Source organism: Mycobacterium sp. AT1, from assembly GCF_002043095.1.
GTDB lineage: Bacteria > Actinomycetota > Actinomycetes > Mycobacteriales > Mycobacteriaceae > Mycobacterium.
Genome location: NZ_MVOC01000023.1, coordinates 56,508 through 102,166 on the forward strand (window position 1 = coordinate 56,508; position 45,659 = coordinate 102,166).

Consider the following 45,659-nt stretch of genomic DNA (forward strand, 5'->3'; position numbering starts at 1 on the left):
GTGCTCGGTCATGAGCTGTCGCACGTCTACAACCGCGACATCCTGATCTCCTGCGTGGCGGGCGCAATGGCGTCGGTCATCACGGCGCTGGCGAACCTGGCCTTCTTCGCGAGCATGTTCGGCGGGAACCGCGAAGGCGGCACCAATCCCTTTGCGATCCTGCTGGTTTCACTGCTCGGTCCCATCGCGGCGACCGTCATCAAGATGGCGGTGTCGCGGTCGCGGGAGTTCCAGGCCGACCAGTCCGGAGCCGAGCTGACCGGTGACCCGCTGGCGTTGGCCAGTGCGCTGCGCAAGATCAGTAGGGGTGTCGAGTTGGCGCCGTTGCCCCCCGAGACGCAGCTGGCCGACCAGGCGCACCTGATGATCGCCAACCCGTTCCGGGCCGGCGAGAAGATCGGCAAGCTGTTCTCCACGCACCCGCCGATGGAGGAGCGCATCGCGCGCCTCGAGCAGATGGCCGGCCGGGGCCCCGGGCAGTACTGACGCCACGGTTAACGTTTCGTCGGCGTCGACCGATGACCCCGGTGTGACGACTACTCCGTTTGGTAAGCCCGCACCCGAGGGACGCCTGCTCTACGCTGATCGCGTGCTAAGCAGACTTCTGATCGGCCTGGTCGCTGCGGGGGCAGCCGTGATCGGCGTGCCGGGAGTGGCCGCCGCCGATCCGGAACCAGGGCCGCCGCCTTCGCCCCCCGCGCCCAACGTCATGGGCTTCGCGTCGGTCAAGCCGTCGGAGTTCCTGCTGCAGGACGGGTCGATGTACGGCTTCGCCGTGCCGGGCGACATCGCCTGCATCATCAACCGCAACTCCGGCAACTACGGCTGCAGCGGCCCCATCCCGGCCGCGCCGAACGGCGCCAACGTGGTCACCGGTCAGCAGGTCGGCCCGGCGGGGTTCTCGAACGCCGATCGTCCGCTGTACGTGTTCGAAACCTTGCCCAAGCGCCTAGAGCCCGGGACGAAGATCAGCTTCCGCAACGTCACGTGCGGCACCGACGGGACGACCACGACGTGCACCAACAACTACGACGGTGGCGGCTTCGTCATCAGCCCGGCGGGCAGCTTTGCCGTCGACCCGAACAACCCGCTGATCGACCGGCCGCAGCCGTCGAACCCGTACGCCAACTGACGGGCCGCTAGAAGCCCGAGCCGTGCACCTCGTGGCCGGGCTTCTCGGCCGCGAGGCCGCGGTAGGCGTCCTCGACCGTCGACCCGTGGTTGATGACGCGGTCGACCTCGCGGGCGATCGGCATGTTCAGGCCGTGCTTGTCGGCGAATTCCATGATGACGCTGGCGGCCTTCACGCCTTCGGCGACCTGATTCATGGACGCGATGATCTCGTCGATCGACTTGCCGGAACCCAATTGTTCGCCGACGTGGCGATTGCGGCTGCGCTGGCTGGTGCAGGTGACGATCAGGTCGCCCATGCCTGCCAGCCCGGCGAACGTGTCGCGGTGACCGCCCATGGCCTCGCCGAGCTTGGACATCTCCCGCACGGCGCGCGCCATCACCATCGCGCGGGTGTTCTCGCCGATGCCCAGTGAGTAGCCCATGCCGACGGCGATCGCGTAGACGTTCTTGAGCGCTCCGGCCATCTCGACGCCCACCACGTCATCGGTGGTGTAGGTGCGGAAACGCTGGGTGCGGAACAGGTTTCCGAGGTTGGCGGCCAGCAGCTGGTCTGGCATGGCGAGCACCGCCGCTGCGGCGTAGCCCTCGGCCACTTCGCGGGCGATGTTGGGACCCGCGAGGATTCCGGCCGGGTGACCGGGCAGCACCTCGTTGACGATCTCGCTCATCCGCATGTTGGTGCCCTGCTCGAGGCCCTTGACCAAGGACACGACGGGCACCCACGGCCGCAATTCCTTGGCGAGCTCCTCCAGCACGCCGCGGAAGCCGTGCGACGGCACGCCCATCACCAGGACATCGGCGCAGTTGGCGGCCTCGGCGAAGTCGGTGGTGGCGCGAAGGCTCTCGGCGAGCTCGACCTCATCGCCCAGATAGCGGGAGTTGCGGTGGTTGTCGTTGATGTCGTCAGCGGTTTGCTGCGAGCGAACCCACTGCAGAGTCGGCCCACGGCGGGCGCAGATCGAGGCCACCGTGGTGCCCCAGGAGCCTCCACCGAGGACGACGACGTTCGGTTTGCGCTGCGCAGGTGCCATGGCGATCAGGGTATGGCCGACGGCCTCGGCGAGTGAATGCTTTGGCGACGCAACGTTTTTCTTTCACGGTCAAGATCGTTGATTGGCAGGTCAATCGAGGTTGCCAGGGGGCCTGATGACGGACTTGCATTTTGGCGCGCTACAGAAGGTCCCTGGGGGTTATGCTATGGCGCATCGCACACGCGCCCGTTGCTCATACATAGGAGAACCCGTGAAATCCACCCTCATCGTCGCCGGCCTCATCGGTTTCGCAAGCGCCGGCGGCTTTGCCTTGGCAGCGCCCGCGTCGGCGTCTTGTGCGCAGGGGTTCACCTCCATCCCGTGCACCATCGCGCAGAACGTGGCATCCGCTCCTGCCACCACGGTGGGCAGCCTCGCGGCGGCGCCCGGTCAGTTCGTCGGTGGTGTCGCCTCGACGGCTCAGATCGCCGGTGTCGGTTGCCCCGCAGATGACGAGGGCAACGTCGAGGCCTGTGGTCTGCCTGCTGTCCCGGGTCAGTTCGTCGCCGGGGTCGCGGGACTCCCCAGCCAGTTCGCCGCCGGTGGCAACCAGATCGCGACGGCGCCGCAGACCATCGCGGGTGCTCTCGCCGCAGCCCCGGGCCAGTTCGTCCGCGCCATCCAGAACGGTGGAACGGATCCCGAGTCCGAATAGGCTTCACCCTCGCCCAACGGGCGCTGAACCAACAGCGAGCCCGGAGACGTCCAACGTCTCCGGGCTCGCTGCATTCACGGGTGCGGTGAGGGCCGGTGGCCGTCGCCCAACGTGACGCCACTGCGCTGAAACCGCGCCATTCTCACCGTGGCGTCACGTTCGGCGCTACCGGTAGTTGACGAACTGCAGCGCCACCTCGAGGTCGGCACCCCGCAGCAGCGACTGCACGGCCTGCAGGTCGTCGCGCTTCTTGGAGCTGACGCGGATCTCCTCGCCCTGGATCTGCGCCTTGACGCCCTTGGGGCCCTCGTCGCGGATGAGCTTGGTGATCTTCTTGGCGTTCTCGCTGTCGATCCCCTGCTTGATGCTGCCGATGACCTTGTAGGTCTTGCCGGAGGCCTGCGGGTCGCCGGCGTCGAAGGCCTTCATCGAGATGTCGCGCCGGATCAGCTTTTCCTTGAAGACGTCGACTGCGGCCTTCACGCGTTCCTCGGTGGAGGAGACGAGGATGATGCCCTCCTCGCCCTGCCATTCGATGGTGGTGTCGGTGCCGCGGAAGTCGAATCGAGTGGACAACTCCTTGGCAGCCTGGTTGAGCGCGTTGTCGACCTCTTGGCGATCGGCCTTGCTGACGACGTCGAAGCTGGAATCCGCCATGGACTTGCTCCCTCCTATGTTGATGCGTTTTCGTGTTGGGACCATCCTCGTTGTACCCTGCTAGTCGCACCAAACCGGGGTTCCGGATTGGTGCGAATCCCGGCAGGTTGCCCGAGCGGCCAATGGGAGCGGACTGTAAATCCGTCGGCTAACGCCTACACAGGTTCGAATCCTGTACCTGCCACACCCAGCCAGGCCCCCTTTCGAGGGGGCCTGGCTGCGTTGTGGGGCGGAATGGCAACGTGTGCGACTGGCTGGGTCTACGCGTGCGCGGCAGATCCCCGTGGGTCCCCGCAACCGAGTGTCTCCGGATACCGGCGGTGCAGGCCGTCCATGAGTCGGTGCGCCTCGCGGAGCTCCCGACGCAGTTCGGACTGCTGACGGTGGATGTGGGCGATTCCCCGAGCGGACCTTCGCTGATTTCGTCGCTCGACGATCTCCAGCTGGCGAGACACCTTTTCGACCTGTTCGCGAAGTTCCTTCAGGAGCGTTCGAGCCTGGAGGGCCTCCGCGTCGTCCGACATGTGGCCATCGTCTCATCAAAATCTAATGATTGCTCGTCGACCTGGGACTCGGCGGCCCATGCGTGAACCACCGGTTGACGCCGCGTAACCGCGGGCCCACAATTTCGCATTGTGGCCAACTTGAGCGAACAGGTGGCGCTGACGCAACTGGAAGATCGGTTGAACAGCGTTTACGTCGACATTCCGACTGACCGCATTCAGTCCGCCATGCGAAGCGCGCAGGCGCGATTCGAGGACAGCAAGATACGGGACTTCGTGCCGCTGCTGGTGGAGCGCAGGGTGCGAGCCGAGCTGGCAAGCACGTAGCTGAGAGCGTGGTCAGCGCTCGCGCAGGCCGTCAGCCGACAGCGCCGTACTCGGTCTGGAACGAGTCGTAGGCGTCGTTGATCAACTCGGTCGCGGCCTCGGGATGATTGCGCGCGATTGCCTCGATCGCAGCCCAGGTGGTCGCGCCCAACGCGCAACTTCGGCCAGGAAGGCGCCCCTCGGTGATGGCGCACATCAGCGCGTGCTCGAAGGCCGAGCGGACGCCACCGGTCGGTGCCGGCCGCGTCATTCGGCGACCGCTGCCGACACGGTTGACGCGACCCGAGCGGCCAGCAGGTGACCCCAAATCAGAGCTGCCTCGGTCTGATGGGGAACGCCGTCGCCCTTGCCGCCGACCAGATGCGCCAGCGCCGTTGCCAAGGCGGCGGGGCCGATGCCGGTCTGGTGTACGGCCTTGACGAGGTCGTCGAAGGCGTCGCGCGCGGAGCATCCACGGAGTCCCATCAGGATGCCGGTCGCCAGGTCGATCATGCGTCGTGACGACGGGTCCTCGCGTCGGCCCGGTGTGGTCATGGCAGCGCTCCTTCGGTCTTCTTCGTCACGGACCCGGTCTACCTCGCGCAGATGAACGTGAGTCGACGTCGCAGTGTCGCGCGTCCCCGCGCCACGGGGAATGGTCATCGAATCGGCGTCCATCGTTTGGCGCCAGGTCACCCAGGCAGCCGGCACTCACGGCTACTCCTTCGTCCGATGCGCCAGAACCCCTCGAACGGCACTCGCGACGTCGTCTGCCGTGAAGCCGAAGTGGCGGTGCAGATCCGCGGCGGGGCCGGACGCGCCGAAACCATTGACCGCGATGATTCGACCCAGCGGCCCGACGTGGCGTTCCCAGCCGAACCCCGAGGCCGCCTCGACGGACACTCGCGCGGTGAGACTCGGCGGCAGGACCTCGTCGCGGTAGTCCCGGTCCTGGGCGTCGAACAGCGCCCACGACGGCATGCTGACCACGCGAACGGCGATGCCAGACGCGGCGAGTAGCTCCCTGGCCTGCATCGCCAGTGCCACTTCACTTCCGGTGGCGATGATCAGCGCGGCGGGCCGTGCACCGTCGGCCGGGTCGGCCAACACGTATGCGCCGCGGGCCACGCCTGCTGCCGACCCGAGGGTCGTCCTGTCGAAGACGGGACCGTCCTGTTTGGACAGCACCAGTGCGACGGGCCTGTCGTCGACGGACATGATGACCCGCCACGCTTCGCGAATCTCGTTGGCGTCGGCGGGGCGCAGGTCGACCATGTTGGGCATCGCGCGCAGTGAGGCCAGCTGTTCGACGGGCTGGTGCGTGGGACCGTCCTCGCCCATGCCGATGGAGTCGTGGGTGTAGACGTGGATCACCGGCTGGCCCATCAGGGCGCCGAGGCGCAGAGGTCCACGCTGGAAGTCGGAGAAGACGAGGAAGCCCGCTTGGAAGGGTCGTAAACCGCTGAGCGCCAGCCCGTTTGCGGCCGCGGCCGCGGCGGCCTCGCGCACCCCGAAGTGCAGATTCCTTCCGGCGTAGTCGGCGGGGCCGAAGTGTCCGCTGGCGCCGTCGAGCGCCGTCTTGGTCGACGGGGCCAGGTCGGACGCGCCGCCAAGCAGCCACGGCACCGCCGTGGCGACCGCGTTGAGGACTCGGTGATTGGCGATTCGGCCGGCGATGGGGCCGTCGGCGGGGGTGAACTCGGGCAGGTCGTCGTCCCAGCCATCGGGCAGCGTCCGGGTGATCATCGACGCGAGCCCGTCGGCAAGGTCGGGATGGGCGGTCTGGTATCGGGCCAGCATGGCGTTCCAGTCGGCGCGCGCCCTCGTACCTCTGGCGGCGACGCCGAGCGCGAACTGCTCATAGGCGGCGTCGGGGACGAGGAAGTGGGCGTCCGCCGGCCACTGGTAGAAGCGTTTGGCGGCGCGCGCCTCGTCGGCGCCCAGCGGTTCACTGTGTGCCGACGCGGTGCCCTGCTTGGTGGGTGCGCCGTAGCCGATGATGCTGCGGACGATGATGAGCATCGGAGATCCGGTGTGCGACGTGAATTGGCTGAAAGCCCTTTGTAGCGCGCCGATGTCGTTGGCGTCCGCGACGTAGGTGACGGTCCACCCGTAGGAGCGGAACCTGGTTGCCACGTCTTCGGTGAACGCCAGCGACGTCTCGCCCTCGATCGTGATCGCGTTGCTGTCGTAGATCCAGCAGAGGTTGTCCAGTTTGAGGTGCCCGGCCAGCGACGCCGCCTCCTGGCTGATGCCCTCCATCATGTCGCCGTCACCCGCGAGGGCGTACACGCGGTAGTCGAACACGTCGAAGCCCGGCCGGTTGAACTGCGCCGCTTGCCATTTGCCTGCCATCGCCATGCCGACACTGGTGGCGACACCCGTTCCCAACGGCCCTGTCGTGCACTCGATTCCGTCGGCCAGTTCGTATTCTGGGTGTCCCGCGCACGGGCTCCCGAGTTGACGGAAGCGGCGGATGTCGTCGAGTTCGATCGTCAGTCGGTCGCGTTCGGCGCAGCGGACGCGGGCCAGGTGTAGCAGCGCGTAGAGCAGCATCGAGGCGTGTCCCGCCGACAGCACGAACCGGTCGCGGTTGATCCAGCGGGGATCGTCGACGTCGTAGGTCAGTGCCCGGTTCCACAGCGTGTATCCGACCGGAGCCAGCGCCATCGCGGCGCCGGGATGGCCCGACTTCGCCTCCGCCACGGCGTCGATGACCAGTGTTCTGATCGTGTTGACGGCGACCGTGTCGGCGTCGACGGTGACGGTGGTGGCCAGATCGGTCATGGTAATTCCTTTGAGAGTCATGGATTTTCGAGCCCGATGGGATTGGCGGGAGCCGCCTGCGGTGCGTGCCGGAAGGTCGCCCCGAGCACTGCCATCGCGGCGAATCCCGTTCCGCCGGCGGCGCCAGCGCCAGGAGTCAGCGTCATGTCCGTGCCGGTGGCGGTGTTGACCAGTTCGCTCCATTGGTGAAGCCGGCGCTCGAGGATGACGACTTGCGCGTGGGTGGCACCCTTCTGCGGGCCGAACGCCGTCGCGGCGCCGTTGGGGCCGAGGAGCGGATTGGTGACGTCGGCCGCCAAGGTGAACGTGGTGTCGGCCACCCGCGGATCCATCGCGGTCAGGTCTAGGTATGCGGCGTTGCCGATTGCGTTGATCCCCAACGTCAGTGGGCGGCCGCGGTGCGAGTGCAGCACCGCGCCGAGCGCCAGTAGCATGCCTGCGCCGCCGTCGGTGCTGACGCTGCCGCCGAGCACGAGGACGATCTCGGTGCAGCCCACGTCGATGGCGTGCTTCACCAGCTGGCCGAGTCCGAGTGTGGTGGCGTTCAGCGGGTTGTCGCCGCGCTTGGTGCTCCCCACCGCGGTGGCGAGCTCGACGACGGCGGTCTGGTCCCTGACTGCAATCCTGGCCGGGCGGCGTCGGGTGTCCCAGGGGCCCGCTGCGGTCGCCGGGACCGCCGTGAACCCCGCGGCGAGGCTGCCCTCGAACGTGTCGGGGACGGGGACGACGGTCGTCACGGTGTCGGGTGGCCGGAGAGTCGCTCGACGAGCCGGAACAGGGCGGAGTGGTCGAGGTCGCCGTCGCCCTGAGCGTGGGCCGTCGACACGAGTTGGGCGACGACCGCGCCGAGCGGGGTGGCGGTCCGTGACGTCCTGGCGGCTGCGGTGAAGATGCCGAGGTCCTTGTCGTGCAGGGCAATTCGGAACCCGGGATTGAACTGGCGGGCCACCATCGTCCGCGCCTTGCGGGCCATGACGGTACTGCCGGCCAGGCCTGCCTCGAGTACCGAGATCGCCTTCTCGGTGTCGACCTGTTGCGCTTCGAGGAACACCAGGGCCTCCGCCAGGAGTTCGATGTTGCCCGCCACGATCAGCTGGTTGGCGGCCTTGACGGTTTGACCGGCGCCCACCGGACCGACGTGAACGATGGTCGTGCCGACGTGCACGAGGACCTCGGTGGCTTCGGCGACCGACTCTGCCGGTCCGCCGACCATGATCGACAACGTGCCGTCGACTGCGGCTTGCTCTCCACCGCTGACAGGGGCGTCGAGGAACCTGAGTCCACGCTTCTCGGCTGCCTCGCCGACGGCGCGCGCGGTATCGGGTCGGATGGTGCTCATGTCGATGAACAGCGCGCCAGGAGCGGCCGATGCGAGGATGCCCGCCGAACCGAGCGCCACCGACTCGACGTCGGGGGAGTCGGGGAGCATCGTGATGACGACGTCCGCGTCGCGGACGGCGCTCGCGACGTCGTCGGCGGCCCGCATGCCCGTGCTCACCAGCGCGTCGACCTTGGCTCTGGTGCGGCTGAAGCCGACGACGTCCAGTCCGGCGGCGCACAGGTTCGCGGCCATCGGCGAGCCCATGATGCCGAGTCCGATGAAGGCGACGGTGGGCGTGTCACTCCGCGGGGCGGTCATCGGGTCACCTGGGCGACGGTCGAGGTGACGTCTGCGTTCGAACTCGAGGTCAACCGGTGCAGCCAGGCAAGTCCGGCAACCGTGTCACCGGTCGGGACGTACTCCAGCCCAAGCCTTCCCGTGTAACCGGCCTGATCGAGGAGCTCGACCAACTCGACGATGGGGGCGTCCCCTGAGCCGGGCTCGTGGCGGCCGGGGGCATCCGCGATCTGGACGTGTCCGATGTGGTCGACGTGTTCGGTCACCACGCGGCGGACGTCGTCGCCGTTGACGGTCAGGTGGTACAGATCGGCCAACAACGCGATCCTGCCGCGCTGGGTCCGCTCGCGCACCCCTCGGATCACCCCGAGCACGTCACCGGCCAGCTTGAGTGGGTAGGCGTCCATGCCGCTGACCGGCTCGACGAGTACGGTCGCCCCGATCGAATCGGCGTGCTCCGTGGCGGCGGCGAGGGCGGCGAGGGCGGCCTCGTCCTGCTCGGCGATGCTCAGTTCCGGTGAGCGGTTGCCGTAGAGCGCGTTGAACGCGGTGACGCCCAGCCGGGCGCCGACGTCGACGGCGATGGCGACGCTGTCGTCGAATTCGTTCCTGCGGTGCGGGTTCGACGCGATGCCGCGATCTCCGCCCGCCATGTTGCCTGCGAAGAAGTTCAGGCCGCGGAGGGTCACGCCGGCGTCGGCGACCGTCGCCACGAATGCGTCGACCTCGGCGGCAGACGGGGCGGCGACGGCGAAGGGCCACCAGCACTCGATCGACTCGAAACCGGCCGCTGCCGCGGCTGCCGGCCGTCGTTCGAAGGGTACGTCACCGAACAGCAGGGAGATGTTCGCCTGCGACGTCGCCCACAATGCGGAAGCCATCACGTCCTCTTTTCAAAACCGTTGGGCTGCATGGTTGTCGCAGCGTCAACGACACTAGGTACTGGCGTGGCAATGAACAATGACGAACACCGGCGACGATTATTCGCAGACGGCGAACAGTTGGCCGGACGGCCGAGTAGTCTTTCGCCGCATGACGCAGCCCAACATCAGTCTCCGCCAGTTGCGCGCGTTCCTGACCGTTGCCGAGCACCGCAGCTTCTCGCGCGCGGCCGAGCAGTTGTTGGTGTCCAACCCGTGGTTGAGCGAGACGATCAAGGACCTGGAACGCCAGCTCAAGGTGCAGCTGTTCGTCCGCACCACCCGGTCGGTGGAACTGACCGACGCCGGTGCGGTCTTCTCGCACCTCGTCGCCCGGGTCCTCGACGACCTCGACTCCGCCGTCAAGTCCGCGCAGCGGACGGCCGACCGGGACGGCTCGGCGTTGACGTTGGGGTACACGATCGGCGCCGGGCTGGAGGTCATCCCGTGGCTGCTGCGAACGTTCGCCGCCGAGTATCCGCAGCGTCTGCTGCGATCGGTGGAGTACGACTTCGCCGACCCCACCGCCGGTTTGCGTGACTCCTCGGTCCACGCCGCGATCATCCGGCCGCCGACCGGCCTTGCCGGTCTGACCACCTTGGAATTGGTCAGCGAGGACCGGGTGGTGTGCCTTCCGGACGGGCATCCGCTGGCGAGCCAGGACAGTGTGTGCGTCGCCGATCTGCTCAAGGAACCCATCATCGCCGCGCCAAAGGCGCCCGGTCCGTGGCGGGACTACTGGTTGCTCAGCGAGTACCGCACGACGCCTGCCCTGGTCGTCGACGAGGCCAGCACCCGCGACGCCGAGCTGCACCTCGTCGCCCGCGGCGTCGGCATCAGCGTGACTTCCGCTGGAGCGCAACGCTTTTACTCCCGGCCCGGGGTGGCCTTTCGGCGCATTCGAGACATCCCGCCGTGCGTGGTGGCGTTGGCGTGGTGGCCGGAGCACACCGCCAAGGTCGCCGATCTCGTGGCCATCGCCACCGGGTTCAGCGCCGTCGCCGAACAACTCAAGGCGGCCAACCGGCTCGCCATCCCGTGAGCATAGTTCGGGGCTACCGAACAATGGTCCGTCAGGTTCGTCATTGTGTCAGGCGGATCGCGGTCATACGGTCGACCCACTCCGATCGGTGGTGTCGTCGCAACGTTGCGTTGGCGTGATGGTCACCGAGTAGGTGTCAGCACATCCCCAGCCGCTACTAGATGCAGTGGCACTCCGGCCCGAGGGCCGCCGCACGAGAAATGGGAAGCATGACTTCACCGGCAGAACCAACGAGCCCACAGCCCAAGTTGCGGCGCTCCCTGGCGACCTGGGCGGCAATCTCGCTGTCCGTGGCCGCGATGGGCGCCAGCCTCGCCATCAACATCAACCCGCAGGGCGCAGGTGCGACCGTGGGCAGGGCCGTCCCGCTGACGTTCATCCTGGCCACCGTCGGAGTGCTGCTGGTGGCCTACGGATTCGCCAGAATCTGCAGCCGACTCAGCCACGCGGGCTCGGTGTTCGGCTTGACCGGCGTGACCCTCGGCCCGCGAGCCGGTGTGGTGGCCGGGTGGTCGCTGCTAGGCGCCTACCTGAGCTTCATGCTGACCACGTCGATGACGGCGGGCATCTTCGGCGCTGAATTCCTCCGTGGGCTAGGGCTTTACGAGACCACGCCCGCCATCGTGCCCTGGATCATCGCCCTGGTTTCGGTGGGCATCGCCACCCTGCTAGCCATCTCGCCGGTGAAGAAGTCGATGGCGACGCTGCTGTGGGTGGAGATCTGTACGACCGCTGTCATCGTGGTGATCGCCGTCGTGGTCGTCGTCCGCGTGGTCGGGGGTAGCGCTCCCGGTGGGCAGCGATTCAACCTCGACATGTTCAGCGTGCCGCCCGGCATTTCGACCAGCACGCTGTTCCTTGGCATCGTGTTCGGCTTCCTGTCGTTCGCCGGTTTCGAAGCGGCCGCCGCCCTCGGTGAGGAGACGACCAACCCGAGGCGGGCCATTCCGATCGCCATCTTCGGCGTGGCCCTGTTCGGCGGGCTCTTCTACATCGTGGGCACCACGGTCGAGATGCTCGGCTTCGGCACCGATGCCGCTGGGGTGGAGGCATTTTCGAAGTCGGCGTCGCTATTCGGCACGCTGGGTGAACAGTACGTCAGCCCGGTCGTCGGCGACCTGGTCACCTTGGGTACCGCGATCTCCGCGATGGGGTGCGCGTTGGCGACCGCTGTCGCCGCGTCACGACTGCTGTTCGCGCTCAACCGAGGGGCCTTCGAAAATCGCGGTTTCACGAAGGTCTCGGCCAAGTCCGGCACCCCGATCAGCGCGACGTTGTTCGTCTGCGGGCTGGCCGCGGCGATCATCGTGCTGATGCGGCTGTTGGTCACCGACACCGCCTTCGACCTGTTCGCGTGGTCGGGAACGGTTGGGACGCTGGTGCTCCTGGTTGCGTACGCACTGTTCTCCGTCGGTGCCTGGTACTACCTCTGCGTCCGCGCACCACGGCTGGGACACGAGGCCGCCGCCCTCGACTACGTGGTGCCGCTGCTCGCCATCGCGGTGATCGGCTACACCATGTTCCGCAACGTCTCGCCATGGCCGTCCACGGGTGCGGGACGCGCCAACATCGTCATTGCGACGGTATGGGTGATCACGATCGTCGTCGTCATCTTCGCCGCACCCAAGACGACGCGACGGATTGCGGAGTCGTTGAGCCGCGACGAGGGACTCACCGCGGACGCGGGCTACCTGGCCGTCGCAGTCGAGGCGGTCGAAGAGCAGCTGCATCGCGACCCGACCTCCGCTGGCACGCCGCGGGTGACCGGCGGCTTCCATGGCGAGACTCCGGAAGTTGCCAAGTCGTGACCCGCGGGACGACACATCTCGGCATCGACGACGACTGGACCTATCACGGCCTGCGGGTCGTCCGGATGCAGAACGAACACCTGGCCGTCGACGTGTTGCCCGAACGCGGCGCCAACATCTTTCGGGTCGTCGACAAGAAGCGTGACGTCGACCTGTTGTGGAAGTCGCCGCGGGTCGCCCCCCACGTCGCGGCGGTGCACGCGGACTTCGACGATCATTGGGCAGGCGGCTGGGACGACGCCTTCCCAGGGGGCCGGGCGTGCCGCAACCGGTACGGCGACCTACTGCCCTACATGGGTGAGGTGTGGACGGCACGGTCGGACTACCAAATCCGTTCCACTGCAGATGAAGTGGTGCTCACCACCACGGTTCGCACCCCGATCACGCCCGCCGAGCTGACCCGCACCATCACGCTGCGCGCCGATGAGCAACGCTTCACCCTCGGCTACACGTTGCGCAACATCGGCACGATGCCGTTCGACTACAACTGGGGAGTGCATCCGAGCCTGGCTCTGAGATCCGGTATGCGCTTTGACATCCCGGCCACCAGGGGCCTGGTCGACGAGGCCGGTGGTGAGCTACTCGGGCTCCCCGGCGACGAGTACGACTGGCCGATGCTGCGCGGACACGACCTGCGCCGCGCCGACGACGTCGACGTCGGAGCCTTTGCGTTGCACTATCTGACCGGGTTGACCGCGGGCTGGGTCGCCGCCACCGACGTCGCGGACCGCCGCGGTTTCGGGTTGTGCTTCGACCACGAGCTGTTTCCCGTGGTGTGGTTCTGTCTGGTCTACGGCGGATGGCGCGGCTATCACCAGGTGCTCATCGAGCCCTGGACCGGCTATCCCAGCCCGCTCGACGAAGCCGTCGCCGCGGGTCGGGCCCGTCTGCTCGGCCCCGAGGAAACCGAGTCGACCGAGGTCGTCGCCGTCGTCTACGACGGCGTTGCCGAGGTCGTCGACCTGCAGCCCGACGGAACGGTGCGATAGATGACGGTGAGTGATCCGGCGCGGGTCGTCCACGACACGATGGTGCAAGTCGGCAGAACCCCGCTGATGGTGACCGCCCTCGGCTTTGGGGCGACCGCCATCGGCGGCATGTACACCGAGGTCGGCGACGACGCCGCAGTCGACACCGTTGCGGCCGCGTGGGAGGCCGGAGTGCGCTACTTCGACGCCGCCCCGCAGTACGGGCGTGGCAACGGCGAGGTCCGGCTTGGCCGCGGACTGGCCGGGTACCGGCGCGAGGACTACGTGCTCTCGAGCAAGGTCGGCCGCCTGCTGCGCGCCGATGCCGATCCGCACCCCGACGACTTCGACTCCACCGGTCGCCCCTATGACGCCGGCGCACCGGATGTCGCGACCGTGTACGACTATTCGCGCGACGGCGTGCTGCGGTCGATCGAGGAAAGCCTCGACCGGCTCGGCACCGACCGCCTCGACATCGCCCTGGTGCACGACCCCGACGACTACGTCGACGACGCGTTGGCGACGGCGTTCCCCACTCTGATCGAGTTGCGGGACCAAAAGGTGGTGTCCGCGATCGGCGCCGGGATGAATCAGACGGCGGCGCTGGAACGCTTCGCTCGCGAAAGCGATCCGGACATGTTCCTGCTGGCAGGCCGCTACACCCTGCTGGAACAGACTGCGCTGCAGTCGTTTCTGCCGCTGTGCGCCGAACGCGGGATCGCCGTGGTGGCCGGCGGCGTGTTCAACAGCGGTCTCCTGGCCGACCCCGGGCCGGGGGCGCGGTACGAATACGACCCCGCCCCGCGCGAGATGGTGGCACGGGCGCACCGGCTCTTCGAGGTGTGCCAACGGCACGACGTGCCCCTCAAGGCCGCGGCGTTGCAGTTCCCACGGGCCCATCCCGCGGTCGTCGCGATCCTGACCGGCGCCCGCAGTCGGGCCGAGATCGTCGAGAACGTAAAGCTGTTCGACCGTCCGATCCCCGACGAGCTGTGGCGCGATCTGGTGTCGGAGGGGTTGCTCGACGAGAGCGCCCCCGTGGGGAACGACGTCGAGAGTGATTGACGCACACCATCATCTGTGGGACCCCGAGGTCGGCGACTACCCGTGGATGACGGGTGACTTCGCGGCCCTCCGGCGGCCCTACGACTTCGAAGACCTCCGGCCACACCTGGTGGCCAACGGCGTTGCGGGGACGATCGTGGTGCAGGTTCGCGCGGATCTGGCCGAGACCGTCGACTTACTCGAACTCGCCTCTCGCACGGCGGAAGTCGTGGGGGTGGTCGGATGGGTCGACCTGACGTCGTCGGACGTCGCGGGACAGCTGGACCTGCTGCGCAGTGGTGTCGGCGGTGAGCACCTCGTCGGGGTGCGCCACGGCGCGGCCGACGAACCCGATCCCGACTGGCTCCTCCGCGACGACGTCGACGCGGGAATGCGACTGGTGGCGGCGAGCGGGCTGTCCTTCGACCTGGAGATCACCCCTCGCGAGTTGCCCGCCGCCGTCGTGTTGGTGCGCAGGCACGCCGACGTTCGCTTCGTCGTCGACCATGGTGCCAAACCTCCCATCGCCACGGGATGGTCCCAGGGATGGGCCGACGGAATCGTTGCTCTGGCAGCGAATCCGAACGTGTGGTGCAAGCTCTCGGGTTTGGTCACCGAGGCGTCGTGGGACTCGTGGACGGTGGCCGACCTGCGGCCGTACGTCGACCACTTGCTCGCCGCGTTCGGCGCCGAGCGGCTGATCTTCGGCTCCGACTGGCCGGTGTGCGAACTGGCCGCGAGCTACGGCCAGGTGACGGCCGCCGCTACGGAGACACTCGCGACTCTCGATCCGGCTGATCGAGAAAAAATCATGTACGGCAACGCATTACACGTCTACCGACCACCCGGCATCGGCCCGAAGGAAGATCGCTCATGAACGGCGCCACCACCATTCAGCAGGACCTCCAAGAACGCGCCATGCGTGCGCTGGCGGGCGGTGTCAGCAGCAACACCCGACTGCTGAACCCGCACCTCATCGTCGAACGGGCCAGCGGCTGCCGGTTGTGGGACACCGACGGCACCGAGTATCTCGACTATCTGCTTGGTCAGGGTCCCAACTTCTTGGGCTACGGTCCGCCGCGGGTGGTGGAGAAGATCGTTGCGGCACAACACGACGGCATCATCTACGCGGCGACGCATCGTCGTGAGATCGAAGCCGCTGAACGGGTTTTGAGTGTCCTGCCGTGGGCGGATCAGCTGCGGTTCGGAAGTTCGAGCAGCGAGATGATTCAGGCGGCCATGCGGATGGCGCGCAACGCGACCGGACGGCGCAACGTCCTTCGCTTCCACGGGCACTACCACGGGTGGTTCGACAACGTTCAGATCCGCTCGGACGGTGATCGGGTCATGCCGGGCAGCCTCGGTCAGGTCCCGGACGCGCTCGATCCGATGCTGACCGTCGAGTGGAACGACGCCGAGGCGTTCACCGCCGCGCTGCGCGATCATGGCGACACGATCGCCGCGGTGGTGATGGAACCGATGATGCTCAACGCGGGAGCAATCGTGCCTGCCGAGGGATACCTGGAGCACGTCCGCGAGCTGTGCACTCGGCACGGCATCGTGCTGATCTTCGACGAGACCATCTCCGGCTTCCGGGTGGCACTTGGCGGGGCCGCCGAACGGTTCGGTGTGACGCCGGATCTGGCGGTCTACGGCAAGGCCATGGCCGCGGGGTGGCCGTGTGCGGCGTTGGTCGGACGGGGCGAGCTCTTCGCGGACGTGGCCACTGGTGCGCTGACGCACGCAGGCACCTTCAACGGAAACACCATCGCGACCGCCGCGGTGCTCGCGTCGCTCGACGAACTGGAAGATCGCAGCGTCTACCGTCACGTCGAGTCGGTGGGCAGCGCTCTGATCGACGGTCTCACCGAGCTGTTGACGCACCACGACGTGCCGATCAAGCTGCAGGGCTTGCCGATGGCCTTCCATGCCCGCTTCGACGTCGGTACCGAAGCCGTCACCCGGTACGCGCAGGTGCAGGCACTCGACGGGGAGCGCTACGGCCGGTTCGCGACCAAGCTGATCGCGGCAGGCGTGTGGGTGGCCTACCGCGGCATCTGGTACGTCTCGGCGGCCCACACGCTCGACGACGTCGACGAGACCATCAAGCGATTCGACACGGCGCTGGCCGACGTCGAGCACGACTGAGCCTTCACATCTGGCCACTGTCGTCTGACAAGGCGCCGTGTCGGCATACTGTCTCAGTGCGCCTGCCTGGATCGTCGACGACTGGGTGGCGCCGTTCGGCGATCGCGCCCGGGCTCCCTGCCAATGTCCCGGAGCCATCGCTGCCCGTGGCGGAGGCCCTCGCCCACGGCACCAAGGACGCTGCGCACGGCAGCCGCTTCGACCAGTTGGCGGGTCAGCCCGTGACGTTCGGGGCCTGACAGATGACCGATTCCCTGGTGATGCGCACCGCGCGGGAGCAGCTGCGTGGGCTCGAGGATCGCGAGTTCTCGGCCCGTGAACTGCTCGACGCCCACGTCGAGCAGATGGATCGGTTCAACGCGACGCTGAACGCCGTCGTGTCGCAAGACTTGGACAGGGCGGTCGACGCTGCCGCCGCGGTCGACTCGGCGCGCGCCGCCGGGTCGCCGTGCGGGCCATTGGCCGGACTGCCCATGTCGATCAAGGACACGCACGCCACGGCCGGATTGCGAACGACGTACGGCTCCAAGCTCTTCGCCGACAACGTGCCGACCGCCGACGACGAGATCGTCGGGCGGCTTCGCGCCGCCGGGGTAGTCATCGTCGGCAAGACCAACGTCCCGGAGATGGCCGCGGGGTCGCACACGTACAACCCGGTCTTCGGCACCACCGTCAACCCGTATGACACCAGCCGCTCGGTGGGCGGAAGCAGCGGCGGCGGCGCTGCGGCGCTTGCCGCGGGGTTCCAGCCATTGTCCGACGGCAGTGACATGGGCGGCTCGCTGCGCAACCCGGCGTCCTTCTGCAACGTCGTCGGATTGCGGCCGACGCCGGGCCGGGTGCCCGATCCGTCTGACGGGTTGCCGTTCTTTCGGTTGGCGGTGGCGGGTCCGATGGCCAGGACCGTTGGTGACGTGGGCTTGATGTTGTCGGCGATCGCCGGCCAGCACTCCGGGGATCCGACGTCGCTGTCGGAGGACCCGCGCCACTTCGCCGACGTCAGCGCCGTCGACCTGCGTGGCCTTCGGGTGGCGTGGGCGCCGACGCTCGGCGGGCGGATCGCGGTGGAGCCCGAGGTCCTGTCGGTGTTGGAGGACGCGGTGGCGGTGTTCGAGGCCGGGGGTGCCCAGGTCGACGTGGCGTGCCCCGACCTCGACGGCGCGGACTTCGTCTTCCGAACGCTGCGTGCCGCGGACTTCGACCTCGCCTGGGGTGACGTGCTGGAACGTCAGCCGCATTCCTTCAAGGCGGAGATCGCCTGGAATGTCAGGCAGGGCGGCAAGCTCGGCGGGCGAGAGGTCACCCGTGCGGTGGCGGAACTGGCTCGACTTCACCGGGCCGCCGAGCAGTTCTTCGACGGTTACGAAGTGCTGTTGGCCCCGGTGGTCCAGGTGGCGCCCTTCGACGCGTCGATCGACTGGCCGCACCAGATCGGCGACACCGCGATGGCGACCTACCTGGACTGGATGGCGGCGTGCTATCTGATTACCCCGCTGGGGGTTCCGGCCATGTCGGTTCCGGCGGGCTTCACCGAGCAGGGTTTGCCGGTGGGGGTGCAGATGGTCACCCGGGCGCGCAGCGAGTCCCGGCTGTTGGGGATCGCGGCCGCGTTCGAGGAGGCGACGTGGCATGGACGCCGCACCCCGCCGCTGCTTGACGTAACCTGATTAGCGGTACTACCTAGTCGGTGCGAGGAGGACGTCGTGGATCTCGGGCTGTGGGGTGTCCTGACCGTTCTCGCGGCGGTGGCGGGGTTGTCGTTCGCCGCCTGCGTCTTCGTCTACGTGCGGCGGTTGGAGGATCGCACGCCCGCTGCGCTTGGCGAACGGGTCGGCGCCCACAAGGCGATCCTCGCCAAGGTGCGCAAGGGCGAACCGTTGTCGCAGGAGGAGTTCGACTATGCGACCGAACTCGTCACCGACGCCCGGTCACCGCTCGCCCTGGCGATCCCCGCCACCCTGTTCTGCACCGGCTTCTTCTACGTGGTGGGTTGTCTCTACGAGCTCCACCTCTACGGCGGCGACCCGTCCTTCCGTACCTTCATCGGCGGCATCCCGATGCTGACGTCGATGAACATCGCGGTTCAGCTGCGCAAGGTCGCCCGGTTGAAGCGGAAGCTGGGGCACGTGCCGGAGGGTGTCAGCGCCTAACGGAGCTGACCGCCGGATCGCCGTCCTCCCACAGCGGCAGTTGACGATTCGAGTCGACCTTGGGCCAATTCCTGGCGGGGCGGGGGCGGACCACCTGCGGCCACCAGAACCAACGCCCGAGCAGCGCGGCGATGGACGGCGTCATGAACGACCGCACGATCAACGTGTCGAACAGCAGACCGAGGGCGATCGTCGTTCCGATTTGCCCGAGGATCCGCAAGTCGGCGAACACGAACGACGCCATGGTCGCGGCGAACACCAACCCGGCTGCGGTCACCACCGAGCCCGAGCCGGCCATCGCCCTGATGATGCCCGTGTTCAACCCGGCGTGGATCTCCTCCTTGAACCGCGAGATCAACAGCAGGTTGTAATCCGACCCCACCGCCAACAGCAGAATGATGGCCAGCGCCAACACGATCCAGTAGAGGTCGATGCCGAGCAGGTCCTGCCAGATCAACACCGACAGCCCAAACGAGGCGCCCAGCGACAGCGCCACGGTACCCACGATGACGAACGCGGCCACCAGCGAGCGGGTGATGAACATCATGATGAGCAGGATCAGACTCATCGCCGCGATCGCCGCGATCATCAGGTCGTACTTGGCGCCGTCCTGAATGTCCTTGTAGGTGGCGGCGGTACCGGCGAGGTAGAGCTTGGATCCCGCCAACGGCGTGCCCTTGACCGCTTCCTGCGCCGCGTGCCTGATGCCGTCGATGTGCGAAATCCCTTCTGGCGTCGCAGGATCACCCTCGTGGGTGATGATCATCTGCGCGGCCTTGCCGTCGGGGGAGAGGAACAGCTTCAGCCCACGAATGAACTCGGGGTTGGTGAACGCCTCCGGCGGCAGGTAGAAGGAATCGTCGGTCTTGGAGGCGTCATAGGCCTGGCCGAGGGCCGTCGCGTTCTGCAGCGACGCCGCGGACTGGTCGTTGATGCCCGAGTTGGTCGCGTAGTTCGTCATCGTCAGGTCGCGGTTGGTCTGCTGATTGGCCAACTGAGGTGGGAAGAGCGCGAGCAGTTTCGGCTGCAGCGCGTCGAGCTTGGCGATGCTGCCCGCGACGTCACCCAGCTGATCGGTCAGTGCGTCGATGCCGTCGAGCGCGTCGAATATCGACCGCAGCGCCGCGCACACCGGAATGTCGAAACAATGTGGCTCCCAATAGAAGTAGCTCCTCAGCGGCCGGAAGAAGTCGTCGAAGTTGGCGATCTTGTCGCGGAGGTCTTGCGCGGTGGCGACCGTCTGCTGGAACGCCTTGGCCTGCTCGTCGGTGACCTCGGCGGACTGTTGCTGCAGCGCGTACTGCTCACGGAGCACCCGGACGCCGTCGTCGATGGTGGCGACCTGCTTGAGGAGATCGTCGGCGCGGGCTTTCTGGAAGGGCAGGTTCTGGATTTGGGCCGAGCTGCCCGCGCTGATCTGGAACGGGATCGAGGTGTGGTCCAGCGGCGTCCCCAACGGTCGGGTGATCGACTGCACCTGCGCGATTCCGTCGGTGTGGAAGACCGCCTTGGCGACCCGCTCGAGCAGGATCATGTCGGTCGGGTTGCGTAGGTCGTGGTCGGCTTCGACCATCAGCAGTTCGGGGTTGAGGCGGGCCTGGGAGAAGTGCCGCTCGGCCGCCGCGTAGCCGACGTTGGCCGGTGCGGTGGCGGGGATGTAGGGGCGGGCGTCGTAGCTGGTCTTGTACGCAGGCAGGGCGAGAAGGCCGATGAGGGCGACGGCGATGGTCGCCACCAGGATCGGTCCTGGCCAGCGCACGATGGCCGTGCCGATGCGTCGCCAGCCCTGGGTGTTCAGTGGGCGGGCGGGTTCGAACAGGCCAAAGTGCCGTCCGATGGACAGCAGCGCAGGCGCCAGCGTCAGCGCGGCCACCACGGCGACCAGGACACCCGTTGCGGCGGGCACGCCGAGGCTCTGGAAGTAGGGCAGCCGGGTGAAGGTCAGGCAGAACACGGCGCCTGCGATGGTCAGACCAGACCCAAGGATGATGTGCGAGGTCCCGCGGTACATGGTCGCGTAGGCCGTCACCCGGTCCTCGCCGACGTGGCGCGCTTCGTGGTAGCGCCCGAGGATGAAGATCGCGTAATCGGTTCCCGCCGCGATGACCAACAGCGTCAGCAGGTTGGTCGAGTACGTCGACAGCTCGATGATCCCGGCGTTGGCCAGGACGGCGACCACGCCGCGGGACGCGGTCAGCTCGATCATCACGGTGAACAGGACGAGGAACACCGTGGTGAGGCGGCGGTAGATGAAGAACAGCATGAGGGCGATCACCCCGAGGGTGATCAGGGTGGTCTTCAGCGTGCCTTGCCTGCCGACCTCGAACTGATCGGTGACCAGGGGAGCGGCGCCGGTGACGTAGGCCTTCACCCCGGGCGGTGGCGTCGACCGGTTCACGATGTCGCGGATGGAGTCGACGGATTGGTTGGACAACGACTCGCCCTGGTTGCCGGCGAGGTTGACCTGAAGGAGCGCCGCCTTGCCGTCGGAACTCTGGGAGCCGGCCGCCGTCAGCGGATCGCCCCAGAAGTCCTGGACGTGTTCGACGTGGGTGGTGTCCTGGGACAGCTTGCGCACCAGGTCGTCGTAGTAGTGGTGGGCGTCGGCGCCGAGCGGCTGGTCACCCTCGAGGACGATCATCGCCGCACTGTCGGAGTCGTACTGCTGGAACTTCTTCCCGATCTCCTTGCTGGCCTGCAGCGACGGCGCGTCCTGTGGGCTCAGCGAGACGTTGTGGGCTTCGGCGACCTTCTCGAGCTGCGGCACGAAGACGTTGGTGGCGACGGCCAGCGCCAGCCAGAACAGCACGATCAGCGGCGAGAACCGACGGATCGCGTGCCCCGTCCGATCGGTTCTGGTGGTGGTCTCGGCGTGGTGGGTGCTCATCCGGATTTGTCCAGGCAGTAGGTGTAGGCGTTCAGCGTGTTCACCGTTCTCTCGTCCTTCACCACGTCGTCGATCTTGATGCGGCAGCCGAGTGTGCTGCTGTCACCCTGGGCGGCGACGTTGACGAAGACCGACGGCTGGGTGGTCGTCGCGTCGTAGGCCCACGGCAGCGGGACGGCGTCGGCGCGCTGCGGTTGGGCGTTCACGTCCAGATAGGTGATGGTCGCGACCGTGCCGGGTGGGCCGAACACCTCCAGGACCACGTGTTTGGGGTTGAACGGGACGATTTCGTTGGCGCCCGCGCTGGGCGTCGAGACCACGTCCTGGGAGGCGAAGACGGCCTGCAGGCGGTACACCGCGAAGCCCGCAATGGCCACGACGACGACGGCCACCAGTGGCATCCACCGTCGGCCTAGTCGTCGTCCGATCGAAAGCCTTTGCAAGCGTGACCCTTTCGGCGTGCGGGGACATGCGGACGGCGGCAGGCGCTCTCGAACCGGCGGTCGTTAGATCAACTAGGTTGACAGTACGATACGGGACCGTACGCCGCAACGAATACCTGCGCAGCGCATTCACCGGCGCATTCGGCAAACGAATTCATTTACAGATCACGATTGAATCTCGGAAAGATTACTGTTTAGGGGTCGAGACCTCGTAAAGTGCTCTCGTGGGCAGACACCAGCTGGTCAAGCAACGGCGTAGACCGCCGCTGCTTCTGGCTGCCGTCATGGCCTCCCTCGCCGTCGTCGCGACCGCGGGCGCAAGTCCCCAACCCGTTGCGGTCGAGGTAGCGGCGGAATCGGCCGCGCCGACTCCGGCCTCGCCGTGCTGCCTCGAGGTCGTCGCCGCGTCGGAGGAGGCCGACGCCCACGCGGCGCTGCCGGTCAGCATGGCGTTGTTCTCGTCGGCGTCGCCCGCCCGCACCGCGGCGGCGCCCGTCGCGGCGTCGCGGTGGCGGGTCGTCGACGGTTACCGGATCCTGCCGAAGGGCGTGGCTCCCGAGGCCGGGCTCCAGGTGAAGACGATCTTCCTGGCTCGCAGCCTGAGCGTGGTGTTCCCCGAGATTCACAGCATCGGTGGCGTCCGTGCCGATGCGCTGCGGTGGCATCCGAACGGACTGGCCCTCGACGTCATGGTGCCCAACCCGAGTTCACCCGGGGGCATTGCGCTCGGGAACCGGATCGTGGCGTACGCGTTGCAGAACGCGGCCCGGTTTGGACTACAGGATGCAATCTGGCGCGGCGTCTACTACACGCCGAGTGGGCCGCAGAATTACGGAGCCGCCCACTTCGACCACGTGCACTTGACGACGTTCGGTGGGGGATATCCCACCGGTGACGAGATCTATTACCGCTGAAGGTGATTGGGCCCGAACGTCAGGCGACGACGGCCACCGGTACGAGAATGGGAAGCGCCAGGTGCACCGGAGCGGCGGGGCCGATCGAGCTGATGCACGCATGCGTGAGGTGTCCGAACGGGTGATCGCAGACCGAACACCCCTCGTCGCCGGCGGTGACGGAGGCGTCCCGTGAGCTAAACATTCCGGTGATCCAGCGCCCCATACGAACTCCCCCGTTTAGCAAATCCATCCCAGATATGGGACAAACTTAGCTGCCAGCAACGGTGACGTCAATCACCGTTTGACGTCGGCCGTGACTCGATCCGGGCGCGCCCAGGATCAGCGCTTCTTGCGGATGGCGTCCTCGGTAGCCGAGGTGGTGTCGGCCTTGGTGCGCTTGTCGGCGCGCTTTTCCTTCAGCGACTTGCCGGCCTTCTTGGACATCGCGGATCGTGGGGACTTGTCAGACATCGGTGGCCCTTTGCGTTGGGGGCCTGAGTGGTCCCGATCCCACGACCATACGCTCGCCACGTGTCGACCCACCGCGGCGGCGCCGAAACACGTTCTCCGGCAACGGGTTTTACCCATGGTTCGGGTGGCGCATCGGTGGGGGCGTCGCGGGCATAGTCTGGAGGTCGTTCTGCTGCGGTTCGCGGCACTCCACGGCTGGCAGGTAGGGCATGACGGAAGTCACGGCATCCGATGCCGACGTCGCCGACCTCCGGGCCGGAATAGACGCCTTGGCGGGTCTCCTCGCGGGCAGCCTCGGCCTGCCCGAATTGCTGGAGCAGGTGGCGGCGTTCACGTGCCGGGCCATCCCAGGGGCCGACGGCGCCGCGGTGACGCTCTTGCGGGTGGACGCCACCGACACTGCGGTGGCAGCGCTGGCTGCCAGCGCCCCGTTCGTCGCCGCGATCGACGAAATCCAGTACGTGACGCTCGACGAGGGGCCGGGAATCACCGCGGCCCGCGATCGACGTCCCGTGCGATCCGGTTCGTTGGGCGGGGAGAAGATGTGGCCGAGGTTCGGCCCACGGGTGGGCCGAATGGGTGTGCACAGCGTGCTGGCGTTGCCGCTGCTGCTGCCGGACCGCGTGGTCGGGGCCATCACCGTCTACTCCTACGGCAAGGACGTCTTCGACGACCACGCCCAAGAACTGGGTGAGCTCTTCGCGAGTCCGGCGGCGGCCGCCGTCCACAACGCCCAGGTGCTCTCCGAGGCCTTGACGCTCAACGCCCAACTGCAGCGGGCCCTGTCGTCGCGCCCCGTCATCGACCAAGCCATCGGCATCATCCGTGCCCGCACCGGGCGCACCGCCGAGGACGCGTTCGTCCAGTTGCAGGGGATGAGCCAGAGCGAACACCGCAAACTGGCCGACGTCGCAGCGGTCGTGGTCGACGAGGCCGTACGCCGAGCGCAGGCCAGAAACAAAACGCCCTGAGAATGGCCCATCAGGCCCTCTAGCTGTGGGAATGGTCAACACGGGGCAGGTCGGAGCACGTCAGGGGTGGTAAAGTCGGGGTCGTTGGGACCCCAACCAGTCCGGGATCGAAGACAGCTGTCCGCCGCTGTTCTCCAGGAGCATCCGCTCACGCCGGGCACTTCGGTGACATCCGCCAGTCGGGACCACCTTGAACGTTCCAACCCGTTTTCCGTCCTTCATCGGCCACATGGCGCCGGAACGACGCTTGAACCCAACCCTCGGGATGCTCACGAGCTTTCCGCCGACGCCGTGTGGCCTTGCCACGTTCAGCGCAGGGTTGGCCAACGGTCTGTCCACCAACGGATCAGACGTCGGAGTGATTCGCGTTGCCGATGGTGCCGAGCCGACGAGCAAGGCGGTCATCGGGGAGTTCGTCAACGGTTCGTCCGCATCGGTCAGCGCGAGCGTCGAACTGCTGAATCAGCGTGACGTCGCCGTCATTCAGCATGACTACGACGTCTTCGGCGCCGAGATCCTCGACGTCGTCGAGGACCTGCGGGTCCCGACCATCGTCGTCGCCCACAAAGTGCTCAAACATCCCACGCCGCAACAGCGTTCGGCGATGGAGACCCTGGTCGCCAAGGCAGACCGGGTCGTCGTCATGTCACGCGCGGCCAACGAGCGGCTGTGCGCCGACTACGCCGTCGACCCCGGAAAGGTCGTCACGATTCAGCGCGGCGCGACGCTGCCGACGGTGGCCCCGCTGAAGCGCTCGGGCAGGCCGACGCTCCTGACGTGGGGCCTGATGGGTCCCGGCAAGGGTGTCGAGCGAGTCATCGACGCCATGGGCGGGCTCAAGGACCTGCGCGGCCAGCCGCGCTACCTCGTCGCCGGTGCCACCCACCCGAACGTGCTCGCCGCCGAGGGCGAGGCCTACCGGGAATCCTGCGTCGAGCGGGCCAGGGCTGCCGGCGTCGCAACCGCGGTGAGCTTCGACTCCATCTACCGCAGCACCGCGTCGCTTTCGGCGCTGATCCAGACGTCGGCCGCCGTGGTGTTGCCGTACGACTCCACCGATCAGGCGAACTCCGGCGTGCTGGTCGACGCGCTGGCCGCGGGCCGGCCCGTGGTTGCCACCGCCTTCCCGCACGCCGTCGAACTTCTTGGCAGCGGAGCGGGCATCGTCGTCGACCACGACGACCCGGAAGCGTTGGCAACTGCGTTGCGCCGCATGCTGACCGACCCGCGGATGACCGGTGACATGGCCGCGGAGGCGCGGCGTTTGGCGCCGTCGATGGGCTGGCCGGTAGCCGCGACCGCGTACCTCGCGCTCGCTCGCCGCGTCGTGGCCGATCGCGCGGCGATGGTATGACCGAGTCACTCGTCTCACCGCTACCCGTCTTCGACCACCTGCTGCACCTCTCGGACCGGCGGGGCACCTTCGAGCACGCCTTGCTGACCGAGCCCGAGCGCAGCGGCGGTTACCGCACCGACGACATGGCTCGGCTGCTGGTCGTCGCCACCCGTCAGCCGGACCCGGACGGCGCGGTGAACGGTCTCGCCGGTCTCGCGGTGAGATACCTCAACGAGGCTCAGTCGTACGCGGGTCCGTGCCGTAATCACATGGACGACAAGGGCAACTGGGTCGACCAGCCGTCTCTCGAGGTGTGGTGGGGCCGGTGCCTGTGGGCGCTCGGCACCGCCGCCGCGCACAGCAGCGTCGGTCTGGTCCGTCGGGTCGCCGTCATCCAGTTCGAGCGCGCAGGCAAGGTGCGGTCGCCATCTCCGCTGGCGATGGCGTACGCCGCGCTTGGTGCTGCCGAGGTCCTCTCGGTGGAACCCGACCACGCGATCGCCCGCGCCCTCCTGACCGCCTACGCCGACTCCGAGTCGGCCGCGCAGACCTCCGGAGCGGCCGTCATGGCCGAGGCGATGATCGCCGCAGGCACCACGCTGGAGCGGCCCGCGCTGTGCCAGCAGGGTTTGGACCTCTTGAACCGCTTGCTCGACGACGCGGTGGTCGACCGTCAACCCGCCGCCGTCGCCGAGATGTCGGACGCCTGCACCCGGGCGGCCGGCGTCGACGCCAGCCCGAAGTGGCCGGACGCCGTCCGCGCGGCCGCCGCCTGGTTCGAGGGTGCCAACGATTCCGGTGAGCCGATGTGGGATTCGCAGACCGGCGGCGGCTACGACGGTCTCGGCGTCGACGGCGTCGACCGCAACCAGGGGGCCATGTCCACGTTGGCCGTGCTGTCGACGATGCAGAACGCGCAACGCTTTTCGACCGTCGCTGAATGACGGTCGACGTCATGCGGCGCGAGGTGGCCTGCGGACTCGACGTCGACGTCACCGCACCGACCACGTTGGAATTCCAGGTCGCGATCGCGCCGCATCCGAACACCGAGGTGTGGGAAGCGTTGACGTTCATGCTCGACGGCGAGGCCGTGCAGGCCAAGGAGATCAGCGGCGAGCACGGCAACCGGATCCACCAGCTTCAGGTGTCCGGGGGCAACCTGCAGGTGACCTACTCGGCCACCGTCATCGGCCAGACCGACCCCGCCCCGGTGACCGACTACGACCTGTCGCGGTATCTGCGGCCGACCCGGTACGCCGAGGCCGACAAGTTCTACGGTTTCGCCGCAACGGAATTCGGCGGTTACGCCGACTCGGCCACCGTGTTGGAGCACGTGTCGTCGTGGGTGGGCAGCCGGCTGAACTACGTGCCGGGGTCCAGCGATCCGATCGACGGGGCGGTCGACACGCTGCTCGCCGGCGCCGGGGTGTGCCGGGACTTCGCCCACCTGGTGGTCGCGCTGCTGCGTGCGGTCAACGTGCCCGCCCGCGTCGTCGCGGTCTACGCGCCGGGGCTCTATCCGATGGACTTCCACGCGGTCGCCGAGGCGTTCGTCGACGGTCAGTGGCGCGTCGTTGACGCGACGTTGCTCGCGCCGCGACAGAGTTTGGTGCGGATCGCCACCGGGGGCGACGCCGCCGACACGGCCTTCCTGGTCAACCACAAGGGCGCCATCACCCTGAACTCGATGTACGTCACGGCGATCGTCGACGGGCTCTTGCCGCGCGACTCGATCGACCAGCTGGTGTCGATCCGCTGACGCCGGTCAGCCGTCGGTAGCGGGACGGGTGTCGTGCTGGGCGCGCACGTCGTCGCGGTGTTGGACGATCTTGGCCTCGGCGGCCATTTCCCCGACGACGGTGGCGTCACCGAGAAGTCGGCGATCGGAGCGGAACTTGCGCGAGAAGATCGCCACCACGCCGGCGAGGGCCAGCACGACGAGAATCGCGACGACGATCAGAACGATCGAATTGGTGGTCATGAACGGCGCCTCGAATTCTTGATAGGTCTCCAGTAGACGCGGATATCGAGGAGGTGTCAATTTCGTTGACACGTGGGCGAAATGGGATCGGCGACGGCTGGTCGCGTACGGTCTAACTACCGAGTCGGCATCCCGGCTTCGGGGGATGACCATGCCTCGGGAGGGCCACGTGAGCGAACTCAAGCTCGGCGTCATCGCACGTACGCACAAGGAGAACGAGCACCGGCTGCCGATCCATCCGGAGCACCTCGACCGCATCGACAAGAGCGTCGTCGGGCAGATCTACCTCGAGCGCGGCTACGGCGAGCACTTCGGAATCTCGGACAAGAAACTGTCGCGTTCGGTGGCTGGCCTGCGATCGCGCGAAGAGCTGATCGCCGAGTGCGACGTCATCCTGTTGGCCAAGCCGGACGCCGGCGACCTCGCCGAACTGCGTGACGGGCAGATCCTCTGGGGTTGGCCGCACTGCGTGCAGGACGCGGAGTTGACGCAGCAGGCGATCGACCGCCGCCTGACGTTGATCGCCTTCGAGGCGATGAATCTGTGGCGCAAGGACGGCTCCTTCAAACTGCACGTGTTCCACAAGAACAACGAGATGGCCGGCTACTGCTCGGTGCTGCACGCGCTGGAGATCATCGGGTCGACCGGCACCTACGGGCGTCGCCTGCGTGCCGCGGTGATCGGCTTCGGTGCCACGGCTCGCGGGGCGGTCACGGCGCTGAACGCCATCGGCGTCCACGACATCGACATCCTCACCAACCGCAACGTCTCCGAAGTGGCGTCGCCGATCCACTCTGCGGAGATCGTGCAGTTCGAGTCCGATGAGCAAGGCTCGAGTTTCGCGCTCACCGACGACGGCCGGGTGCGGCTGGCGCAGTACCTTGCCGAGCACGACGTCGTCGTGAACTGCGTGCTGCAGGACCCCAACGCGCCGTTGGTCTTCCTGCACGAGCCCGACCTTGAAGCGTTCCGGTCGGGGAGCCTGTTCATCGACGTATCGTGCGACGCCGGAATGGGTTTCAGCTGGGCGCTCCCGACGTCGTTCGACGATCCGACGTTCATCGTCGGCAACAACATGACGTACTACGCGGTCGACCACAGCCCGTCCTACCTGTGGAACGCCGCGACGTGGGAGATCAGCGAGGCGTTGATCCCCTACCTGTCAACGATTCTCGCCGGGCCGACGGAGTGGGACGACGACGAGACGGTGCGTCGGGCGATCGAGATCCGCGACGGGAACATCGTCAATCCCGACATCCTCGCCTTTCAGCACCGCTCGCCGGAGTATCCGCACGTGCGGTAGCTTCTATCGACAGCCACGGGGGTGGCTGCCGCCAAGGAGTAGACGGTGGACGCGACGTCATTTGGGCACTATCAGCTGCGCGAGCTGCTTGGCCGCGGCGGCATGGGCGAGGTCTACCGCGCCTATGACACCAGGACCGACCGCGTCGTCGCGCTCAAGGTACTCCCACCGCACATGGCCCAGGACAGCGTCTTCCAGCAGCGGTTTCGCCGCGAATCGCAGGCCGCGGCCAGTCTGAACGACCCGCACGTGGTGCCGATCCACGGGTACGGCGAGATCGACGGCCGGCTGTACCTGGACATGCGGCTGATCGACGGCAAGACCCTCGGGGACATCCTCGCCGAGCGGGAGGGACCGATCGACACCACGCTGGCCGTGGAGGTGGTCGAGCAGGTCGCCACCGCATTGGACGCCGCCCACCAGGAACAGTTGATCCATCGGGACGTCAAACCGTCCAACATTCTGCTCACCAAACAGCAGTTCGCCTATTTGATCGACTTCGGTCTGGCGCGCACCGCGGGCGAGCAGGGCATGACGACGGCGGGCAACACGCTCGGCACGTTGGCGTACATGGCGCCGGAGCGATTCGACGCGGGGCAGAGCGACCCACGGTCGGACGTCTACGCATTGGCGTGCGTGCTGTACGAGAGCTTGACGGGTTCGCGGCCGTTCCCCGCGGACAGCCTGGAGCAGCAGATCGCGGGGCACATGGTGCAGGCGCCGCCGCGGCCGTCGGCGTTCGACCCGCGACTGGCGGCCTTCGACGACGTGGTCGCCAAGGGGATGGCCAAGAAGCCGGCCCAGCGGTATCAGACCGGCGCCGAGCTGGCCGCCGCCGCCCGCCGCGCGCTGAATGCGCCCGTGCGGGGCAGCGGCCGCTCCGGCCGGCATTCTGCGCGCCGGGTTCCGACCCACGGCGGGTGGCGTCCCTCGCGGACGATCGTCGCGGTGGTCTCGGCGGTGGTGTTGATTGCTGCGGTCGGCACGTTCGGGGTCGTGCAGTGGCGCAGTGGATCCGGGCCGGATGACCCCAGGCAGGCGGCCGTCGAGGACAGCACGGCACCGGCGGATCCGAGTCTGCGGGCGGGCGCGGTGCCGTCGATCGCGGCCACGGTGCCCGCCGACATCCGGCAGTCCGGCCGGTTGGTGATCGGCATCAACGTTCCCTACGCCCCCAACGAGTTCAAGGATTCGCAGGGGAACATCGTCGGCTTCGACGTCGACCTGATGAACGCGATCGCGCGAACGTTGGGTCTGGAGGCCGACTATCGGGAGACGGCGTTCGCCAGCATCATCCCGTCGGTGCAGACCGACAACTTCGACGTGGGGGCGTCGTCGTTCACCGACACCGCCGATCGTGAGAAGGACGTCGACTTCGTGACGTACTTCCAGGCGGGCAATCTGTGGGCGCGCCGCGCGGGGACGTCGGTGGAGCCGTCGGCGGCGTGCGGCCTGAAAGTCGGTGTGGCCCAAGGCGGTTTGCAGGAGACCAAGGAGATCCCTGCCAAGAGCGACGCTTGTGCGGCGGCGGGGTTGTCGCCGATCGACATGGTGGTGTTCACCCGACAGGACGATCTGACCAAGGCGTTGGTGGCCGGCGAGGTCGACGCGATGTCGGCGGATTCGCCGGTGACGGGTTTCGCGGTGAAGCTCAGCGCCGGTGTCCTTGAGACGGCCGGTGAGGTGACGGATTCCGCGTTCTACGGCTGGCCGGTGGCCAAGGGGTCCGGCCTGGCCGAGTCGTTGAAGCAGGGGCTGGAGCAGCTGATGAAGACGGGCGAGTACCGGACCATCGCGACCCAATGGGGGATCGAGAAGGGCTTGATCGACGCCCCGGTGATCAACGGGGCCCGCTAGCGGCGGCCCAGACCCGCTCTGGGAGTTGATGTCACGGGTTATATCGAGTCTGGCCGGGTATGGCGCCCAAGTCTCCGGCCGCGTCGAGCCGGGGTGCTTGCCCCCACCGGTAACGTGACACCCATGGACCTCGTCCTCGGCTTGTCGCTGACCACGGCGGCGCTGCGCTGGGTGCTCGTCGAGGGGTCGACGGGCGAGGGCGACCCGATCGACCGCGGTGAGCTCGACATCCCGGCGATCGACGACGTCGACGCCGATCTGCTGGTGCATGCGGTGTTGAATCCCGCCGTCGTCGCCGAGGACCGGATCCGCGTCGTCGGGGTCACCTCCACCGCGGACGCCGGTGGGGCTGCGGCCGCCGTCGTCGACGCCCTCGTCGCGCGCGGTCACCACGACGTCGCGCGCGTCTCGGACACCGCGGCCGTCGCCGCCCTGGCCAGTGGCATCGCCGACATCACCGACTACGACGACGTCGCCGTGTGCATCGTCGAGCCGGACTCGGCCTTCGTGGCGGTGGTCGACGGCGGCGAGGTGACGGTTCACTACGTCGACCGGCCCGCGGACCGGGCCGACGCACTCGAACTCACCAGCAGCGTCATCGCCGTGCTCGACCGTGAGCCCGCCGCCATCTTCGTCATCGGCTCCGACGACGTCGAGGTCATCGTGACCGCCTTCGAGGCCATCACCGAGGCGCCGGTCTTCTCCGCCGCCGAGGCCGACCTCGCGCTGGCCCGCGGCGCGGCCCTGGTCGCCGCCAGGACGCTCGACATGTCCGACCCTCGGCCCGGGGATGTGCCGCCGCGCCGAGCCGGCGTGCTGCTGGGGGTGCTCGCGGTCGCGGTGGTGACGTTCGTGGTGTCGCTGTCGATCGCGATCGGACTCAACCTGAGTGACGACGATCCGGTCGAGAACCTCAGTGCCGCAGCGCAACCCGAACGCCTCGTGGTGCCACCGCCGACGAGCCGCCCGGCCGTCCGATTCCCGGACATCGCCCACGTCGTCGCGAAGACGATGACCGTCGCCGCGCCGCAGGCACCCCCGCCCGCCGCCGCCCCGGTGTACGTCCCGCCGCCCGTTGCCGCGCCGCCCCCGCCGGTCTACGTGCCCCCGCCGCCACCGCAGCAGCCCCGGTTGCGCGACCGGATCATCGAACGCATCCCGATCATCGGCCGCTTCCACGAACCGAGTCGGTAGTTTTTGCGAAAGCGCGTGCGCAAGCGCTTGCCTAGCGCTTAGGCTCCCCAACATCGCGCGACGACCGGCGTCGCAAAGAGGACAAGGGAGTCCACATGTTCGCAAGGCCCTCGCACGTCGTCGGAGCGGTTCTGATGGCAGGCTCGTTGGTCCTCGGTCTTTCCGGGTGCGGCGGATCCAGCTCCGACGAGGTCAAGGTCGGGCTCATCACCAAGACCGACTCCAACCCGTACTTCGTCAAGTTGCGTGAGGCCGCCCAGGCCCAGGCCGACAAGGACGGCGCCAAGCTGATCGCGCTCGCGGGTGCGTTCGACGGTGACAACGAGGGCCAGGTCGCGGCCATCGAGAACATGGTCGGCCAGGGCGTCAAGGGCATCCTGATCACCCCGAACTCCTCGACCGGCGTGCTCGACGCCATCAAGAAGGCGCGCGACGCCGGCGTGGTCGTCATCGCGCTCGACACCGCGACCGATCCCGAGGACGCGGTCGACGCGACGTTCGCCACCGACAACAAGGCCGCCGGCGTCAGCCAGGGCAAGTGGGTCAAGGCCGCGCTCGGGACCGCGGCGCCGCAGGTCGTCATGCTGGACGGAACCCCCGGCGGCACCGTCGACACCTTCCGCCACGACGGGTTCCTCGAGGGCTTCGGCATCGCCAACGGCTCACCGGAGATCGTCGGCCAGGAAAGCACCAACGGCGACCAGACCAAGGCGCAGACCGCGATGGAGAACATCCTCCAGCGCGCACCGGGCATCAACGCGCTCTACACCATCAACGAGCCTGCGGCTGCCGGTGCGTACCAGGCGATTCAAGCCGCGAACCGCGCCAACCAGATCACCATCGGCTCGATCGACGGCAGCTGCACCGGCGTCGCCGACGTCAAGGCGGGCAAGATCGGCGCGACCGTGATGCAGTTCCCGGCCAAGATGGCCGAACTCGGCGTGCAGGCCGTGGTCAAGTTCGCCAAGGACGGCACCAAGCCCAGCGGATTCAACGACACCGGCTCGCAGCTCATCACCGACAAGCCCGTCGCCGGTCTCGAGTCCAAGGACACCGCATGGGGCGAGCAGAACTGCTGGGGCAAAGCGGGCGCATGACCACCGACGCTCCCGCGACGGCACCGTCGTCGGTCTCGAGCCGGTTCAACGCGGGCAACCTCCTGCGTGAACCGTTGCTCGGGCCGCTGGTGGCGCTGGTCATCGCGATCATCATCTTCAGCTCGGTCTCGAACTCGTTCCTCAACCCGCAGAACGTGTCGCTGATCCTGCAACAGTCGGTCGTGGTGGGCATCCTCGCCGTCGGCCAAACGCTGATCATCCTCACCTCCGGCATCGACCTCTCGATCGGTGCGGTAGCCGTCTTCGGCACCATCGTGATGGCCCAAACAGCCGGCGCGAACGGGCCGTTCATGGCCCTGGCGTCGACGCTGCTGGTGTGCGTGGTCTTCGGCGCGATCAACGGCGGCCTCGTCACGGCATTGCGTCTGCCGCCGTTCATCGTCACCCTCGGCACGTTCACCGCGATCCAGGCCGCCACCCGGCTGCTCGCGGGCTCCGAGACCTACCGCGTGGAGCCGGGCCTGCTCACCTTCCTTGGCACGTCCTTCCGCGTCGGGTCGTTCTCGACCACGTACGGCGTGGTCGCGATGCTCCTGGTCTACCTGGTGATGTGGTACGCGCTGTCCCAAACAGCTTGGGGCAAGCACGTTTACGCCGTGGGAGGCAACCCGCAGGCGTCGAACCTGTCGGGCATCAAGTCCCAGCGGGTGCTGTTCTCGGTGTACATCACGACGGGGGTGATCGCGGCCATCGCCGCGTGGGCCGCGCTCGGTCGGATCCCCAATGCCGACCCGAACGCGTACCAGAACGCCAACCTCGAATCGATCACCGCGGTGGTCATCGGCGGCACCAGCCTGTTCGGTGGCCGCGGCGGCGTCGGCGGGACGCTGGTCGGCACGTTGATCGTCGGCGTCCTCCGCAACGGCCTCACCCAGGCCGGAGTCGACAATCTGTACCAGAACATCGCGACCGGCGTCCTCGTCATCGTCGCGGTGGCCGTCGACCAATTCGCCCGCAGGAGGTCACAGTGACTGGCGCACCGGTTCTGGAAGCCCGTGGACTCGTCAAGAAGTACGGCAACGTCACGGCGATCAACGGGGCCGACTTCGAACTGCGCGCGGGCGAGGTGCTCGCGGTCATCGGCGACAACGGTGCCGGAAAGACCAGCCTCATCAAGGCATTGGCGGGCGCGGTGGTTCCGGACTCCGGCGAGATGCTGATGAACGGAACACCCGTGTCGTTCAAGAACACCCGCGACGCGAGAGCGGCAGGCATCGAGACGGTGTACCAGGACCTCGCGGTCGTGCAGGCACTCGACATCGCGTCGAACCTGTACCTCGGACGCGAGGTGCGGCGAAAGGGTCTCGCGGGCAGCCTGTTCCGCCGACTGGACATGCCGAGGATGCGCGAGGAGGCCTCGCAGCACCTCGCCGACCTGAAGATCGGCATCAAGTCGGTGAACCAAGCCGTCGAGACGTTGTCCGGTGGGCAGCGGCAGGGCGTCGCGGTGGCGCGGGCCGCCGCGTTCGGCCGCGGCGTGATCATCATGGACGAGCCGACGGCCGCCCTCGGCGTTCGGGAGTCGGGACAGGTCATCGACCTGATCCGGTCGATCCGAGACCGCGGCATCCCCGTGGTGCTCATCAGTCACGACATGCCGCACGTGTTCGAGGTCGCCGACCGCATCCACATCCACCGGCTCGGGCAGCGCGCGGGCGTCGTCGACCCGAAGTCGCGTTCGATGTCCGAGGTGGTGGCGCTCATGACCGGTGCGGAGGAGCCGACCGATGAGGAACGCGCAGGTCTCTGAGAAGGCCCCGGTCGGGGTCTTCGTCGGGCTGGCGACGCTCGACGTGATCCACCGCATCGCGAAAGCGCCTGCGGCGAACCAGAAGATCACCTCGAGCGAGCAGTTCGTCGCCGCAGGCGGACCGGCCGCGAACGCGGCGGTCACCTTCGCGGCACTTGGCGGCGACGCGACCCTGGTGACCGCGCTCGGTGACGATCCGGTCGCGGATCTGATCCGAGCCGACCTCTTGGCGTACGGCGTGACGGTGGTCGACGCGGCGGCGGGCAGCACCCGGGTGGTGCCGGTCTCGGCCGTGTCGGTGGTCGAGTCGACGGGTGACCGGTCGGTCGTCTCGCTGGACGCGGTGAACTCCGACGCCACGCCACCGGCGGAGCTCGACGGTTTGGTGGCCGGTGCCGACGTGGTGCTGGTCGACGGACACCATCCCCTGATGGCGCGCGCCGCCGCCCGGCACTCGCGGGACCGGTCGACCCCGCTCGTCGTGGACGCCGGCCGGTGGAAGCCGGTGATGGGCGACCTCCTCGAGTATGCGACGGACATGGTGTGCTCCAACGACTTCCACACGCCGGGCGACGACCGGTCGGAGGCCACCGCCGCGACGCTGGTCGGTGCTGGTGTGCGGACCGTCGTCATCACGCACGGCGGTGACCCCGTTCAGTGGTGGTCGGACGGCGAGTCCGGCTCGGTGCCCGCAGAACGGGTAGTGGTGGTCGACACACTCGGGGCCGGCGATGCCTTCCACGGTGCGTATTCGTACTTCTCGACGCGGGGCGCGGGCGGCGTCGCCGAGCGCATCGAACGCTCCGCTCGCGTGGCGGCACTACGGTGTTCGATGGTCGGGCCGCGGGCCTGGCTGAGTGAACTGTCCAGCGAACGGATTGGAAAGTGAGAACGGTGAGCATCGACCACGACGTGCAGGACGCCACCCTCGACCAGTTGGTCGCCTGGGCCAGGGCGCTCGTGGTCGACGGTGAACGCCGCATCCTCGGCCTCACCGGCGCTCCGGGAGCCGGAAAGTCCACCGTTGCCGACCAACTCGTCACCGCCCTCGGCCCCGACGTCGCCGTGCTCGTCCCGATGGACGGCTTTCATCTGGCCAACGAGGTGCTGCTGGACCTGGGTCGCCGGGACCGCAAGGGCGCCAACGACACGTTCGACGACGGCGGGTACGCCCGGCTGATCTCGGCGCTGCGGGCGCAGCGCGTCGACGGCCCCGTCGAGTACGCACCCCGGTTCCGCCGGGAGATCGAGGAGTCGATCGGCTCGTCCATCCCCGTCCCACCCACGGTGCCGCTGGTGGTCACCGAGGGCAACTACCTGCTCCTGGAGTCCGACGCCTGGCCTGCGGCCCGGTCCTGCATCGACGAGGTGTGGTTCTTGGCCCCCGACACCGACATTCGTCACCAACGGCTGCTGCGGCGGCACGAGGCGTACGGAAAGTCGCCGCAGGACGCGGCGTACTGGGCGCTGGGCCCCGACGAGCGCAACGCCCAACTGATCGAGTCGACTGCCGGTCGAGCCGATCGGATCGTGCGTCTCCGGTGACCACGATGGGCGACGTCGCCCGCCTCGCGGGTGTCTCGGCGTCCACCGTCTCGCACGTGCTCAACGGCACGCGCAAGGTCGACACCGCCACCCGGGTCCGTGTCGAGGCGGCCATCGTGAAGACCGGGTACCGGCGCAACGTCGTCGCGCGATCGCTCGCCGCCGGGCGCACGCACACGATCGGACTCTCGATCTCGGCGTTGACGAATCCGTACTTCGGGAGCCTGGTGCACGCCGTGGAACGGGCCCTGTCGAACGCCGGGTACGTACTGATCGTCGGCGACTCCCACGACGAGGTGGAGTCGGAGAAGCGCGTCATCGATTCGCTGCTGGACCGTCAGGTCGACGGGATGATCGTGGCTCCTTCGGCTGGCTCGGAGCACGGTGCTCTTCCCGAAATAGCCAGGACGCGAACACCACTGGTGCTGATCGACCGTGGCCTCGACGTCGGGAGCGACCAGGTCGTCCCGGAGAACTTCTCGTCGACGCGGTCGCTGACGGCGCATCTGCTCGATCTCGGCCATCGGCGGATCGGCGTGCTGCGCGGGCTGGCCGGGATCTCCTCGACCACCGAGCGGTTCGACGGCTACTCCGCCGCGCTGGCCGACCGCGGCGTCGTCGTCGACCCGGCTCTCGTCCTCGACGGCGCGTCCAGCACCGACGTGGCCGAACGCGAGGTGCGCGCGCTGATGTCCGGTGGCGACCGCCCCACCGCGCTGGTGTCGTTGAACAACTCGATGACCATCGGGGCGCTCAAAGCCCTTCGTGGCCTTGGCTTGTCGATTCCGGCGGACGTCGCGTTCGTCTGCTTCGACGACTTCGAATGGTCGGACCTCTTCGAGCCGAGGCTCACCGCCGCGGCCCAAGACGTCGAGACGATCGGCACCACCGCGGCCGACATGCTGCTGGCCCGCATCCGGGGACACGACGCTGCGCCGCAACGAATTCACGTACCGACCACGTTCCATCACCGTAATTCGTGCGGCTGCACCTAGACGTTCAGCTCACCACCCACTGACAGGACATTCGACCATGCCGATTGCCACCCCCGACCACTACGTCGCCATGCTGGACCGCGCCAAGGAGGGCGGGTTCGCCTACCCGGCGATCAACGTGACCAGTTCGCAGACGCTCAACGCCGCCCTGCAGGGGTTCGCGGAGGCAGAGAGCGACGGCATCATCCAGGTGTCGCTCGGTACGGCGCTCTACTTGTCCGGCAACAGGGTTCAGAGCCGCTTCGCGGGGTCGAAGGCGCTCGCGCTCTATGCTCAGGAGGTCGCGTCGCACTACTCGGTCACGGTCGCCCTGCACACCGATCACTGCCCCGCCGAGAATCTCGACGACTGGGTCCGGCCGCTGATCGCCGACGCGACGGAACGCCGCGCCCGCGGCCTCGACCCGCTCTACCAGTCGCACATGTGGGACGGTTCCGCGGTGCCGCTCGACGAGAACCTGCGCATCGCAGCAGGATTGCTGGAGGCGTCGGTGGCGGCGAACACCATCCTCGAGATCGAGGTCGGCGTGATCGGTGGCGAGGAGGACGGCATCTCCCACGAGATCAACGAACAGCTGTACTCCACGGTCGACGACGCGCGCGCCACCATCGCGGCACTGGGGACGGGGGAGCGCGGTCGGTATCTCACCGCGTTGACCTTCGGCAACGTGCACGGCGTGTACCACCCGGATTCGGTTCACCTGCGCCCGGAGATCCTCAAGGAGATCCAGACGGTGATCGGCGCCGAGACCGGCACGGACAAGCCGTTCGACCTCGTCTTCCACGGTGGATCCGGATCGAGCGCCGAGGACATCGCGTCGGCCGTCGCCAGTGGCGTGGTGAAGATGAACGTCGACACCGACACCCAGTACGCGTTCACCCGGTCCGTCGCCGGGCACATGATCTCCAAGTACGACCAGGTGCTCAAGGTCGACGGCGACTACGGCAACAAGAAGGCCTACGACCCCAGGTCGTGGGGCAAGCCCGCCGAGAACGCCATGGCCGCAAGGGTTGTCGAGGCCGCCCAGATGCTGGGGTCGGCCGGCCGGGCGATGCGCTAGCGGCGACTACTCGTTGTCGCCGCCGGTCGCTTCGGTGGCGCCGACGGCGCCGAACGTCGCGCCGTGGGCGGCTGGCCACACCCAGTCACGCACCTCGGGGATGTCGTCACCGTGGGTGCGCGTGTACTCGCGGGCGGCGAGCCGTTTGTCGACCATCTGCTGGCGCAGCGTCGCATACGAGGACTGCAGCGACGGCACGCGGTCGATGACGTCGATCACCAGGTGGTAGCGGTCGAGGTCGTTGAGCATCACCATGTCGAACGGCGTCGTGGTGGTGCCCTCCTCCTTGTAGCCGCGCACGTGCAGGTTCTCGTTGTTGGCGCGACGGTAGGTCAGGCGGTGGATCAGCCACGGGTACCCGTGATAGGCGAAGATCACCGGCTTGTCCCTGGTGAACAGCATGTCGAATTCGCGGTCGGACAACCCGTGTGGATGCTCCTTCTCGTCCTGCAGCCGCATCAGGTCGACCACGTTGACGAAGCGGATCTTCAAGTCGGGCACGTTCTTTCGCAGCAGGTCCACCGCGGCCAGGCCCTCGAGCGTCGGGACGTCACCGCACGTCGCGACGACGACGTCCGGCTCCTCGCCGAGTACCTCGCTGCCCGCCCACTCCCAGATGCCAAGCCCGCGTGTGCAGTGCGCGATCGCTTCCTCCATGGTGAGGAAGTTCGGGCTGGGCTGCTTGCCTGCCACGACGACGTTGACGTACTGACGTGAGCGAAGGCAGTGGTCGTAGGTGGACAACAGCGTGTTGGCGTCCGGCGGCAGGTACACCCGGACCACTTCGGCGCGTTTGTTGACCACATGGTCGATGAAGCCGGGGTCTTGGTGGCTGAAGCCGTTGTGGTCTTGACGCCAAACATGGCTGGACAGAAGGTAGTTCAGGCTGGCGATCGGCCGGCGCCACGCAATGTGGTTGGTCACCTTGAGCCACTTGGCATGTTGGTTGAACATCGAGTCGATGATGTGGATGAACGCCTCGTAGCAGTTGAACAGGCCGTGGCGTCCGGTCAGCAGGTAGCCCTCCAGCCAGCCCTGGCACTGGTGCTCCGAGAGCATCTCCATCACGCGGCCGGCGCGGGCGAGGTGTTCGTCGACCTCGGGGCCGACGTACTCGGCGTTCCACTGCTTGTCGGTGGCGTCGTAGACGGCCTGCAGGCGGTTGGACGCGGTCTCGTCGGGGCCGAAGATGCGGAAGTTGTCGGGGTTGAGTCGCACCACGTCGGTGAGCCACTTGCCGAGCACGCGGGTGGACTCGGCGATCGTGGCACCCGGTGCGGGCACGTCGACTGCGTAGTCCCGGAAGTCGGGCAGGCGGAGGTCCTTCATCAGCAGACCGCCGTTGGTGTGCGGGTTGGCGCTCATCCGCAGGTCGCCGGTCGGGGCGAGTTCGGCGATCGTCGGATCGAGTTTGCCGTCGGCGTCGAACAATTCGTCGGCGCGGTAGGACGCCAGCCAGTCGGCGAGCACCTTGAGGTGTTCGGGGGTGTCGCGGGCGTTGGCGAGTGGAACCTGGTGTGCGCGCCACGACCCGGTGGTCTTCTTCCCGTCGATGTAGGCGGGTCCCGTCCAGCCCTTGGGGGTGCGGAAGACGATCATCGGCCAGCGGACCCGCTCGACGGCGTCGTCCGGTAGTGCCTTGAGTTCGGCAATCCGGTTGAGCACCGTGTCGAGCAGTTCGGCGAAGTCGCGATGCGCCTGCGCCAGATCGGTGTCCTCGGTGGCCTCGAAGAAGTACGGCTCGTGGCCGTACCCGACCATCAGGCTGCGGAGTTCTTCCTTCGGAATGCGATCCAGCACAGTCGGATTGGCGATCTTGTAGCCGTTGAGGTGCAGGATGGGCAGCACGACGCCGTCCTGCGTGCGGTTGACGAACTTGTTGGAGTGCCAGCTGGTCGCCAGCGGTCCGGTCTCCGCCTCGCCGTCGCCGACCACGGCGGCCACCAGCAGGTCGGGGTTGTCGAAGGCGGCACCGTAGGCGTGCGACAGGGCGTACCCGAGCTCGCCGCCCTCGTGGATGGAGCCGGGCGTCTCGGGGGCGACGTGCGACGGGATGCCGCCGGGGAACGAGAACTGGCGGAACAGTCGACGCAAACCCTCCGCGTCGGAGGTGACGTCGGAGTAGGTCTCCGAATAGGTGCCGTCCAGGTAGGCGTTGGCGACCAAACCGGGACCACCGTGGCCGGGGCCGGTGACGTAGATCGTCGACTGAGAGCGTTCCTTGATGGCCCGGTTGAGGTGGGCGTAGAGGAAGTTCAGCCCCGGCGTGGTGCCCCAGTGGCCCAGCAGCCGGGGTTTGACGTCGTCGCGGGCCAGGGGGGTCCGCAGCAGCGGGTTGTCCAGCAGGTAGATCTGGCCGACGGACAGGTAGTTCGCCGCCCGCCACCAGCCGTCGAGTTGAGACAACGTGTAGTCGCTCAGCGGTTTTACGTCGGCCGAGTTCCAAGCCGTGGTCACTGCGCTCATGGAGACATCCGTTTCCTTGTGGTGGTGACAAATTCATCGTACGGCTGGTGTGACCTGGTGACCGGGTCGTCGTCGAATGGCAACCGACCGTTCGTGCTGGCGTCGGCTAAGCCGACAGCTCCACGAGCGCGCGACGCGCGGCGAGCCGCCCGGCGATGCCGCGCATTGCCTCGCCCACCGAACCGACGACTCTCGGGCCGTCGGACGTCAGGGATTCCTGCCGCGCCTGGTCGAGGACGAGCGTCAGCTCGGCAACGGGGCTCAGGCCGCTCGTGAACGCATCGTCGATGCCGCCGGCCTCCCGCAGATCCAGCACCAGTGCGCCGCCGACCAGGGCAAACCGTCGCACGTGGTTGGTCACCAGGGTGCGGTTGGCGTCGCCAACGCGGCCCGTCACCTCGACGAGGACGGCGAGGCTTCGCAGCTGCGCGCGCAACTGGACGCCGTGGCACTCCGTCACGGGGCCGCGGGCTGCGAGCGACGAGGCGCTGGTTGTGAGCACGAACGGGAGCCGATCTGTCGGTCGAGCGGACCTTGGATGTCGGCTGCGGGCTCAACCGTCCTGGCCAGCCTAACCGGTGCCGGGGTGCGTATTCAAAGATGCTGCGCAACAACGGATTACCGGCGATGTGCTCGTCGATGCTCCCTTCAGCCGCGGCTTCCGGTCGCCGTTCTGGGCCTGGACCCGCTCTCGAAGTCCATATCACCGGTGATATCACTGCGGGACTGATATCACCGGTGATAGCGAGTTCCAGACCGGGTGGGCACGCCCCCTTGGGGACGAGCCGCCGATTCCCCTTTCGCCCACCGACCGGTACTACTCCCCGTGAACGGCGCGTGGCCGTGCGGCCCTGTACCCTGGGCACGAATCAATTGGCTTGTGCTGCTTCGGCTTCGGCATCACGCCAGGTCACGCTACGGGCGGACCCAAGACGAAGTGAGGGAAGGATCGGTTATGGCGTCCCCGGGTGCTGGACCGCGTCCGAGCACGCGATTCGGACCCTACGAGCTGCAGGAACTCATCGGCATGGGCGGCATGGGTGAGGTCTACCGGGCCTATGACACCGTGCGCGAGCGCATGGTGGCCCTGAAGATCCTGCGGGCCGACGTCGCCGCCGACCCGAGTTACCGGGACCGATTCCGGCGCGAGTCGCGCATCGCGGCCCGACTGCAGGAACCCCACGTCATCCCCGTGCACGACTTCGGCGAGATCGACGGGGTCCTCTACATCGACATGCGCCTGGTCGAGGGCGGCAGCGTCAAGGACGAGCTGCGTGTCAAGGGTGTCCTGCCGCCGGCGCGGACGGTGGCGATCGTCAGCCAGGTCGCCGCCGCGCTGGACGCCGCGCACGCCAACGGCCTGGTGCACCGCGACATCAAACCCGAGAACGTGCTGCTGACCCCGGACGACTTCGCCTACCTGGTGGACTTCGGCATCGCCAACGGCGGCGGCGAAGCGACCGTGACCAGGACCGGGATGATCATCGGGTCGTGCGCGTACATGGCCAGCGAGCGGCTCGGCGGCACGCCAGGCGGCCCGCCGTCGGACGTGTACTCGCTGACGTGCCTCTTGTTCGAGTGCCTGACGGGCCGGGCGCCGTTCGAGGCGGCCGACATCCGCCAGGTCATGAGCGCGCACATGTTCGCGCCGCCGCCGCGGCCCAGCGAAGTGCGCCCGGGCCTCAACCCCGCGTTCGACGCCGTCGTCGCGAAGGGCATGGCGAAGAGTCCCGGCGACCGGTTCGCCACGGCGGGCGAGCTGGCCAGGGCGGCCGCGGCCGCGGTCCACGCGTCGCCCCGACCCGCCGCGGCGCCCCACACCAGGCAATTCACGGCCGAACGGCCGCCGGCGTACGTGCCGCACCCGGCCGTCGCGGCCCAGGCTCCGGTGGCGCGGTCGCGGTTCGGTCGCACCCAGAAGTTGTTGCTTGCCGGGACCGTCGCGACCCTCGGCCTGGCGGCGGGGCTGGCCGCGGCAATCGTCTTCACCGGCGGCGATACCGGATCGCAGCCGCAGAGCCGGCTGGCCGCGCCGCCCAGTTCGACGTCGGAGACGGAGACCACTACGACGACGACCACCTCCGCCGCACCGCTCTCCGGCGTGTCCAACGTCGACGCGAAGGGCTTCGTCGGCGAGGCGGCCCGCTGCGACACGGGAGCGGCGGTGGCGGCGATCCGGACGGCGTCGTCGCTGGCGGTCATCTGCCAGGACTCGCCGGGCAGCTTCTACTACCACGGCCAACGGCTGCGCGACGGAGCCAACGTGCGCATCGCCACCGCGGTGCCGAACGGGAGCGGCTACGACGCCGTGAACCCGGCCGACGGCGCCAGGTACCAGGTGCGGCCCGACCAGCTGACGATCATCAGCAACGGGCACGTGGACTCGGCTGAGCCGGCGCTCGAATACGGCTCCACGAGCTGACGGGATTGCAGCAGGCGTTCGGCGGGTACATTGTTAGGTCGCGTAACTAACGCCGACATCAACTGACACCCGGAGCGAGGACCACTGCATGACGGCCACGATGACCGGTCCACCCCCTCCCGCTGACGTCGAGGTCGCCGGCCCCAAGCGCAACCTGATCTTCACCGCGGTGCTGCTGGGCATGCTGCTGGCGGCGCTGGACCAGACGATCGTGGCGACGGCGCTGCCGACCGTGGTGGCAGATCTTGGTGGCGCCGGCCACCAGGCGTGGGTGGTGACCAGTTATCTGCTCGCCTCGACCGTGGTGACGGCGATCGTCGGCAAGCTCGGCGACCTGTTCGGCCGCAAGCCGGTCTTCATCGCGGCGGTGCTGTTCTTCATGGCCGGGTCGGTGCTGTGTGGCCTGGCCGGGTCGTTGCCGATGCTCGTCGCGGCACGGGCGCTGCAGGGCATCGGCGGCGGCGCCATCATGGTCACCGCCACCGCGGTGATCGGCGAGGTAATCCCGCTGCGCGAACGCGGCAAGTACCAGGGCGCCCTCGGCGCGGTGTTCGGCGTGACGACGGTGATCGGCCCGCTGCTCGGCGGGTTCTTCACCGACCATTTGAGCTGGCGCTGGGCGTTCTGGATCAACGTGCCCGTGGCCGTCGTGGTGCTGATCGTCGCCGTCATCGCCATCCCCAACCTGGGCCGCAAGGCGCGCCCGGTCATCGACTACGCAGGCATCGTGCTGGTCGGCGTCGGCGCCACCGGACTCACGTTGGCCACCAGCTGGGGCGGCAGCGAGTATGCGTGGGGCTCGCTGATGATCATCGGCCTGTTCGTCGGGTCGGTGATCGCGATCGCCGCCTTCATCGCCGTCGAACTGCGCGCCAAGGAACCCATCCTGCCGATGCGGCTGTTCCGCGAGCCGGTGTTCGCGGTGTGCTGCGCGCTGTCGTTCGTCGTCGGCTTCGCGATGCTTGGCGCGTTGACGTTCCTGCCGACGTTCATGCAGTTCGTCGACGGCGTCTCGGCCACCACGTCGGGGCTGCACACCCTGCCGATGGTGCTCGGGCTGCTGACGATGTCGATGAGCAGCGGCGTGATCGTCGGCCGCACCGGGAAGTACAAGATCTTCCCGGTCGTCGGCACGGCGGTGATGGCCGTCGGCTTCGTGCTGTTGTCGCGGATGGGTCCGGACACCTCCACCCTGGTGCAGTCGCTGTACCTGGTGGTCCTTGGCGCGGGCATCGGCATGTGCATGCAGGTGCTCGTCCTGATCGTGCAGAACACCGTCGACTTCGCCGATCTGGGCGTCGCGACGTCGGGCGTCACGTTCTTCCGGACCATCGGCAGCTCGTTCGGTGCGGCGGTGTTCGGGTCGTTGTTCAACAACTTCCTGACCGACCCGCTCGCCGACGCCGTGGCCAAGAGCGGCGCACCGGCCGCGGCGGCGCAGTCCCCGGACGCGCTGCACGCGTTGTCCCCGGAGATGGCCGCCCCGATCGCGTCGGCCTACGCCGATGCCCTCGACCAGGTGTTCCTCTACGCCGCGCCGGTGGCCGTCGTGGGATTCGTGTTGGCGCTGATGCTCAAGCAGGTTCCGTTGCGCAGCAACGACGTCAGCATCGCCGCCGACATGGGCGAGGGCTTCGCGATGCCGACCACCGACTCGCCGGACCAGCTGCTGGAGAACGCCGTCGGCCGGTTGATCAAGCAGGGGTCCGGCATGCAGTTGCGCGCCATCGCGGAGCGGCCAGGCAGCAAGCTCGACATCAGCAGGCTGTGGGCGCTGCTGCAGGTCTACCGGTTCGGGCAGGCCGCGGGGCAGGCCCGGCTCAGCGACATCGCCGAACACGTGCGCGTGCCGCGGGAGATCCTCGAACCGGCCTTCGACCGGCTGGCGCTGACCGGCTACGCGGCGCGCACCCAGGATCAGTTCTGGCTGACGCCGGCCGGGGCTCGCGAGGTGGAGCTGGTACGCGCGCAGACCTTGGAGTGGTTGACCAGCGGGCTCACCCAGTCGGCCGGGCTGCACATCCAGCCCGACCGCACCCAGGTCAAGGAAGTGCTCGAGCGCATCTCGCAAGACGTTCTGGTGCAACGGGATTACACCGAGGACGCGACGCAGGCGATGCGGATGCGGCCGCCGCGCCGGGCACCGCAGCCACCGCGTCGACCCCCGGCGCCCATGCCACCGCGCGGCCAGCA

46 protein-coding genes and 1 tRNA gene (1 of these 47 only partly in view) are annotated in these 45,659 nt (G+C 67.9%); 31 read left to right on the top strand and 16 right to left on the bottom strand.

All coding sequences use genetic code 11. The features are described 5' to 3' along the window. Together htpX and B1790_RS11725 are read left to right on the top strand one after the other, a co-directional pair. On the top strand, positions 1–486 hold the 3' portion of the coding sequence (gene htpX / locus B1790_RS11720; RefSeq protein ID WP_079923386.1) for a zinc metalloprotease HtpX. It extends 393 nt beyond the left edge of the window; the window shows 486 of its 879 coding nt (coding positions 394–879); its start codon lies beyond the left edge, outside the window; its stop codon occupies positions 484–486. A 103-nt stretch (positions 487–589) separates the two neighbouring features. Beyond that, positions 590–1,132, top strand: coding sequence for a hypothetical protein (locus B1790_RS11725; protein WP_079923427.1), 543 nt, complete (start codon positions 590–592; stop codon positions 1,130–1,132). Positions 1,133–1,139: 7 nt separating this feature from the next. Here the strand turns inward: B1790_RS11725 and B1790_RS11730 are convergent, their stop codons facing one another. Beyond that, the gene (locus B1790_RS11730; protein WP_079923387.1) at positions 1,140–2,165 is read right to left on the bottom strand and encodes an NAD(P)H-dependent glycerol-3-phosphate dehydrogenase; all 1,026 of its coding nucleotides are present in this window, start codon (positions 2,163–2,165) and stop codon (positions 1,140–1,142) included. A 211-nt stretch (positions 2,166–2,376) separates the two neighbouring features. On the opposite strand from B1790_RS11730, the gene B1790_RS11735 reads away from it, so the two are divergent. Continuing rightward, positions 2,377–2,820 carry a hypothetical protein gene (locus tag B1790_RS11735; RefSeq protein WP_079923388.1) on the top strand — a complete coding sequence of 148 codons (444 nt, stop codon included), beginning with the start codon at positions 2,377–2,379 and terminating at the stop codon, positions 2,818–2,820. 165 nt (positions 2,821–2,985) lie between these two features. On the opposite strand, the gene B1790_RS11740 is transcribed toward B1790_RS11735, so the two are convergent. After that, positions 2,986–3,477, bottom strand: a complete 492-nt coding sequence (locus B1790_RS11740; RefSeq protein ID WP_079923389.1) for a YajQ family cyclic di-GMP-binding protein — start codon at positions 3,475–3,477, stop codon at positions 2,986–2,988. A gap of 101 nt (positions 3,478–3,578) precedes the next feature. Here B1790_RS11740 and B1790_RS11745 point away from each other — a divergent pair. Continuing rightward, positions 3,579–3,661, top strand: a tRNA-Tyr gene (locus B1790_RS11745). A gap of 76 nt (positions 3,662–3,737) precedes the next feature. On the opposite strand, the gene B1790_RS34270 is transcribed toward B1790_RS11745, so the two are convergent. Next, positions 3,738–4,001: a hypothetical protein gene (locus B1790_RS34270; RefSeq protein WP_142271255.1), complete on the bottom strand. Its 264-nt coding sequence runs from the start codon at positions 3,999–4,001 to the stop codon at positions 3,738–3,740. Positions 4,002–4,121: 120 nt separating this feature from the next. Between B1790_RS34270 and B1790_RS11755 the strand changes: the two genes are divergently transcribed. Then, on the top strand, positions 4,122–4,307 hold the full coding sequence (locus B1790_RS11755; protein WP_233165069.1) for a three-helix bundle dimerization domain-containing protein: 186 nt from the start codon (positions 4,122–4,124) through the stop codon (positions 4,305–4,307). A gap of 31 nt (positions 4,308–4,338) precedes the next feature. On the opposite strand, the gene B1790_RS11760 is transcribed toward B1790_RS11755, so the two are convergent. From B1790_RS11760 to B1790_RS11785, 6 genes are all read right to left on the bottom strand, one after another. Beyond that, positions 4,339–4,557: a hypothetical protein gene (locus tag B1790_RS11760; protein WP_079923392.1), complete on the bottom strand. Its 219-nt coding sequence runs from the start codon at positions 4,555–4,557 to the stop codon at positions 4,339–4,341. Then, complete coding sequence (locus B1790_RS11765) at positions 4,554–4,841, bottom strand: ANTAR domain-containing protein (RefSeq protein ID WP_079923428.1); 288 nt, start codon at positions 4,839–4,841, stop codon at positions 4,554–4,556. The genes B1790_RS11760 and B1790_RS11765 overlap by 4 nt, the downstream gene beginning before the upstream one ends. A gap of 162 nt (positions 4,842–5,003) precedes the next feature. After that, complete coding sequence (gene tkt, locus B1790_RS11770; RefSeq protein WP_079923393.1) at positions 5,004–7,073, bottom strand: transketolase; 2,070 nt, start codon at positions 7,071–7,073, stop codon at positions 5,004–5,006. A gap of 17 nt (positions 7,074–7,090) precedes the next feature. Then, on the bottom strand, positions 7,091–7,810 hold the full coding sequence (locus B1790_RS11775) for a glycerate kinase (RefSeq protein WP_079923394.1): 720 nt from the start codon (positions 7,808–7,810) through the stop codon (positions 7,091–7,093). Continuing rightward, the gene (locus B1790_RS11780) at positions 7,807–8,712 is read right to left on the bottom strand and encodes a 2-hydroxy-3-oxopropionate reductase (RefSeq protein WP_079923395.1); all 906 of its coding nucleotides are present in this window, start codon (positions 8,710–8,712) and stop codon (positions 7,807–7,809) included. Before B1790_RS11780 ends, B1790_RS11775 begins: the two co-directional genes overlap by 4 nt. Next, positions 8,709–9,572, bottom strand: a complete 864-nt coding sequence (locus B1790_RS11785) for a hydroxypyruvate isomerase family protein (RefSeq protein WP_079923396.1) — start codon at positions 9,570–9,572, stop codon at positions 8,709–8,711. Before B1790_RS11785 ends, B1790_RS11780 begins: the two co-directional genes overlap by 4 nt. Positions 9,573–9,723: 151 nt before the next feature. Here B1790_RS11785 and B1790_RS11790 point away from each other — a divergent pair, with 151 nt between their 5' ends. The 9 genes from B1790_RS11790 (at position 9,724) to B1790_RS11825 (ending at position 18,771) form a co-directional block, all read left to right on the top strand. Continuing rightward, positions 9,724–10,653 (top strand): LysR family transcriptional regulator, encoded by a 930-nt coding sequence (locus tag B1790_RS11790; protein WP_158083809.1) that lies wholly within the window; start codon positions 9,724–9,726, stop codon positions 10,651–10,653. A gap of 209 nt (positions 10,654–10,862) precedes the next feature. Then, entirely contained in the window at positions 10,863–12,461 is a 1,599-nt protein-coding gene (locus tag B1790_RS11795) for an APC family permease (RefSeq protein ID WP_142271256.1), read from the top strand. After that, positions 12,458–13,450, top strand: a complete 993-nt coding sequence (locus B1790_RS11800; protein ID WP_079923399.1) for a hypothetical protein — start codon at positions 12,458–12,460, stop codon at positions 13,448–13,450. The genes B1790_RS11795 and B1790_RS11800 overlap by 4 nt, the downstream gene beginning before the upstream one ends. Next, positions 13,451–14,494, top strand: coding sequence for an aldo/keto reductase (locus B1790_RS11805; RefSeq protein ID WP_233165070.1), 1,044 nt, complete (start codon positions 13,451–13,453; stop codon positions 14,492–14,494). Further along, complete coding sequence (locus B1790_RS11810; protein WP_142271257.1) at positions 14,487–15,350, top strand: amidohydrolase; 864 nt, start codon at positions 14,487–14,489, stop codon at positions 15,348–15,350. The genes B1790_RS11805 and B1790_RS11810 overlap by 8 nt, the downstream gene beginning before the upstream one ends. Then, positions 15,347–16,621, top strand: coding sequence for an aspartate aminotransferase family protein (locus B1790_RS11815; protein ID WP_079923401.1), 1,275 nt, complete (start codon positions 15,347–15,349; stop codon positions 16,619–16,621). Before B1790_RS11810 ends, B1790_RS11815 begins: the two co-directional genes overlap by 4 nt. A gap of 56 nt (positions 16,622–16,677) precedes the next feature. After that, positions 16,678–16,860 (top strand): hypothetical protein, encoded by a 183-nt coding sequence (locus B1790_RS34275; protein WP_142271258.1) that lies wholly within the window; start codon positions 16,678–16,680, stop codon positions 16,858–16,860. A 3-nt stretch (positions 16,861–16,863) separates the two neighbouring features. Then, complete coding sequence (locus tag B1790_RS11820) at positions 16,864–18,288, top strand: amidase (RefSeq protein WP_079923402.1); 1,425 nt, start codon at positions 16,864–16,866, stop codon at positions 18,286–18,288. 36 nt (positions 18,289–18,324) lie between these two features. Then, the gene (locus B1790_RS11825) at positions 18,325–18,771 is read left to right on the top strand and encodes a hypothetical protein (protein ID WP_079923403.1); all 447 of its coding nucleotides are present in this window, start codon (positions 18,325–18,327) and stop codon (positions 18,769–18,771) included. Here B1790_RS11825 and B1790_RS11830 read toward each other — a convergent pair. Both B1790_RS11830 and B1790_RS11835 read right to left on the bottom strand, forming a co-directional pair. Next, on the bottom strand, positions 18,761–21,658 hold the full coding sequence (locus B1790_RS11830) for an RND family transporter (RefSeq protein WP_079923404.1): 2,898 nt from the start codon (positions 21,656–21,658) through the stop codon (positions 18,761–18,763). The two genes, B1790_RS11825 and B1790_RS11830, sit on opposite strands and share 11 nt — an antisense overlap. Continuing rightward, entirely contained in the window at positions 21,655–22,101 is a 447-nt protein-coding gene (locus B1790_RS11835) for an MmpS family transport accessory protein (RefSeq protein ID WP_198951983.1), read from the bottom strand. Before B1790_RS11835 ends, B1790_RS11830 begins: the two co-directional genes overlap by 4 nt. Positions 22,102–22,325: 224 nt before the next feature. Between B1790_RS11835 and B1790_RS11840 the strand changes: the two genes are divergently transcribed. Next, complete coding sequence (locus tag B1790_RS11840) at positions 22,326–23,015, top strand: hypothetical protein (RefSeq protein WP_079923406.1); 690 nt, start codon at positions 22,326–22,328, stop codon at positions 23,013–23,015. A gap of 19 nt (positions 23,016–23,034) precedes the next feature. Here the strand turns inward: B1790_RS11840 and B1790_RS34670 are convergent, their stop codons facing one another. Both B1790_RS34670 and B1790_RS35640 read right to left on the bottom strand, forming a co-directional pair. After that, a complete protein-coding gene (locus B1790_RS34670; protein ID WP_158083810.1) occupies positions 23,035–23,199 on the bottom strand; it encodes a hypothetical protein in 165 nt (54 codons plus the stop codon). A gap of 137 nt (positions 23,200–23,336) precedes the next feature. Continuing rightward, entirely contained in the window at positions 23,337–23,468 is a 132-nt protein-coding gene (locus B1790_RS35640) for a hypothetical protein (protein ID WP_255354829.1), read from the bottom strand. Positions 23,469–23,677: 209 nt separating this feature from the next. On the opposite strand from B1790_RS35640, the gene B1790_RS11850 reads away from it, so the two are divergent. The 4 genes from B1790_RS11850 to B1790_RS11865 all read left to right on the top strand — a co-directional run bounded on the left by B1790_RS11850 (position 23,678) and on the right by B1790_RS11865 (position 27,534). Beyond that, a complete protein-coding gene (locus tag B1790_RS11850) occupies positions 23,678–24,439 on the top strand; it encodes a GAF and ANTAR domain-containing protein (RefSeq protein WP_079923408.1) in 762 nt (253 codons plus the stop codon). Between the two features lie 265 nt (positions 24,440–24,704). Then, positions 24,705–25,793, top strand: coding sequence for a glycosyltransferase (locus tag B1790_RS11855; protein WP_369832337.1), 1,089 nt, complete (start codon positions 24,705–24,707; stop codon positions 25,791–25,793). Further along, entirely contained in the window at positions 25,790–26,719 is a 930-nt protein-coding gene (locus tag B1790_RS11860) for a hypothetical protein (RefSeq protein ID WP_079923410.1), read from the top strand. The genes B1790_RS11855 and B1790_RS11860 overlap by 4 nt, the downstream gene beginning before the upstream one ends. Further along, positions 26,716–27,534: a transglutaminase family protein gene (locus B1790_RS11865; protein ID WP_369832338.1), complete on the top strand. Its 819-nt coding sequence runs from the start codon at positions 26,716–26,718 to the stop codon at positions 27,532–27,534. Before B1790_RS11860 ends, B1790_RS11865 begins: the two co-directional genes overlap by 4 nt. 6 nt (positions 27,535–27,540) lie before the next feature. On the opposite strand, the gene B1790_RS11870 is transcribed toward B1790_RS11865, so the two are convergent. Next, positions 27,541–27,756 (bottom strand): hypothetical protein, encoded by a 216-nt coding sequence (locus B1790_RS11870; protein ID WP_079923411.1) that lies wholly within the window; start codon positions 27,754–27,756, stop codon positions 27,541–27,543. A 151-nt stretch (positions 27,757–27,907) separates the two neighbouring features. On the opposite strand from B1790_RS11870, the gene B1790_RS11875 reads away from it, so the two are divergent. From B1790_RS11875 to fbaA, 10 genes are all read left to right on the top strand, one after another. After that, complete coding sequence (locus B1790_RS11875; RefSeq protein WP_198951985.1) at positions 27,908–29,059, top strand: N(5)-(carboxyethyl)ornithine synthase; 1,152 nt, start codon at positions 27,908–27,910, stop codon at positions 29,057–29,059. Between the two features lie 45 nt (positions 29,060–29,104). Beyond that, positions 29,105–30,916, top strand: a complete 1,812-nt coding sequence (locus tag B1790_RS11880) for a bifunctional serine/threonine-protein kinase/transporter substrate-binding domain-containing protein (RefSeq protein WP_079923412.1) — start codon at positions 29,105–29,107, stop codon at positions 30,914–30,916. 123 nt (positions 30,917–31,039) lie between these two features. Continuing rightward, positions 31,040–32,110, top strand: coding sequence for a hypothetical protein (locus B1790_RS11885; RefSeq protein ID WP_079923413.1), 1,071 nt, complete (start codon positions 31,040–31,042; stop codon positions 32,108–32,110). Positions 32,111–32,205: 95 nt separating this feature from the next. After that, the gene (locus B1790_RS11890; protein WP_079923414.1) at positions 32,206–33,207 is read left to right on the top strand and encodes a substrate-binding domain-containing protein; all 1,002 of its coding nucleotides are present in this window, start codon (positions 32,206–32,208) and stop codon (positions 33,205–33,207) included. After that, positions 33,204–34,199 (top strand): ABC transporter permease, encoded by a 996-nt coding sequence (locus B1790_RS11895; RefSeq protein ID WP_079923432.1) that lies wholly within the window; start codon positions 33,204–33,206, stop codon positions 34,197–34,199. The genes B1790_RS11890 and B1790_RS11895 overlap by 4 nt, the downstream gene beginning before the upstream one ends. Continuing rightward, positions 34,196–34,978, top strand: a complete 783-nt coding sequence (locus tag B1790_RS11900; protein WP_079923415.1) for an ATP-binding cassette domain-containing protein — start codon at positions 34,196–34,198, stop codon at positions 34,976–34,978. The genes B1790_RS11895 and B1790_RS11900 overlap by 4 nt, the downstream gene beginning before the upstream one ends. Continuing rightward, the gene (locus B1790_RS11905; protein ID WP_079923416.1) at positions 34,956–35,867 is read left to right on the top strand and encodes a PfkB family carbohydrate kinase; all 912 of its coding nucleotides are present in this window, start codon (positions 34,956–34,958) and stop codon (positions 35,865–35,867) included. Before B1790_RS11900 ends, B1790_RS11905 begins: the two co-directional genes overlap by 23 nt. Positions 35,868–35,872: 5 nt before the next feature. Next, positions 35,873–36,523 (top strand): nucleoside/nucleotide kinase family protein, encoded by a 651-nt coding sequence (locus B1790_RS11910; protein WP_079923433.1) that lies wholly within the window; start codon positions 35,873–35,875, stop codon positions 36,521–36,523. 5 nt (positions 36,524–36,528) lie between these two features. Further along, positions 36,529–37,518 carry a LacI family DNA-binding transcriptional regulator gene (locus tag B1790_RS11915; RefSeq protein WP_233165072.1) on the top strand — a complete coding sequence of 330 codons (990 nt, stop codon included), beginning with the start codon at positions 36,529–36,531 and terminating at the stop codon, positions 37,516–37,518. 37 nt (positions 37,519–37,555) lie between these two features. Then, on the top strand, positions 37,556–38,578 hold the full coding sequence (fbaA, locus tag B1790_RS11920) for a class II fructose-bisphosphate aldolase (protein WP_079923418.1): 1,023 nt from the start codon (positions 37,556–37,558) through the stop codon (positions 38,576–38,578). A gap of 6 nt (positions 38,579–38,584) precedes the next feature. Here fbaA and B1790_RS11925 read toward each other — a convergent pair whose 3' ends face one another. Beyond that, on the bottom strand, positions 38,585–41,044 hold the full coding sequence (locus tag B1790_RS11925) for a phosphoketolase (protein WP_198951984.1): 2,460 nt from the start codon (positions 41,042–41,044) through the stop codon (positions 38,585–38,587). Positions 41,045–41,150: 106 nt separating this feature from the next. Then, a complete protein-coding gene (locus B1790_RS11930) occupies positions 41,151–41,546 on the bottom strand; it encodes a hypothetical protein (RefSeq protein ID WP_079923419.1) in 396 nt (131 codons plus the stop codon). Between the two features lie 453 nt (positions 41,547–41,999). On the opposite strand from B1790_RS11930, the gene B1790_RS11935 reads away from it, so the two are divergent. Together B1790_RS11935 and B1790_RS11940 are read left to right on the top strand one after the other, a co-directional pair. Then, positions 42,000–43,466 (top strand): serine/threonine-protein kinase, encoded by a 1,467-nt coding sequence (locus tag B1790_RS11935; RefSeq protein ID WP_079923420.1) that lies wholly within the window; start codon positions 42,000–42,002, stop codon positions 43,464–43,466. A gap of 88 nt (positions 43,467–43,554) precedes the next feature. Then, on the top strand, positions 43,555–45,659 hold a 2,105-nt coding region (locus tag B1790_RS11940; protein WP_079923421.1), incomplete at its 3' end, for an MDR family MFS transporter.

Bases quoted from the DNA above. Each gene is read 5' to 3' on its own strand.
- B1790_RS11730 (WP_079923387.1), bottom strand. From the start codon at position 2,165: ATGGCACCTGCGCAGCGCAAACCGAACGTCGTCGTCCTCGGTGGAGGC.
- B1790_RS11740 (WP_079923389.1), bottom strand. From the start codon at position 3,477: ATGGCGGATTCCAGCTTCGACGTCGTCAGCAAGGCCGATCGCCAAGAG.
- B1790_RS34270 (WP_142271255.1), bottom strand. From the start codon at position 4,001: ATGTCGGACGACGCGGAGGCCCTCCAGGCTCGAACGCTCCTGAAGGAA.
- B1790_RS11760 (WP_079923392.1), bottom strand. From the start codon at position 4,557: ATGACGCGGCCGGCACCGACCGGTGGCGTCCGCTCGGCCTTCGAGCAC.
- B1790_RS11765 (WP_079923428.1), bottom strand. From the start codon at position 4,841: ATGACCACACCGGGCCGACGCGAGGACCCGTCGTCACGACGCATGATC.
- tkt (WP_079923393.1), bottom strand. From the start codon at position 7,073: ATGACCGATCTGGCCACCACCGTCACCGTCGACGCCGACACGGTCGCC.
- B1790_RS11780 (WP_079923395.1), bottom strand. From the start codon at position 8,712: ATGACCGCCCCGCGGAGTGACACGCCCACCGTCGCCTTCATCGGACTC.
- B1790_RS11785 (WP_079923396.1), bottom strand. From the start codon at position 9,572: ATGGCTTCCGCATTGTGGGCGACGTCGCAGGCGAACATCTCCCTGCTG.
- B1790_RS11790 (WP_158083809.1), top strand. From the start codon at position 9,724: ATGACGCAGCCCAACATCAGTCTCCGCCAGTTGCGCGCGTTCCTGACC.
- B1790_RS11795 (WP_142271256.1), top strand. From the start codon at position 10,863: ATGACTTCACCGGCAGAACCAACGAGCCCACAGCCCAAGTTGCGGCGC.
- B1790_RS11805 (WP_233165070.1), top strand. From the start codon at position 13,451: ATGACGGTGAGTGATCCGGCGCGGGTCGTCCACGACACGATGGTGCAA.
- B1790_RS11815 (WP_079923401.1), top strand. From the start codon at position 15,347: ATGAACGGCGCCACCACCATTCAGCAGGACCTCCAAGAACGCGCCATG.
- B1790_RS11820 (WP_079923402.1), top strand. From the start codon at position 16,864: ATGACCGATTCCCTGGTGATGCGCACCGCGCGGGAGCAGCTGCGTGGG.
- B1790_RS11830 (WP_079923404.1), bottom strand. From the start codon at position 21,658: ATGAGCACCCACCACGCCGAGACCACCACCAGAACCGATCGGACGGGG.
- B1790_RS34670 (WP_158083810.1), bottom strand. From the start codon at position 23,199: ATGTTTAGCTCACGGGACGCCTCCGTCACCGCCGGCGACGAGGGGTGT.
- B1790_RS35640 (WP_255354829.1), bottom strand. From the start codon at position 23,468: ATGTCTGACAAGTCCCCACGATCCGCGATGTCCAAGAAGGCCGGCAAG.
- B1790_RS11850 (WP_079923408.1), top strand. From the start codon at position 23,678: ATGACGGAAGTCACGGCATCCGATGCCGACGTCGCCGACCTCCGGGCC.
- B1790_RS11855 (WP_369832337.1), top strand. From the start codon at position 24,705: ATGCTCACGAGCTTTCCGCCGACGCCGTGTGGCCTTGCCACGTTCAGC.
- B1790_RS11860 (WP_079923410.1), top strand. From the start codon at position 25,790: ATGACCGAGTCACTCGTCTCACCGCTACCCGTCTTCGACCACCTGCTG.
- B1790_RS11865 (WP_369832338.1), top strand. From the start codon at position 26,716: ATGACGGTCGACGTCATGCGGCGCGAGGTGGCCTGCGGACTCGACGTC.
- B1790_RS11870 (WP_079923411.1), bottom strand. From the start codon at position 27,756: ATGACCACCAATTCGATCGTTCTGATCGTCGTCGCGATTCTCGTCGTG.
- B1790_RS11875 (WP_198951985.1), top strand. From the start codon at position 27,908: ATGCCTCGGGAGGGCCACGTGAGCGAACTCAAGCTCGGCGTCATCGCA.
- B1790_RS11885 (WP_079923413.1), top strand. From the start codon at position 31,040: ATGGACCTCGTCCTCGGCTTGTCGCTGACCACGGCGGCGCTGCGCTGG.
- B1790_RS11890 (WP_079923414.1), top strand. From the start codon at position 32,206: ATGTTCGCAAGGCCCTCGCACGTCGTCGGAGCGGTTCTGATGGCAGGC.
- B1790_RS11895 (WP_079923432.1), top strand. From the start codon at position 33,204: ATGACCACCGACGCTCCCGCGACGGCACCGTCGTCGGTCTCGAGCCGG.
- B1790_RS11905 (WP_079923416.1), top strand. From the start codon at position 34,956: ATGAGGAACGCGCAGGTCTCTGAGAAGGCCCCGGTCGGGGTCTTCGTC.
- B1790_RS11915 (WP_233165072.1), top strand. From the start codon at position 36,529: ATGGGCGACGTCGCCCGCCTCGCGGGTGTCTCGGCGTCCACCGTCTCG.
- fbaA (WP_079923418.1), top strand. From the start codon at position 37,556: ATGCCGATTGCCACCCCCGACCACTACGTCGCCATGCTGGACCGCGCC.
- B1790_RS11925 (WP_198951984.1), bottom strand. From the start codon at position 41,044: ATGAGCGCAGTGACCACGGCTTGGAACTCGGCCGACGTAAAACCGCTG.
- B1790_RS11935 (WP_079923420.1), top strand. From the start codon at position 42,000: ATGGCGTCCCCGGGTGCTGGACCGCGTCCGAGCACGCGATTCGGACCC.